Annotated in this window: 54 protein-coding genes and 1 riboswitch (2 of these 55 only partly in view); of the genes, 27 read left to right on the top strand and 27 right to left on the bottom strand. The window is 38.3% G+C overall.

Features of this window, described 5'->3' with window-relative positions; translation table 11 throughout:
- The 15 genes from M3226_RS04005 to M3226_RS03935 form a co-directional block, all read left to right on the top strand.
- Positions 1–443, top strand: the 3' end of a protein-coding gene (locus tag M3226_RS04005) for an ABC transporter substrate-binding protein (protein ID WP_251562819.1). 1,216 nt of this gene lie to the left of the window's left edge; only the last 443 of its 1,659 coding nucleotides appear in the window; its start codon lies beyond the left edge, outside the window; it ends in the stop codon at positions 441–443.
- Positions 444–627: 184 nt separating this feature from the next.
- Complete coding sequence (locus M3226_RS04000; RefSeq protein WP_251562817.1) at positions 628–1,323, top strand: YesL family protein; 696 nt, start codon at positions 628–630, stop codon at positions 1,321–1,323.
- A 15-nt stretch (positions 1,324–1,338) separates the two neighbouring features.
- Positions 1,339–2,394: a mannonate dehydratase gene (gene uxuA / locus M3226_RS03995; RefSeq protein WP_251562815.1), complete on the top strand. Its 1,056-nt coding sequence runs from the start codon at positions 1,339–1,341 to the stop codon at positions 2,392–2,394.
- 62 nt (positions 2,395–2,456) lie between these two features.
- Complete coding sequence (locus M3226_RS03990; protein ID WP_251562814.1) at positions 2,457–4,568, top strand: alpha-glucuronidase family glycosyl hydrolase; 2,112 nt, start codon at positions 2,457–2,459, stop codon at positions 4,566–4,568.
- 47 nt (positions 4,569–4,615) lie between these two features.
- Positions 4,616–5,989 carry an MATE family efflux transporter gene (locus tag M3226_RS03985; RefSeq protein ID WP_251562812.1) on the top strand — a complete coding sequence of 458 codons (1,374 nt, stop codon included), beginning with the start codon at positions 4,616–4,618 and terminating at the stop codon, positions 5,987–5,989.
- Between the two features lie 248 nt (positions 5,990–6,237).
- Positions 6,238–7,239 carry a Gfo/Idh/MocA family protein gene (locus M3226_RS03980; RefSeq protein ID WP_251562810.1) on the top strand — a complete coding sequence of 334 codons (1,002 nt, stop codon included), beginning with the start codon at positions 6,238–6,240 and terminating at the stop codon, positions 7,237–7,239.
- Positions 7,240–7,668: 429 nt separating this feature from the next.
- On the top strand, positions 7,669–9,279 hold the full coding sequence (locus tag M3226_RS03975; protein WP_251562808.1) for a glycoside hydrolase family 43 protein: 1,611 nt from the start codon (positions 7,669–7,671) through the stop codon (positions 9,277–9,279).
- Between the two features lie 27 nt (positions 9,280–9,306).
- Positions 9,307–10,368, top strand: a complete 1,062-nt coding sequence (locus M3226_RS03970) for an NAD(P)-dependent alcohol dehydrogenase (protein ID WP_251562806.1) — start codon at positions 9,307–9,309, stop codon at positions 10,366–10,368.
- Positions 10,369–10,408: 40 nt separating this feature from the next.
- Positions 10,409–10,885, top strand: a complete 477-nt coding sequence (locus tag M3226_RS03965) for a VOC family protein (RefSeq protein WP_251562804.1) — start codon at positions 10,409–10,411, stop codon at positions 10,883–10,885.
- Positions 10,886–10,926: 41 nt separating this feature from the next.
- Positions 10,927–11,622 carry an SDR family NAD(P)-dependent oxidoreductase gene (locus M3226_RS03960; RefSeq protein ID WP_251562802.1) on the top strand — a complete coding sequence of 232 codons (696 nt, stop codon included), beginning with the start codon at positions 10,927–10,929 and terminating at the stop codon, positions 11,620–11,622.
- 28 nt (positions 11,623–11,650) lie between these two features.
- The gene (locus M3226_RS03955) at positions 11,651–12,217 is read left to right on the top strand and encodes a ThuA domain-containing protein (protein WP_251562800.1); all 567 of its coding nucleotides are present in this window, start codon (positions 11,651–11,653) and stop codon (positions 12,215–12,217) included.
- A gap of 181 nt (positions 12,218–12,398) precedes the next feature.
- On the top strand, positions 12,399–15,818 hold the full coding sequence (locus M3226_RS03950; protein WP_251562798.1) for a glycoside hydrolase family 2 TIM barrel-domain containing protein: 3,420 nt from the start codon (positions 12,399–12,401) through the stop codon (positions 15,816–15,818).
- Positions 15,819–15,876: 58 nt separating this feature from the next.
- A complete protein-coding gene (locus M3226_RS03945) occupies positions 15,877–16,533 on the top strand; it encodes an SGNH/GDSL hydrolase family protein (RefSeq protein WP_251562796.1) in 657 nt (218 codons plus the stop codon).
- 39 nt (positions 16,534–16,572) lie between these two features.
- Positions 16,573–17,556 carry an aldo/keto reductase gene (locus M3226_RS03940; protein ID WP_251562794.1) on the top strand — a complete coding sequence of 328 codons (984 nt, stop codon included), beginning with the start codon at positions 16,573–16,575 and terminating at the stop codon, positions 17,554–17,556.
- Positions 17,557–17,819: 263 nt separating this feature from the next.
- Complete coding sequence (locus M3226_RS03935; RefSeq protein WP_251562792.1) at positions 17,820–18,989, top strand: IS256 family transposase; 1,170 nt, start codon at positions 17,820–17,822, stop codon at positions 18,987–18,989.
- 664 nt (positions 18,990–19,653) lie between these two features.
- Here M3226_RS03935 and pabB read toward each other — a convergent pair.
- Positions 19,654–21,402, bottom strand: a complete 1,749-nt coding sequence (gene pabB, locus M3226_RS03930; RefSeq protein ID WP_251562791.1) for an aminodeoxychorismate synthase component I — start codon at positions 21,400–21,402, stop codon at positions 19,654–19,656.
- Between the two features lie 144 nt (positions 21,403–21,546).
- Here pabB and M3226_RS03925 point away from each other — a divergent pair, with 144 nt between their 5' ends.
- Positions 21,547–22,008, top strand: a complete 462-nt coding sequence (locus M3226_RS03925) for a low molecular weight protein-tyrosine-phosphatase (protein WP_251562788.1) — start codon at positions 21,547–21,549, stop codon at positions 22,006–22,008.
- 74 nt (positions 22,009–22,082) lie between these two features.
- Positions 22,083–23,252 (top strand): MFS transporter, encoded by a 1,170-nt coding sequence (locus M3226_RS03920; protein WP_251562786.1) that lies wholly within the window; start codon positions 22,083–22,085, stop codon positions 23,250–23,252.
- Positions 23,253–23,293: 41 nt separating this feature from the next.
- Here M3226_RS03920 and M3226_RS03915 read toward each other — a convergent pair whose 3' ends face one another.
- The 6 genes from M3226_RS03915 to M3226_RS03890 all read right to left on the bottom strand — a co-directional run bounded on the left by M3226_RS03915 (position 23,294) and on the right by M3226_RS03890 (position 31,159).
- On the bottom strand, positions 23,294–24,217 hold the full coding sequence (locus M3226_RS03915) for an AEC family transporter (RefSeq protein ID WP_251562784.1): 924 nt from the start codon (positions 24,215–24,217) through the stop codon (positions 23,294–23,296).
- A 70-nt stretch (positions 24,218–24,287) separates the two neighbouring features.
- Positions 24,288–25,580, bottom strand: coding sequence for a CitMHS family transporter (locus M3226_RS03910; protein ID WP_251562782.1), 1,293 nt, complete (start codon positions 25,578–25,580; stop codon positions 24,288–24,290).
- A gap of 153 nt (positions 25,581–25,733) precedes the next feature.
- Positions 25,734–26,417 carry a response regulator gene (locus M3226_RS03905; RefSeq protein WP_251562780.1) on the bottom strand — a complete coding sequence of 228 codons (684 nt, stop codon included), beginning with the start codon at positions 26,415–26,417 and terminating at the stop codon, positions 25,734–25,736.
- Positions 26,410–27,954 (bottom strand): sensor histidine kinase, encoded by a 1,545-nt coding sequence (locus M3226_RS03900; RefSeq protein ID WP_308211926.1) that lies wholly within the window; start codon positions 27,952–27,954, stop codon positions 26,410–26,412. The genes M3226_RS03905 and M3226_RS03900 overlap by 8 nt, the downstream gene beginning before the upstream one ends.
- Positions 27,955–28,141: 187 nt before the next feature.
- Entirely contained in the window at positions 28,142–30,514 is a 2,373-nt protein-coding gene (locus M3226_RS03895) for a polyprenyl synthetase family protein (protein WP_251562778.1), read from the bottom strand.
- A 273-nt stretch (positions 30,515–30,787) separates the two neighbouring features.
- Positions 30,788–31,159: a hypothetical protein gene (locus tag M3226_RS03890; RefSeq protein WP_251562775.1), complete on the bottom strand. Its 372-nt coding sequence runs from the start codon at positions 31,157–31,159 to the stop codon at positions 30,788–30,790.
- A 218-nt stretch (positions 31,160–31,377) separates the two neighbouring features.
- Here M3226_RS03890 and M3226_RS03885 point away from each other — a divergent pair, with 218 nt between their 5' ends.
- Genes M3226_RS03885 through M3226_RS03875 form a run of 3 tightly spaced genes read left to right on the top strand, consistent with a single transcriptional unit; the run spans position 31,378 to position 34,270 of the window.
- Entirely contained in the window at positions 31,378–31,782 is a 405-nt protein-coding gene (locus M3226_RS03885) for a MarR family winged helix-turn-helix transcriptional regulator (protein WP_251562774.1), read from the top strand.
- A 5-nt stretch (positions 31,783–31,787) separates the two neighbouring features.
- Positions 31,788–32,441 carry an HlyD family secretion protein gene (locus tag M3226_RS03880; protein WP_251562771.1) on the top strand — a complete coding sequence of 218 codons (654 nt, stop codon included), beginning with the start codon at positions 31,788–31,790 and terminating at the stop codon, positions 32,439–32,441.
- A gap of 8 nt (positions 32,442–32,449) precedes the next feature.
- Positions 32,450–34,270 carry a DHA2 family efflux MFS transporter permease subunit gene (locus M3226_RS03875; protein ID WP_251562769.1) on the top strand — a complete coding sequence of 607 codons (1,821 nt, stop codon included), beginning with the start codon at positions 32,450–32,452 and terminating at the stop codon, positions 34,268–34,270.
- 127 nt (positions 34,271–34,397) lie between these two features.
- Here the strand turns inward: M3226_RS03875 and M3226_RS03870 are convergent, their stop codons facing one another.
- The 14 genes from M3226_RS03870 to M3226_RS03805 form a co-directional block, all read right to left on the bottom strand.
- Positions 34,398–35,159: a L,D-transpeptidase family protein gene (locus tag M3226_RS03870; RefSeq protein WP_251562767.1), complete on the bottom strand. Its 762-nt coding sequence runs from the start codon at positions 35,157–35,159 to the stop codon at positions 34,398–34,400.
- Positions 35,160–35,411: 252 nt separating this feature from the next.
- Positions 35,412–36,776, bottom strand: a complete 1,365-nt coding sequence (locus M3226_RS03865) for an amino acid permease (RefSeq protein WP_251562765.1) — start codon at positions 36,774–36,776, stop codon at positions 35,412–35,414.
- A gap of 163 nt (positions 36,777–36,939) precedes the next feature.
- A riboswitch (glycine riboswitch) is annotated at positions 36,940–37,017 on the bottom strand.
- A 321-nt stretch (positions 37,018–37,338) separates the two neighbouring features.
- Complete coding sequence (locus M3226_RS03860) at positions 37,339–39,039, bottom strand: AAA family ATPase (protein WP_251562763.1); 1,701 nt, start codon at positions 39,037–39,039, stop codon at positions 37,339–37,341.
- 239 nt (positions 39,040–39,278) lie between these two features.
- Positions 39,279–39,569 carry a hypothetical protein gene (locus M3226_RS03855; protein WP_251562761.1) on the bottom strand — a complete coding sequence of 97 codons (291 nt, stop codon included), beginning with the start codon at positions 39,567–39,569 and terminating at the stop codon, positions 39,279–39,281.
- Between the two features lie 150 nt (positions 39,570–39,719).
- Entirely contained in the window at positions 39,720–40,382 is a 663-nt protein-coding gene (locus M3226_RS03850) for a GNAT family N-acetyltransferase (RefSeq protein ID WP_251562759.1), read from the bottom strand.
- Between the two features lie 15 nt (positions 40,383–40,397).
- On the bottom strand, positions 40,398–41,276 hold the full coding sequence (locus M3226_RS03845) for a carbon-nitrogen hydrolase family protein (protein ID WP_251562757.1): 879 nt from the start codon (positions 41,274–41,276) through the stop codon (positions 40,398–40,400).
- 447 nt (positions 41,277–41,723) lie between these two features.
- Positions 41,724–41,897 (bottom strand): ATP-binding protein, encoded by a 174-nt coding sequence (locus tag M3226_RS03840; protein ID WP_251562755.1) that lies wholly within the window; start codon positions 41,895–41,897, stop codon positions 41,724–41,726.
- 26 nt (positions 41,898–41,923) lie between these two features.
- Positions 41,924–42,127 carry a hypothetical protein gene (locus M3226_RS03835; protein ID WP_251562753.1) on the bottom strand — a complete coding sequence of 68 codons (204 nt, stop codon included), beginning with the start codon at positions 42,125–42,127 and terminating at the stop codon, positions 41,924–41,926.
- A gap of 49 nt (positions 42,128–42,176) precedes the next feature.
- Complete coding sequence (locus tag M3226_RS03830; RefSeq protein ID WP_251562751.1) at positions 42,177–42,563, bottom strand: histidine kinase dimerization/phospho-acceptor domain-containing protein; 387 nt, start codon at positions 42,561–42,563, stop codon at positions 42,177–42,179.
- 18 nt (positions 42,564–42,581) lie between these two features.
- Positions 42,582–42,836, bottom strand: coding sequence for a LytS/YhcK type 5TM receptor domain-containing protein (locus tag M3226_RS03825; protein ID WP_251563219.1), 255 nt, complete (start codon positions 42,834–42,836; stop codon positions 42,582–42,584).
- 300 nt (positions 42,837–43,136) lie between these two features.
- Positions 43,137–44,342, bottom strand: a complete 1,206-nt coding sequence (larC, locus tag M3226_RS03820) for a nickel pincer cofactor biosynthesis protein LarC (protein ID WP_251562749.1) — start codon at positions 44,340–44,342, stop codon at positions 43,137–43,139.
- Between the two features lie 17 nt (positions 44,343–44,359).
- The gene (gene modB, locus M3226_RS03815; RefSeq protein ID WP_251562747.1) at positions 44,360–45,022 is read right to left on the bottom strand and encodes a molybdate ABC transporter permease subunit; all 663 of its coding nucleotides are present in this window, start codon (positions 45,020–45,022) and stop codon (positions 44,360–44,362) included.
- 7 nt (positions 45,023–45,029) lie between these two features.
- Positions 45,030–45,845, bottom strand: a complete 816-nt coding sequence (gene modA, locus M3226_RS03810) for a molybdate ABC transporter substrate-binding protein (RefSeq protein ID WP_251562745.1) — start codon at positions 45,843–45,845, stop codon at positions 45,030–45,032.
- A gap of 193 nt (positions 45,846–46,038) precedes the next feature.
- A complete protein-coding gene (locus tag M3226_RS03805; RefSeq protein ID WP_251562743.1) occupies positions 46,039–46,287 on the bottom strand; it encodes a hypothetical protein in 249 nt (82 codons plus the stop codon).
- 196 nt (positions 46,288–46,483) lie between these two features.
- Here M3226_RS03805 and M3226_RS03800 point away from each other — a divergent pair, with 196 nt between their 5' ends.
- Positions 46,484–47,140 (top strand): alpha-galactosidase, encoded by a 657-nt coding sequence (locus M3226_RS03800; RefSeq protein WP_251562742.1) that lies wholly within the window; start codon positions 46,484–46,486, stop codon positions 47,138–47,140.
- Positions 47,137–48,486 carry a fibronectin type III domain-containing protein gene (locus M3226_RS03795; protein WP_251562739.1) on the top strand — a complete coding sequence of 450 codons (1,350 nt, stop codon included), beginning with the start codon at positions 47,137–47,139 and terminating at the stop codon, positions 48,484–48,486. Before M3226_RS03800 ends, M3226_RS03795 begins: the two co-directional genes overlap by 4 nt.
- Before the next feature lie 67 nt (positions 48,487–48,553).
- Here the strand turns inward: M3226_RS03795 and M3226_RS03790 are convergent, their stop codons facing one another.
- Positions 48,554–49,351 carry a DUF2935 domain-containing protein gene (locus M3226_RS03790; RefSeq protein ID WP_251562737.1) on the bottom strand — a complete coding sequence of 266 codons (798 nt, stop codon included), beginning with the start codon at positions 49,349–49,351 and terminating at the stop codon, positions 48,554–48,556.
- A 346-nt stretch (positions 49,352–49,697) separates the two neighbouring features.
- Between M3226_RS03790 and M3226_RS03785 the strand changes: the two genes are divergently transcribed.
- The 5 genes from M3226_RS03785 to M3226_RS03765 all read left to right on the top strand — a co-directional run bounded on the left by M3226_RS03785 (position 49,698) and on the right by M3226_RS03765 (position 54,754).
- Positions 49,698–50,135: a hypothetical protein gene (locus M3226_RS03785; RefSeq protein ID WP_251562735.1), complete on the top strand. Its 438-nt coding sequence runs from the start codon at positions 49,698–49,700 to the stop codon at positions 50,133–50,135.
- A 603-nt stretch (positions 50,136–50,738) separates the two neighbouring features.
- On the top strand, positions 50,739–52,124 hold the full coding sequence (locus M3226_RS03780) for an amino acid permease (RefSeq protein ID WP_251562734.1): 1,386 nt from the start codon (positions 50,739–50,741) through the stop codon (positions 52,122–52,124).
- A 179-nt stretch (positions 52,125–52,303) separates the two neighbouring features.
- Complete coding sequence (gene xylR, locus M3226_RS03775) at positions 52,304–53,446, top strand: transcriptional repressor XylR (protein WP_285857728.1); 1,143 nt, start codon at positions 52,304–52,306, stop codon at positions 53,444–53,446.
- Positions 53,447–53,633: 187 nt separating this feature from the next.
- Positions 53,634–54,059, top strand: a complete 426-nt coding sequence (locus M3226_RS03770; RefSeq protein WP_251562730.1) for an EamA family transporter — start codon at positions 53,634–53,636, stop codon at positions 54,057–54,059.
- Positions 54,060–54,259: 200 nt separating this feature from the next.
- Entirely contained in the window at positions 54,260–54,754 is a 495-nt protein-coding gene (locus M3226_RS03765) for a cysteine dioxygenase (protein WP_251562728.1), read from the top strand.
- A gap of 89 nt (positions 54,755–54,843) precedes the next feature.
- On the opposite strand, the gene ssuE is transcribed toward M3226_RS03765, so the two are convergent.
- The 5 genes from ssuE to M3226_RS03740 all read right to left on the bottom strand — a co-directional run.
- Positions 54,844–55,380 (bottom strand): NADPH-dependent FMN reductase, encoded by a 537-nt coding sequence (ssuE, locus tag M3226_RS03760; RefSeq protein WP_308211925.1) that lies wholly within the window; start codon positions 55,378–55,380, stop codon positions 54,844–54,846.
- Between the two features lie 29 nt (positions 55,381–55,409).
- A complete protein-coding gene (locus M3226_RS03755) occupies positions 55,410–55,619 on the bottom strand; it encodes a Fur-regulated basic protein FbpA (RefSeq protein WP_098530636.1) in 210 nt (69 codons plus the stop codon).
- A gap of 74 nt (positions 55,620–55,693) precedes the next feature.
- Entirely contained in the window at positions 55,694–56,845 is a 1,152-nt protein-coding gene (locus tag M3226_RS03750; RefSeq protein WP_374110544.1) for an amidohydrolase, read from the bottom strand.
- Positions 56,846–56,853: 8 nt separating this feature from the next.
- On the bottom strand, positions 56,854–57,366 hold the full coding sequence (locus tag M3226_RS03745) for a GNAT family N-acetyltransferase (protein ID WP_251562724.1): 513 nt from the start codon (positions 57,364–57,366) through the stop codon (positions 56,854–56,856).
- A 171-nt stretch (positions 57,367–57,537) separates the two neighbouring features.
- Positions 57,538–57,671 carry the final stretch of an ABC transporter substrate-binding protein gene (locus M3226_RS03740; protein ID WP_251562720.1) on the bottom strand. It continues 904 nt past the right edge of the window, so only the last 134 of its 1,038 coding nucleotides appear in the window; its start codon lies off the right edge, out of view — the gene reads right to left on this strand; its stop codon occupies positions 57,538–57,540.

Here is a 57,671-nt window from a genome sequence, read left to right as displayed (position 1 = left end):
GCACAACATATAAAAAGGAAAATGGTAAACGCGTTCTTATGCCAGATATCAACTTCCTTGGCTTAAACCCTTCCGGAAAGAAAGATTTACGTGTGGACTATGGTTTCGGAACTGGTTCATTTGCTTATGGTGGTACTACTGATTTACTGCAATCCACAATGAGCGAAGAAGAAGTTAAATTCCAAGATAGTATGCACAAAAATAAGGAAGTATTACCAGTAAATCCTCCATATCCAATGAGTGCAACTGATCAAGAACAAGCAACACTTATTTCAACACCATTAACGGATACGGTAAAACAAAATACAGCGAAGTTCATTTTAGGTACTCGTCCATTATCTGAGTGGAATGCTTATGTATCTGAATTAAAAGCTAAAGGTATGGATAAATATTTAGATATGGTTAATAAAGCTTATAAAGATTTTGAAAAGAAAAATAAGTAATTAGATTAAGTGATTGTGTGATACTGCCTGTAATACTTTTTAATAGAATTACAGCCAGTGGTCACTAAAACGTAATCAACATAGGTGATGGTTGTGAAGAGAAAGTTGACTTCTCACGTTCACAACCATTTTTCTCTATTAGAGAAATTTCACAATCAAAATGAACTTGATAGGTGGATTTATTATGAGAAAAAGAGAGTTTGGTGAAGGAACCTTATTTTCAGTTACAAATTATATCTATTGGCTGTTAATGACAAATATATATTTTGTCCTTTGTAATGCTATTTTCTTATTCTTTTTTATGACACTGGAACCTACTTTTTCTAATATTACGATTTACTTTCTGGCTCTTATCCTGACTGGACCTTCGATTTCAGCCTTGTTTTATTCAATGGGAAAACTTATCCGGGATAAGGAACTTTCTCCATTAAAAGATTTCTTTCACGGATATCAAATAAATTTTAAAGATACCATGCGATTTTGGCTGCCGCTTCTTCTAGTTCTATACATCCTTTTTGTGGACCTGCAATACTTTAATTCAAACCCATCAGTACTTCATCATATTTTATCAGTAGTCTTTTTCATAGGGATTATCGTTACGTTGATTTTTATGATGTATGCATTTTTAATTAATGCAGGCTTTAACTTTAGATTGAAAGATATTTGGAAACTTTCCATTTATTATAGTTTCAAAAAGGTAAAGGTTACCTTTGGGAATATCAGCATTGTTATTATCACCTTATTTTTAACCACGATTACTTCAAATTTTTTCATCCTATTTACGGCAAGTGTAGTGTGTTATGTATTTTTACTTAATAGCAGGGAAGTATTAGAAGATTTAAGATTGAACTTTTGTAAACCAAATGAGAGTGCCAATTAACGGAGGGGTAAAGGAATGAAGATGGGATTTAGATGGTATGGTGAGGGCAATGATTCTGTAACCCTAAATCATATTAAACAAATACCAGGCGTAGAGACGATCGTTTGGGCGCTTCACGATATGCAGGCAGGCGCGGAATGGCCTATGGATCGAATCCAAGAAGTAAAACGACAAGCAGATCAATATGGTTTTAATATCGATGTAGTGGAAAGTGTAAATGTTCATGAGGATATTAAACTCGGATCTCCTACCCGGGACCAATATATAGAAAACTATAAACGTACGATTGAAAAGCTGGCTAAAGTGGGAGTAAAGGTCATCTGTTACAACTTTATGCCTGTGTTTGATTGGATTAGGACCGATCTATATAAAGCACATGAAGACGGCTCTACTGCCCTTTTCTATGAAACATCAAAAGTGGATGACATTGACCCAATGGAATTGGTAAATAAAATTGCCATGAACCCTGACTTCACCATGCCAGGCTGGGAGCCTGAGCGTTTAGAGAATATTACCAATCTATTGGAAGCCTATAAACATGTAACAGAAGAAGATTTATTTAATAACCTTCAATACTTCCTTGAAGCTATTATTCCAGTGGCAGAAGAACATGATATCAAAATGGCAATTCATCCGGATGATCCACCATGGTCTGTATTTGGCTTACCACGGATTGTCACCAATCAGGAGAATATCCGACGGATTTTAAAGCTTGTTGACAGTGCGTACAATGGGATCACACTTTGCAGCGGGGCATTAGGTTCAAGCCGCAGCAATGATGTGGTTGCAATGGTTCGAGAATTTGCGGAGCGAATCCCGTTTGCCCATGTTCGCAATGTGAAAATCTATGAAAATGGTGATTTTATTGAAACCTCTCACCGAACACAAGATGGTTCAGTAGATATAGTTGGAATCATGAAGGCCTATCATGAAAGCGGCTTTAAAGGATACATCCGTCCGGATCATGGCCGGCATATATGGGATGAACAATGCCGGCCTGGATATGGTCTATATGATCGGGCATTAGGCATCATGTATTTATTAGGCGCTTGGGATGCCTTAAATCGATAGTATAGTAGTTGTTCCTCAATTACTTACGCTAACACTTATTTCAATATGGAGGAGGACTCATAATGAACACTATAGTTGAAAACACTCTAAATAATGTAACGGAACAATATAAAGTCCATCATAAAGAGAGCTATGCCGCATGGCTGCAATACCAAAAAATAGATGATGGAGCATTAGTACAGGAATACCAAAAATGGGCTTCTACTATTGTAAGTCTTGCAGATTCCATCGTGATCCAATCTGCACAAAACGAACTTATAACAGCCTTTTCGTCCATGTTAGATTTACAACCTGAAATTTCATCGGGTATTAGAGCAAAAAAAAGCATTGTGTTAGCGACCAAGAAGGAAGTAAATTTGTTAGACGACAAGATCGATGCTGATTTTGAGCAAATCAATGAAGATGGTTATATGATAAAGACTATTAATACGGAAGAAAAAAGCACCATTTATCTAGTAGGTAAAAGAGAAGCAGGAGTATTATATGCCGCTTTTCATCTATTAAGGCTCATGCAGAATCGAGAGAAATTAGATAATTTAAACCTAGTGGAATCCCCTAAGAATCAATTAAGGATGATTAACCAGTGGGATAACATGGATGGAAGTATTGAACGAGGTTATGCAGGAAAATCTATTTTCTACAAAGACGACGTATTCTCTGAGGAGCTAAACAGGATTCAGGATTATGCTAGATTACTGTCTTCTGTTGGGATAAATGCTATTTCTATTAATAACGTAAATGTTCATCAAGTCGAAACCAATTTAATTACAAGCAGCCTACTTCCTCGAGTAGCGGTTGTTGCCAGTATTTTTAGAGCTTACGGAATTAAAACATTCCTAAGTATTAATTATGCAAGTACAATTCAATTGGGCGATTTGGACACGGCAGACCCATTAGATCCTGTGGTAAAAGAATGGTGGAAAAATAAGGCGGAGGAAATATATCGCTTTATCCCTGATTTTGGAGGATTCCTTGTAAAAGCAGACTCCGAACACCGGCCTGGCCCTTTTACTTATAATCGTAATCATGCAGATGGGGCTAATATGCTGGCAGAAGCTTTAGAGCCATTTGGCGGTTTAGTCATCTGGAGGTGTTTCGTCTATAACTGCCTGCAGGACTGGCGCGATCGTTCGACAGACCGTGCGCGGGCGGCATACGACCACTTTAAACCACTTGACGGTCAGTTCCATGAGAATGTTATTTTACAAATAAAAAATGGACCGATGGATTTCCAGGTACGTGAAGCGGTTTCCCCGTTATTTGGAGCGATGCCGCAAACGAACCAAATGATGGAATTTCAGGTGACACAGGAATACACAGGGCAGCAACGGCATCTTTGTTACTTAGTTCCACAATGGAAGGAAATTCTCGATTTTGACACTTTTGCAAATGGAGAAGGATCACCCGTAAAACATGTGGTTGACGGTTCGATGTTCCCATACCGTTATTCAGGTATAGCGGCTGTTTCTAATATTGGCAATGACTACAATTGGACCGGACATACTTTAGCGCAGGCAAACCTATATGGTTTTGGCCGGTTAACCTGGAATCCTGACCTTGAAGCAGAAACCATCACTAATGAATGGATTGGGCAGACCTTTGGCCAAGATGAGCTGGTTAACGAACAAATCAGTCAAATGCTCCTGAAGTCGTGGGAAATTTATGAGCATTATACTTCACCACTTGGCGTAGGCTGGATGGTGAATCCGCATCATCACTATGGACCAAATGTGGATGGCTATGAATACTCGGTTTGGGGTACCTATCATTTTGCTGACTGTCACGGTATTGGGGTCGACCGTACCGTCCAAACAGGTACAGGTTACACCGCACAGTATTTTAAAGAAAACACCGAAATGTACGAATCACTTGACACCTGTCCGGATGAATTGTTGTTGTTCTTCCACCATGTTCCATATACACATAAATTAAAATCGGGTGTTACAGTCATTCAGCATATTTACAATACTCACTTTGAAGGCGTTCTAGAAGCCGAGGAATTAAAGGAAAGATGGACAACGTTAAAGGACCGGATAGATTCTGAGCGTTATGAAGATATATTAAATAGATTAGAAGAACAAGTATCACATTCAAAAGAGTGGCGGGATATCATTAACACTTATTTTTACAGAAAATCAGGTATTGCAGATGAACAAAATAGAAAAATCTATTAAGACTATGTGTTAATGTTTTCTACCTTCATGTCAAAGGTGGAACTGTAATGGAAATGGCAAAAAGCCAGGGAGCGGCGCCACAAGTAAGTTTGCTCAAGTTAACATGGCCAATTTTTATTGAACTTTTTCTTCAAGTCATTATGGGCAGCACGGATACCATCATGCTGTCCCATATCTCTGATGATGCAGTAGCCGCTGTCGGGGTATCGAATCAACTAGTTTTCTTTACCATCCTCATCTTTAATTTTGTTTCAATGGGGACAGCAGTGGTCCTCTCCCAATACTTGGGAGCGGGTTTACGTGAACAGGCAAAAATCGTGACGACCATGTCAATTAAGCTAAATTTTATCGTTGGTTTAATTATTAGTTTAATCATGGTCATTTTTAAAGGTGAATTTTTGGCATTCTTTCATCTTCCCGAACATCTTGCCGGACTAGGAAAGCAATATCTTTCCATTGTTGGAGGAACTCTTTTTATCCAGGCATTATTGCAAACGGTATCCTCTATTTTAAGGGCGAATGGTTACACGAGAGATGCGATGTTTGTGTCTATGTTCATGAACATGATTCATTTAGCCATCAATAGTATTTTGATTTTTGGTTTATTGGGATTCCCTCAACTGGGCGTAAAAGGGACGGCTATCTCTACAGGAATAAGCAGGACAGTAGCCCTACTGGTGATCCTCTGGATTATGTATAAACGGATCTCGCTGAATATCAAATTAAAGGATTATCTAACAAGTGATCGGACACAAATTAAAAAAATCTTAAAAATTGGTATACCGGCTGCTAGTGAACAACTATGCTACAACGCCAGTCAGTTGGTGATAACATCGATGATCGCTGTTCTGGGTGCTGCGGCCTTAACCACCCGTGTTTATACACAAAGCGTCAATTCATATATTGTTTTATTTGGCTTGGCCATGGGTCAGGGAACACAGATTTTAATAGGTTATAAGGTAGGTGCCCGTGATTTTGATGGTGCCTATCGCCAATTATTAAAAAGCTTAAAATATAGCTTTACTCTCACCTTTGGGATTGCCGTACTTATATGTTTCTTCCGGGAATCTCTTCTTTCGATTTTTACAGATAATAAAGAGATTATTTCCATGGGAAGCAAATTATTATTGTTTTGTTTCATTCTGGAGCCGGGCCGAACGTTTAACTTGGTCGTGATTAGTTCACTAAGAGCAGCCGGTGATACAACCATCTCCGTTAAAATGGCCGTTATCTCCATGTGGGGGATTTGCGTGCCGCTAGCTTACTTCTTAGGAATACATCTCGGAATCGGACTGCCAGGTATTTGGGTCGCCTTTATTGTGGATGAGTGGGTTAGAGGGATTACGATGTACTTTAGATGGAAAAGCAGGGCATGGGAAAAAAAAGTCTTAGTTCAAAATCAAGTATCACCAACTGCCTAAAAATGAATAATCGACAATTTTCCCCCGTCGTAAAAAGGCGGGGTGTTTTATGGAAATAGATAAAAATTTACGGAAAAGAGAGATATTAGAAGGAACATGGTAAGACATGAAGAATATATAAGCTGAGTTTATTTAGCCTACTAGCTAGAGTCAAGCTGAATAGTGCTATTTAGATACTTCATTTAGTCATCCAACAAACATTTAGAAGCATGTTCATAATTTCATAAGTTTATTAGGAGGAAATTAAAATGAATCAGAAGCTGCGCTGGGGAGTCCTAGGATGTGCCAATATTGCCATCCACTCTGTAATTCCAGCAATTAAAAACTCTGAAACCAGTGTGGTGCTTGCGATTGCCAGCCGGGGGTTAGAGAAAGCAAGATCGACGGCTGCTGAATTAGGCATTGAACGAGCATACGGTAGTTATGAAGCACTTTTGCAAGACCCTGAAATCGACGTGGTTTACATTCCCCTGCCAAATCATCTGCATAAAGAATGGACCATAAAAGCCGCAAAAGTTGGAAAGCACGTTCTATGTGAAAAGCCGCTTGCCCTAAATCAGGAAGAAGCTAGAGAGATGGTTTGGGCATGCAAAGAGTCTGGGGTGAAACTGGGCGAAGCATTTATGTACCGTTATCACCCTCGATATGAACGAATTAAGGAAATTTTAAATTCCGGAGAAATAGGAACCATTCGCGGACTGCACGGAACCTTTACCTTTAATAATGCCGGAGACAAAGACAATGTCCGCTACCGTGCTGAGTGGGGCGGAGGTTCCATATATGATGTTGGTTGTTATCCGATTAGTGCAGCAAGATATTTGTTGGAGCGGGAACCAGAAGCGGTTACCGTACAAACATTTTTCTCACCCGAACATGATCATGTCGATATGATGGTATCTGGCTTAATTGAGTTCCCTGAAAATATTGGAGTAACCATTATGTGCGGCATGTGGGCTCATTTTCAAAATACCCTTCAAATTGTAGGGACAAAAGGAAGGATAGATATTCCAAACGCCTTTATCGTAAATTCCGATTTAGGAGGGGATTTTAAAGTTACCGTTGAAGGGGAAACACGAACCGAACCAAGTAAAGAACTTAATCAGTATACCATCCAGGTGGATGAATTTGCCAAAAGTATTATTGGCGGCACATCGCCCCGTTTTCCAGCGGAAGATGCTATCAGAAATATGAAAGTCATCGATGCGTGTTTGTTATCGGCAAAAAATAAACAGCGGGTGTCACTTATTTAAAATTAAAATTTCATTCGTATGGTTCTCCCAATCAAACAGATGATCCAGAAATGGCTCGCTTTTCATGAAGACAATTGGGAGCGGTCGCAGGGCAGAGGAAGAGGAGCTGGGGTGAAAAAAACAGTGTTTCACTAATCCAAATTGCCTTAGCCTATGCGTTAAATCGACCCTTCGTCGACTTGTACGTCATTAGATCCAATGACAACAGCTGGAATGCATTCCAGTATGGAGAGGCTGCATATTCAGCTAACCCAAGCCAAAATCGATTGGCTGGACTTACAAGAATGCTATTACTAAAAATAGTAAGCCATTAAGCTTTTATATAAAAAAACTTAGTTTGTTGAATACGCAAACTAAGTAGGCGGTGATATAATAAAATTAGGTTTTTTAATAAACGTAGAAATTTTATCAACTAAGGAGGAGATTGTAGTGTCTTTCGTTACGAATCCGATTTTGCCAGGGTTTAACCCGGATCCTTCCATTGTAAGAGTAGAAGATGATTATTATATTGCAACGTCCACTTTTGAATGGTTTCCCGGGGTACAAATCCATTATTCAAGAGATTTAAAGAATTGGAGATTACTAACCCATCCATTAACACGTAAAAGTCAAGTGGATATGCTTGGGGATCCGGATTCTGGAGGAGTATGGGCTCCATGCTTGAGCTATGATAATGGAACATTCTACTTAATCTACACCGATGTGAAAAGTCATATTGGACCATTTAAAGATACCCACAATTATCTCATTACTGCTAACGATATTATGGGTCCATGGTCCGAACCGATTTATTTAAATAGCAGTGGGTTTGATCCATCCCTATTTCATGATGACGACGGGAGAAAATGGCTTGTGAATATGGTGTGGGATCACCGGAAAAACAAAAATTCCTTTGGCGGCATCTTGCTTCAGGAATATTCCCCTGAGGAGAAGAAATTAATCGGACCGATCCATAATATCTTTAAAGGAACAAAGTTAGGATTAACAGAAGCCCCTCATTTATATAAGCACAATGATTATTATTATTTGATGACTGCTGAAGGTGGGACAAGATTTGAGCATGCAGTCACAGTGGCCCGCTCCGAGTCATTATTCGGCCCTTACGAGGTTGACCCCACAGGACCAATTTTGACTTCGTCTGGCAAACCGGAGCTTGAACTTCAAAAGGCGGGACATGCCAGCATCGTCCATACACAAACAAATGAGCTGTATTTAGTTCATCTAACAGGACGCCCTCTGAAGCCTTCGATGAACTGCAATCTTGGCAGGGAGACAGCAATTCAAAAAGGAGTTTGGACCGAAGATGGATGGCTCAGGCTTGCGAATGGAACTACTAGTCCGGATGCAAAAGTGGAACTTCCTTCATTACCTGAATGCCCTTTTGAAAGAGAGCCTGAAACCGATCATTTTGATGGGGAAGAACCAAGCATTCATTTTAGTTCCCTTCGAGTACCATTTACAGAAGAATGGGTTTCTATCAAAGAGAGACCAGGTTATTTAAGATTAAAAGGAAGAGAATCGTTTAGTTCTTCACATAGACAAAGCTTGATCGCCCGCAGACAGCAGGCCTTTTCGGTAACAGCTGAGACTGTTGTGGAATTTGAACCGGAAACCTTTCAACAGATGGCTGGGCTTGTTTACTATTACAACAGTCGAAATTACTACTATCTTTGGATAAGTCATGACGAAGAGCTAGGCAAATGTATTGGGATTATCGCCAGTGACCAGGGGGTCTACACAGAGCCGCTCGACACTCCAATATCAATAGACGGTTGGAACCAAGTATTCTTAAAAGCCGATCTTCATTATGCGGAGCTCCAATTCTACTTTTCTGAAGACGGTATCAATTGGGCTAAGATCGGCCCAGTCTTAGATGCCAGCAAAATATCTGATGATCATGTGGAACTGAAAAAGGGCGGTACATTACTCGATCAGGGATTCACAGGCGCATTTATTGGCTTATGTGCCCAAGATTTAAGCGGCAGGAAGAAACATGCGGATTTTGACTTTTTTACCTACCGTGAACGAGATGAAAAATAAACGTACCTCGAGAAAGGATAAAAGGATATGACAACAGGTTCAATGAATGCCGCAGTGATGGCAAAGCCACTCGATATGGAAGTAAAACAAATCAACATTCCGGAGCCCAAGGAAGATGAAGCATTAATCAAAGTGTATTGCATTGGTGTCTGTGGTTCAGATGTCCATTATTATGAACATGGAAAAATCGGCCGTTATGTCGTAAAAGAGCCGATTATTCTAGGACATGAATTAGCCGGAGAAGTTGTAAAGGTAGGAGATTCTGTTACCAATGTATCCGTAGGCGACCGAGTAGCAGTAGAACCAGGGGTCACTTGTGGAAGATGTGATTATTGTAAGTCGGGAAGATATAATTTATGTCCTGATGTTGTGTTTTTGGCCACCCCGCCAGTGGATGGTGCTTGGGCTGAGTATATCGCGATTCGAAGCGATATGCTGTTTAAATTGCCAGACACCATGAGTTATGAGGAAGGTGCCTTGCTTGAGCCGTTATCAGTAGGTTTTCATGCGATGAATCGCGGAAAGGTGACACAAGCAGACCGCGTATTTATCAGCGGACTCGGTCCAATTGGCTTACTTGCCATTCAGGCAGCAAAAATGTTTGGTGTTACAGAGATTTATGCCAGTGATGTGGTTCCTTTTCGCAGAGAACTAGCTCTGGAAATGGGAGTAACGGATGTGCTTGATCCGCTTAATGAAAATGTGAAAGAGCGGCTTGAAGAACGAACTGGTGGAAAAGGTATTACCGTCGTTGTAGAATCATCGGGGAATCAAAGGGCTATTTCGGATACCGTAAAAGTGGTCAATCGTGGCGGAAGAATTGTTTTCGTTGGAATGCCAACCACAAATGAAATTCCCCTTGATATCAATCAGTTAATTGATGGAGAAATTGATGTTTATGGTCTTTTTCGCTATGCCAACACCTATCCTGCGGCCATTCAGGCGTTAGGTAAATCTGATTGTGATATTGAAAAAGTGATTACACATAAGTATGCGCTAAGTGACATCAAGGAAGCCGTGGAGATGGCTAGGACACAAAAGGATACCAGCATCAAGATTATGATTTATCCAGATAAGAAAAATGTATAGGCGGCTGTAATCAATTTAACTATCGAAAAGAGGGAATTTTATGGCTAATATAGATCAAGTTGCAGAGAAAAATATACTCGGTACGAATGTCATTGCTCAAATTGGAATCCTTGTTCATGATATTGAAAAAACCAGTCAAGCGTATGCTGATTTCTTTGGTGTGAAAAATCCGGGCTGGAGTCATACTGATGCGGTGGATAAAGCCGAGACAGAATATAAAGGGAATTCAACCGAAGCACGTGCCAAACTCGCCTTCTTTGATATGGGGTCTCTTCAATTAGAATTAATTGAACCAGACCAGCATCCAAGTACATGGAGAGAATACCTCGACGAGCATGGTGAAGGTCCGCATCATATTGCTTTCATTATAAAAGGGATGAAAGAAAAAATTACTCTGATGGAAAGAAACCAAATGCCCTTAATGCAAAAAGGCGAGTACACAGGAGGAAGGTATGCATACATGGATACCTTTAAGGATTTAAAAATTATTTTAGAGCTATTAGAAAATGACAATTAAAAGAGACTCCCAATTAAATTTTGCAGGCAGGTGATTATAAGATGAGGATTTTAATAACAGGTGCCAATCGAGGCTTAGGATTGGCGCTCGCCAAATTAGGGGCAGAAAAAGGACATCATATTGTTGCAGGAGTTAGAGATCCAGAACAAGGAAGAGAAAAATTATCTGATCTTGAATTCTCAAAGTCTATTACGATTGTTCCATTAGATGTGACAAAGGAAGATTCTGTACTACAAGCTGCCAATTTTGTCAAAGAGCAATTTGGAACCATTGACGCCATTATTAATAATGCTGGAATCCTGTTGGGACGGGATGAAAAAATAGAAGATTTAGACTTGGATCAAGTTCAAGTATCCTTTGATATCAATCTGTTTGGTCCAATGAGAGTCGTCAAACATTTCCTTCCTTTATTGTTATTGGGCGACAGTTCATCCATTATCAATATTTCTTCTGAAGCGGGAAGTATTGCAAACGCTTATGGTGGAGATTATGCTTATGCTGCATCTAAAACCGCCCTTAATATGTTTTCTCAACAATTGAGTAAATATGTGAATGAGAAAAATATTCAGGTTTATGCTGTTCATCCTGGATGGATCAAGACAGATATGGGTGGAATAAATGCCCCAGGAAATCCTGATGATACGGCAAAAGGAATTTTCAATCTTATTGAACAAAGACCGGCAGTTGAAAGTAAATACGTTTTTATCGATTATAAAGGAAATCCGATGCCTATTTAATTAAACAAATTTTTGTGAGGGATAGCGAATGGTGAAATTGCTGGCTATTTTAGGAGATTATTATCACCCGGCAGAGTGGGCGAAAGAGTCGCTTGAGGAGGCGGTTCGTACCAATTTCGGACGTGAAGAGGTTCAACTCGTTTTTGGATCCTATGAAACTTTAAAACACGAGCTTTTAGACCAGCCAGATGGAGTGATTCTTTTTAAGGAGAATCGCTTAAATCCGACGGATGAACTCGTAAGGGATTGGATGACAGAGGATCTTGCTTCAGAGATTACTAGATATGTACAAAAAGGCGGAGGCTGGTTGGCTTGGCACTCTGGATTAGCGTCCTATTCTTCTGAAAGCGGCTACACCAAGATGTTAAGAGGATCATTTCTTTATCATCCAGAAAAGCATCAGGTTGTAAAGTATTCTACCATAGAAAAAAATTCATTCCTTCCAGGTCCTTCTTTCTTTGAATTTTCGGATGAACATTATTTCGTCCAATGTGATGAGGCTAATACCAATGTCTTTTTACAATCGGAATCCATTGATGGCCAAGCTGTGGCGGGATGGTCACATTCTTTGGGGAAGGAAGGGTATGTTGTTTAACACCCGCCCATACCAAACAGGGTCTGTTGAATCAAGAATTTTTGAACGTTTTGGGAAACTGTATCAATTGGATTGTCTCTAAGTAAGCTTGCTAAAATTTTGTTAAAGAATCAAATAGAGCTGGCCAAACAAGTCAGCTCTATTTAAAAGTAAATCTAGTAAGAGGTGAATAAACCTAAACATGAATAAAAAATTACTTTTTAATGATGGCTGGGAATTTACAAAAAGCGGTCTTGACGTGCCTGATAGTTCCGGTCTAACATTTGAACCTGTTGATTTGCCCCATGATTGGCTTATCTATAATACCAGAAATCTATATGAAAACAGTATCGGATGGTATCGTAAGAGATTTACCTTTTCCAGCGAAGGCAAGCAGGTCCTCTTATGCTTTGATGGTGTGTATATGGATTCTTCGCTTTATGTGAATCAACAGTATATAGGCGAATGGAAGTATGGATATTCATCATTTGAACATGAGATCACAGACACCCTTGTGGAAGGGGAAAATGAGATTCTCGTCAAAGTGGTGCATCAAAGTCCGAATAGCAGATGGTACTCGGGAGCTGGTATTTATCGGAATGTCTGGTTAAAAACAAGAGAAGTAAACCATATTGTAACGGATGGTATTTACATAACAACCAAACAGAATGAGGATGGCTGGCAGGTTAAAGTAGATACTGAAATGAACCTTGCTGAAGATGTGCAGCTCACTCATACGATTATGTATCAGGATAAAATCATAGCCTCATCTGCAGAGAAGATTGCTGCAGGAGGTCATTCCCGTTTACATAATCAACAAAGTCTATTGGTAGAAAATCCGAAGGTTTGGAGCACGGACGAGCCAAATCTTTATCAGCTGATTACTCAATTAACGCCCATTAATACAGATGAAGAAGTCGAATCTGTTTCACAGAATATTGGATTTCGGACCATTACCCTGGATCCCAACCAAGGTTTCAAATTAAACGGTAAAAAGATGAAATTAAATGGGGTTTGTGAACATCATGATTTAGGAGCTTTAGGTGCCGCATTTAATAAAACGGCCTTAAAGAGAAGATTTACGATATTAAAAGAAATGGGTGTTAATGCAATCCGGACCGCCCATAATATGCCTGCAAAAGAATGGATGGACTTAGCCGATGAAATGGGATTCCTGATTGTCTCGGAGGCCTTTGATATGTGGGAAAGATCCAAAACACGATATGATTACGCTAGATTTTTCAAAGATTGGGCTCTAAAGGACATTAAAAGCTGGGTCATGCGTGATCGGAATCATCCAAGTCTATTGATGTGGAGTATTGGAAATGAAATTTATGATACCCATGCAGATGAAAGAGGGCAAGAGATAACTAGAATGCTCATAGATGAGGTGCGAAAATATGATCCAAACGAAAATGCCAGGGTAACCATTGGATCCAACTATATGCCGTGGGAAAACGCGCAAAAGTGTGCGGATCTGGTAAAGGTTGCCGGCTATAACTATGGAGAAAAATATTATCAAAAACATCATGACGAGCACCCGGAATGGATCATCTATGGCAGTGAGACTGCTTCTGTCGTGCAAAGCAGGGGAATCTATCATTTTCCATTTGAAAAATCGATATTGGCAGATGATGACGAACAATGTTCCGCCCTTGGAAATAGTTCTACGAGCTGGGGAGCTAAATCTGCGGAAGCCTGTATCCTTGCTGAAAGAGATACACCTTTCTCCCTTGGCCAATTTATATGGACGGGATTTGACTATATCGGGGAGCCTACCCCGTACCATACGAAAAACTCTTATTTTGGTCAGATTGATACGGCTACTTTTAAGAAGGATTCCTATTACATTTATCAATCAGTATGGACAGATTACAAGACAAAGCCGATGGTTCATATTTTGCCTTATTGGGATTTTAATAAAGGACAAATGATTGATGTACGAGTCTGTTCGAATGCACCGAAAATTGAACTTCAATTCAATGGAACGACCATCGGAACCCATGAAATTGACCATGAACATGGGACACAGCTTGCTGGCTGGTGGAAAATTCCTTATGAAGAAGGGGAATTAAAAGCGATCGCCTTTGATGAAGCAGGCAGCATCATTGCAACCGATGTAAAGAAATCCTTTGGAGATGCAAAAAAAATCAGTTTGCACGCCGACAAGAAGCAGCTAATTGCCAATGGTACGGACTTAATTTTTGTCGAAATTAGCATGGAAGATGAGAATGGGACTCTAGTGGAGAATGCTAACAATCGGGTGCGCGTGGATGTGACAGGAGCTGCCCGCTTGATTGGCCTTGATAATGGGGACAGTACCGACTATGACCAATATAAAGGGGTAAGCAGAAGATTATTCAGCGGCAAGCTAATGGCCATCATCGGAGCGACACTAGAATCCGGAACGATTCAGCTTGAGGTTTCTTCCGAAGGTTTAGAAAGCCAGAAAGTAGAATTTGAGGCTTTACCGGTAAAAGATGACCTGGTCGAAGGGATTTCTGCAGATACGAGGAACCAGGACCTGCCGATTGTTATGGGCATGAGCGAAGATATCCCACTTCGCAAGATTGAAATCATCAGCGAAGACGGACAAGTGTTTGATGCATCACAAAAAGAGAGAATTGTTCGAGCAAGATTTTTCCCGGAAAATACTTCTTACCGAGAAGTAGAGTGGAGCGCAGTCAATGAAACAGGGATTGAGTCTAATATTGCCATAGTAGAAGCGTTTGGTCAGGAAGCAAAGATTACAGCATTAGGAGACGGAGAATTCCGCGTTCGTTGTACCAGTAAGAATGGTACGGACAAAACGAAATTAATCTCTCAGCTGGAATTTACGGTAGAGGGTCTTGGTACTGCCTATAAAGATCCTTATGGATTTATCTCTGCAGGACTCTATGATTATAGTAAAGGTGAAGTCGGAAACGGAAACGAAAGAGGAATAGCTACCGCTAGAGATGGTGAAACACAGGTAGGTTTTCGAGGAATTGACTTTGGAACATATGGTTCAGATATGATAACGATTCCGATTTTTGCCTTATCAAGCGAAGAGTATTCCTTGCAGATTTGGGAAGGAATGCCTGATGAAGCTGGAAGTGAGTTACTGGCGGATGTTATCTATCAAAAAGAATCCAAGTGGAATGTCTATCAAGAAGAAACGTATCAATTGTCCAAAAGACTCCAAGGTATTACTTCCATTTGTTTTGTCCTCGATAAGAAGGTCCATATTAAAGGATTTTCTTTTGAAAAGAAGAATAGGGCCTTCGAAAGAAATCTCGCTGCCGATAGTGACCATATCTATGGGGATACGTTTACAGTAAGAGAAAATAACGTTGAAGGAATCGGAAACAATGTTTCACTAGAGTTTGAACAGCTGGATTTTACCAGTGAAGGGGCAGCAAAACTTGTGATTTTTGGCAGGTCGCCAATTGATAAAAATACCATTCATATCCGCTTTGCTAACGAAGCAGGAGAATCCAATCAACTCGTTGAATTTACGCAATCGGATGACTATGAAGAGCGAATATTTGAAGTGGAAAGAATCACCGGAATACAAAAAGTGACCTTTATCTTCCTGCCGGGAAGCAATTTTGATTTTGGCTGGTTCCGTTTTGAAAGGTAGAGTATTACTCGCTCGAATTTTTTAGTAGGTCATGTAAATGGATATGGAGGGAAAATGAATGAAGCTTGTACCAGCTCAAAAACTACTATTTATTGGTGATTCCGTAACAGATTGTGAGAGAGCGAAACCTGAAGGAGAAGGGTTATTTGGTGCCTTAGGGAAAGGCTATGTATCAAATGTGGATGCACTGCTGCAGGCTGTTTATCCGGAACTGGGCATCCGAGTGGTGAACAAAGGAATCAGCGGAAATACCGTTCGCGATTTAAAGAACAGATGGCAGGAAGATGTCATTAATCAAGAACCAGACTGGTTATCGATTATGATTGGCATCAATGATGTTTGGCGGCAGTATGATACGCCTTTCATCAAAGAATGGCACGTATATGCTGACGAATATGAGGAAACTTTGCGTAAGCTTGTTACAGAAACCAAGCCACTCACAAAGGGCCTTGTCCTTATGACTCCATTTTATTTGGAAAGCAATGAACAGGACCAGATGCGGAAAACAATGGACCAATATGGACAAATCGTTCGAAAGGTGGCCGAAGAGACTGGTAGTTTATTTGTAGATACACAGGCAGCTTTTAATGAAATCTTAAAGGAGCTCTATCCGGCAACTATCGCCTGGGATCGTGTTCATCCATCGGCTGCAGGACATATGGTTTTGGCTAGGGCATTCTTGAAGGCAATCGGATTTATGTGGGATCGCTCTTAACAATATTCAATTCATTAATTTTTTGGGAGAGATGACGAAATGAATTATCGTGAATTAGGAAATACAGGGATCAAGATTAGTGAAGTCAGCTTTGGAACATGGGCGATTGGAGGATCATGGGGGAAGACTAGCGACGAGGAAGCCCTGAAATCCTTGGATTATGCGATTGGGCAAGGTGTTAATTTTTTTGATACAGCCGATGTTTACGGCGACGGTCATAGTGAAGAGCTATTGGCAAAAGCTACAAAGGGGCGCGAAGATCAAGTCCATATCGCAACGAAGTTTTGCCGTAAGGGAGATATTTTTGACCCGCAAAATTACAGCTATGAGAAAGTAAGTGCCTATTGTGAGGACAGTCTCCGCCGCCTAAAACGGGAAGCGATTGATTTGTATCAAATCCATTGCCCTGCAACTGAAATATTACGGGATGGCAGAGTATTTGGAGTACTTGATCGATTGAAGCAAGAAGGGAAAATCAAGCAATACGGGGTTAGTGTGGAAACAGTCGAAGAGGGCTTAATTTGTTTAGAAAACCCAAATGTAAAAAGCCTTCAGATTATTTTTAATATTTTCCGTCAAAAGCCATTAGAGGATTTACTTCCTGAAGCTTATAAAAAGGGAGTGGGACTTCTTGTAAGATTACCGCTTGCAAGCGGATTGCTTACAGGGAAATTTACAAGTAACCATGTGTTTGAAGCGGATGATCACCGCCGTTTTAATGAAAATGGAGAGGCTTTTAACGTGGGAGAAACGTTTGCCGGACTGGGTTTCCAAAAGGGTGTGGAATTAGCTGACCAGCTTAAATGGATAGCAGAAGGCAGAAAATCTATGGCTAGCGCCGCGCTACGCTGGATTTTAGATCAAAAAGAGATTACCTGCATCATCCCTGGATTTAAAAACGTGAAACAAGTGGAACAAAATCTGTCTGCATTGGATACCCAATCGTTTACAGAAGAAGAAAAACAGAAGCTTCAAAGTTTTTATCAGGAAAAAGTAAAGAATTCTATTAGAGGGCCTTATTAATGGTTCGGCCTCTAGAGGGGTAATCAATAGACGTTATTGTCGACCGAGCAAGAGAAAAAAGGGTACCAAGGGTAGTCAATAGACGTTAATGACTACCGAGCAGGAGAAAAAAGAGTGCGAAGGGTAGTCAATAGACGTTATTGACGACCGAGCAAGAGAAAAAAGGATTAAGTCCGTATAATTGTGTAAAAAGAAAAGGAGTCAAATTAATTCCTCTTGTCAACAATGTTAACAGCGACGAAAACAATGAGGAGGAATTAATCATGACTCAAATTCAGTTTAACCTAAATATTGATGATTTAAAAGACTATGTAATGAATTCCGATTTAAACACTGTTATTAAAGCTTCCCTTGTTCTAGTTTTAAATTCAGTGATGGAAAAAGAACGTGATGACTATTTACAGGCTGGGACTTACGAACGTACATCGGATCGTCGTGACTACCGAAATGGTTACTATGAACGGGAGTTACTGTTGAGTGTCGGTAAAATTTCCTTGAAGGTACCTCGTACGCGTAATGGAGAATTTTCGCCATCCGTATTTGAAAAATATTCCCGGTGTGATCAAGCTTTTGCCATTTCAATGCTTGAAATGGTTGTGAATGGGGTTTCTACTCGGAAGGTGAAAAATATTGTGGAACAATTATGTGGGGAGAGCGTCTCAAAATCTTTTGTTTCTTCCCTAACAGAGAAGCTAGATCCTATTGTTAACACATGGGCAAATAGACCTCTTAATACAACATATTATCCCTACATTTTTGCAGATGCCATGTACATTAAAGTTAGAGAACATCACCGTGTAGTGTCTAAGGCTGTTTATATCGCTACTGCGATTAATGAACATAACGGTCGGGAAATCCTAGGCTTAAAGGTAGATCACTCTGAGAGTTTTGAGGCTTGGCAAAGATTTTTTCAGTACCTACAATCACGAGGACTACAATCACCTAAATTAATCATTTCAGACGCACATAAAGGCCTAAAAAAGGCCATTTTGAAAGAATTTGTGGGGACTACTTGGCAACGCTGCACAGTACATTTCAAACGCAATATCTTTAATCATTTGCCAAAAAAAGACATGGATGATGTGAAAATAGGTTTAAAGAGAATATTTGATGCTGTAAAAGTTGAAGATGCTAGGGAATTCAAAGAGGAGTTTTTATTGAGTTTTGGAGAAAATCCAAAACTACAAAAGGCTATAGAAACATTAGAAGAGGGCTTCGAAGATGCCATTCAATACTTGAACCAACCTTCTAAATACCACGTATTTATTCGTAGCACGAACTCGTTAGAACGATTAAATCAAGAGGTTAGGAGAAGGGAACAAGTTATACGAATTTTTCCTAATACACAATCGGCGTTCCGATTAATAGGAGCAGTATTGATCGATATTGCAGAAGAACAAGCAAATAAAAAGGTACCTGTAGGAAATGAGTAAGCATACTATATTTGTTAGTTTCCGTTAGGGAACCGAGTTACCCTCAAATTAGAGTGCTAAAGAAAGTAGTATTAAGGTGTAGTGGATGGCCTAATTTCGAATTGACATCGAGCCTCTGCGGGCATGATGTAAAGCCAGGAAGCCAGGAGTTTAACAACCCCTGGCTTGCCCTCCAGGCTATCATGCCCGCCCCTCAATGTAAATTCGAAATAGCGTAGTCCACTTACGATAATTATGAGCGTTGCGAAAAATTTCATTGTTGATAATTTTACACAATTTAATGGACTTGACTCTTTCCATTTAATTTCGGTCGTCAATACCCTTTATTGACGACCCATTTTGTTCTTTCCATTTAATTTCGGTCGTCAACACCCTTTATTGACGACCCATTTTGTTCTTTCCATTTAACTTCGGTCGTCAACACCCTTTATTGACGACCCATTTTGTTTTTTCCATTTAACTTCGGCCGTCAATATCCTTCATTGAATCCCTATTTGTTCTTTCCAATTAATCACAATCGCCAATGTCCTTGGTATTGGATACTCTAAATGTCTTGGTATTTTCCTGCTCCCCTGTTCGAAACAGCTTTGTCTTTGAACTATTCTTTGTGATCCCCTGCCCTTGTCTGAAATCATCCTCGCAAATGCACTAAATATGGTCTATACTACTCCACTAATTCCACTTCTAACCATTTACGCACACTGTTAATAAACCAAACCTTTGAGCTTTGCTGTAAATCCGCAATCGTTAAAACTTTCTCATGAATGATCCCTTCCTTTATTAACATCTCCCGGAAGGTACCGGCAAGCAGACCGCTATTGACAGGTGGAGTCCATAATTTCCCGTCTAATTCTAAGACAAGATTACCATTCGTAAATTCTGTTAATTCTTCGTCTTTATTCCAAAGTAAGATATCAAAAACATCAGAAGGCTTAGTTAATTGAAAATCAGTATAGATTGACCGATTGGTTGTTTTGTGATAAAGAAACGTATGATCTTTATCAACCGGTTTACCGGCAAGAATAACCTTTATTGGAGTAGGCTGCGCTAATACAGGCTGCGCATCTATTGTTACTACGCCTTTCTTATTTACTAAGAGCCTTACTTTTAGCTTCCCATTGGTTCTGCTGGCGAATTGATCCAATTTCGTTTGGATACATTCAATATCAACTGAAAATCCAAAGTATTTGGCTGATTTTTTTAATCGTTCAAGGTGTTCTTTTAACAAGAAATACTTTCCATACTCCAATAGGAGGCTTTCGAGAAGCTCGAACTCTGGTCTATCTTCCTCAAGTAAACTTGCTTTTGCAAGAACCTCGTCATATTCCCCCTCAGAGGTAGAATCCCACGTAATTCCTCCCCCAACCCCATATGTAGCTATACCTGATTGCTGATCAATCAAGACTGTTCTAATTGGTACATTGAATACCGCTTCTTTATTTGGTGTTATATAACCGATTGCCCCACAATATACCTCACGCGGCTCTGGTTCCAATTCTGCAATAATTCTCATCGTGCTGACCTTTGGTGCACCGGTAATGGAGGCACAAGGAAAGAGTGCCCTAAAGATATCGATAAGCTCAGTATTTTCGGCGACTCTTCCTGTAATGGTTGAAGTCATTTGATAAACAGTCGGATAGGGCTCAATTTCATATAGCTTTGGAACTTCAACTGTCCCAAAATCCGCCACAAGGGATAAGTCATTTCTAAGCATATCTACAATCATGACATTTTCGGCCCGGTTTTTTTCAGAAAAATATAACCAACGGGCATTAGCCTCATCCTCTTCAAAGGATTTCCCCCGTTTAATAGTCCCTTTCATAGGTCGAGTGATAATGGTTTCATCCTGCAGGCGGAAAAACAATTCAGGTGATGCCGATAAAATACTATACTCTCCGGTGTTGATATAAGCACAATAATCGGAAGACTGAGCCTTTTTCAACTTCTCAAAAAAGGCAAAATCATCTCCCTCGAAATGGCTATGAAGTCGGATGGTATAGTTAGTTTGGTAGGTGTCGCCCCTCTCGATTCCGTCCTTTATCGCTTGGATTGATTGATTATATTCTTCTAAACTAACGGAAGGTTCCCAATCTGTAAGTGCATAAGTTCCTGCACTCCTAAAGCTTTGGTATTCTGGTTCAGCAAAAATACCAAACCATATTAATGGCATTGTACTTTCCTTATTGGTAATAAATGCCGCATCAAAAGCAGGTGCGCTTTCATACGATAAAAATCCAGCGGCATAGTAACCGTTATTTACTTCTTCCTGAACAAGTTTAAGACAGGGCAAAACTTCATTTATGGTTAAAGCCGCTATCACTTTAAGTGGCCTTTTAAATATAAGAGGATTAATATCACCCTCTGAATTAGCAAATTCAAAAACTAACCATGGTTCTTTACTTTTAGTATCCATCGTGACGTTCCTTTAATAATTAATTTTTTTCCACATTATAAATAGTGACAATAAATAATGTTAAAAGCAACTCTTTTTCTTTTATTTTATCTACTATTATAATATGTTAAAGAGTATCGTAAAAAAATTAAAGGAGCTTATAATATGATTAACGTTTTATTTGTGTGCCTAGGGAACATTTGCCGTTCACCTATGGCGGAAGCATTATTTCGTGACTTAGTAGAAAAAGAAAATTTGTCCGACAAAATTTCAGTGGATTCCGCTGCTACGAGCTCGTGGCATATTGGTTCTCCGCCTCATAAAGGTACCCTTGCTATTTTGAAGAAATATAACATTTCAGCAAATGATCTTGTTGGACGTCAATTAACAAAGCAGGATTTTGAGAAGTTCGATTATATAGTAGGAATGGATGATAGTAATATAACGAACATCTTCGAAATAACCGGACATCCAAAGCATCCTAAAATCCTCCGTCTGCTAGATTTAACGGAACACCAAAAGGATGTACCTGACCCATATTATACCGGGGATTTTGAAGAAACATATCAGCTGGTATCCGAAGGCTGCCAAGCATTATTGAAGAAAATTCACAACGAACATTACTAAAAATAATGGTTATCCAGCTTGTAAGTTTATGTATGTTTACTTGGATGACATATTGAATTATTGAGGTGAACTTCTTGGGGGAAAAATCAACTCGCATCTATCTACTATTTCTTTGTTTGTACGCAGTTTCTTATATGGGCAATGCCGTCTATGGTACATTTATGCCTGTCTACTTAAAAAGTATTGGTTTAAGTCAGACCTCCATTGCTACACTATTAAGCTTCGGTCCATTGGTTGCCATTCTGGCACAGCCACTGTGGGGAAGTATTGGGGATCGGGCAGAAAGTAAAAACCGAGTCCTTCAATTATTAGCTTTGGGAAGTGCTGTTTCCATATTGTTACTGCCGGTATCCAATCAGTATCTTTATTTATTGCTAATCATTTGCCTTGTCACCTTTTTTCAAACATCAATATATCCTTTAAACGACGCAATTACTTTAGAACATCTTGCTCGAACCAAATGGAATTTTGGTCCAATTCGTCTAGCAGGAACGATAGGTTTTGCAATAATGTCGGTTGCTTTTGGGATAGTGGCAAAAAAGAATATTAGTAGTATATTTATCGTTTACTCTCTTGTAATGCTGCTAACCCTTATAATCTGCACTCAATTGCCCAAAATAAAAGGGCATCAGTCTAGTAAAAACAAGGTTTCTCTACTTGTTTTATTAAAAAACCGAAAACTTATGTTGTTTATATTATTAAATTTTATCGTTCAAATTACCCTTGGGTATTATTATGCTTTTTTCCCGATTTACTTTAATCAGCTAGGTGCAGATAATAGTATGCTTGGCTGGTCTATGCTTTTCGCATCCATCAGTGAGGTTCCTTTTTTACTATTCGGCCATAAAATCATTGAGCGATTTGGTATTCCCGCTGTCTTAGTAAGTACTGCCTTTTTCGCTGGTCTGCGGTGGCTGTTCTGTTATTTTGTCCATAATCCGTATCTCCTCCTTCCGATTCAAATGCTGCATGGATTAATTTTTATCGTATTATCCGTTACGCTTGCTATCTATATAAATCAGGAGGTGCCTAAAGAACTTAAGGCCTCAGGACAAACGATGAATGGATTAATTAGTTTAGGTTTAGCTAGAATAATAGGAAGCATGGCAGGCGGGATTGCCAGCGAATATGTTGGAATGCGGGAAGTATTTTTATATAATTCCGTGGTGGCTTTTATTACCTTTATCGTTTTTATATTTATTTTCTTAAAAGAAGCCAGCGCCGTACAAAAGGCGACAGTATAGTAAGCCTTCAAAAAGACCGTTTACTTAGCTAAACGGTCTTTTTAGAATAAAATGGTCGATAAGTAAACAACCGTTGTTACTGTAATCATACTAAGTATAGTTGACATTAAAACAACCTGTGCCGCATATTCTGGATGATTTCCATACTCCAATGCGAAAAGAGCACTGTTTCGTGAGGTAGGAAAAGAGCTGGCAATAAACAACGCCTGTGCCGTCGTTCCGTCTAAATTTAATGTAGTAATAATAACCATCGCTATCAATGGAGAGAGAATTAAACGGCCAAATAAACTTAAAAACAGCGGTAGAGAAATACGACTTATTTTTATATAAGCACTTTGTGCACCAAGAGTAACTAATGCAACTGCCAAGAACGCATTCGACGTATTATGGATAGGTGTCCAAATAAAAGACGGAATTTTAACATGGCAGGAGTGCAGAATCAATCCTAATAAAAATGCATAAATCACAGGGTTTTTTAAAAATTCCTTCAACGCTTTAAAACCTCTTTGGTCGACGGAAACCGAATTAAACAATCCATAGGTATAGGTTAACAAATTTTGAAAAATCATAACAACAATCTGAATGGACGCCCCTAATGGGTTATGTTGAAAAACCAACTGACTTACTGGCAGCCCAAAGTTACCAGCATTATTTAGCACAATACTATTTTTAAAAGTGGATGACAGACCGCTATCAAACTTTGCTGTTTTTGATATCACCGCACTTATGATCATTAAACATGTACATTGGATAACTAAAAAACCAATAATATGTACCAGCGTTTCTCTGCCAACGTTATTTTGATAGATGTTCACAAAGCCTACAGCAGGCATTAGAAAATACGTATTTAATTTGGATAATGTGCTCATATCAAACTTAAACTTCCGATGCAGCAATACACCTGCTGCAATTAAAAGAAATACTGGTAAAACCACATTTAATAAAATGAGAAAAAAGACTTCCATAAGACTCTCCTATTTTTAAAAACAAAATCCAAAAGCTCCATTCAAGGAGCTTTTGGATTTTACTAGAATGTTAGATTGGTATGATTGTAAGCACTAGTGCAACTAATATCATCACCGCTGTCGAACCGCAAGCCCATTTTAAAAAGGAGCGCTGTAAATCTCCGAAATCTGATCCAACCATCCCTACTAATAAATAGGTTGAAGGTACTAATGGGCTTAATAAATGGACTGGTAGTCCCAATAACGATGCACGGCCAATCATTGCCGGGTCGATTCCATACCCGCTAGCGGCTTTCGCAAGTAATGGAAGTACCCCGTAATAAAATGCATCATTTGACATAAAGAATGTAAATGGTGCGCTGATTATCGCCGTAATAAGGGCAAAATGAGAGCCCAACTCCGCTGGAATATGAGTAATCATCGTATTTGCCATCGCATCCACCATTTTTGTCCCTGCAAGAATACCTGTAAAGATCCCCGCTGCAAAAACCATCGATACAACAGACAATGCATTATCAGCATAGTGCATAATCCGTTCTTTTTGTTCATGTATATTTGGATAATTGATGGTAATTGCAATCGCAAATCCAATCATAAATAAAACTGTACTAGGCAGTAATTCCTGAATAAGCGCCACTAATAGGATAATGGTAAGCAGGTAGTTTACAACAATTAACTTTGGACGTTTTAGGAAAGCATCCTCTGTTGTTGCTGCCATCAAAGCAAGAGTACTATAGTCGATTTCTAAAACACCAATTCGTTTGCGCTCTTTTCTGCCAAGGCAAAACGCCATAAATAATACAAACAACACTCCGCCTATCATACTTGGTATTACAGGAGTAAAAATATCTCCCATTTCAAGATGTAGTGCGGTCATAGCTCTCGCAGTAGGCCCTCCCCATGGAAGGAGATTCATTACTCCAGAAGCAGAGACGGCGATTCCAGCAAGGACTATAGGTTTCATACCAATCCGTTTATACAATGGAAGCATGGCTGAAATGGTAATCATATAAGTAGTAGTTCCATCACCATCAAGAGAAATTAATAATGCAAGGACTGCTGTTCCAATGGCAATTTTTACAGGGTCCCCTTTTACAAGTTTTAAAATCGTTGAAATAATAGGATCAAAGACTCCAGCATCAATCATAATTCCGAAAAAGAGAATTGCAAACAGAATCATGATCCCGGTTGGTGCGACGCTTTTGATCCCTTCAAGCGCCATCGGCCCCATTTCTTTACCGAACCCCCCTAGTAAGGCAAAGATAACGGGTACAACCATGAGTGCAATCATCGCAGATAACCGTTTGGTCATAATTAAAATCATAAAAATAAGAATCATTAAAAATCCTAAAGTTGCAAGCATCGTTCCCACCCCTTTTGTTTATAAATTTATAATAGTCTAAATATTAGGGATTGAAAACGATTACATAATAAAGTTATTAAAGTACTTTAAACTTTATTTTGTACATATTGTTCACGGTTAAAATATATAAAAAGAAGACGCCTTTTGGCATCTTCACTTCATGGGATAATACTTTCTTTCAGGCCTCCCGACGATTCCATAAACCACTTCTGCCTTAGCTTCATTATTGGAAGACAAATACTCCAAATAACGACGGGCTGTAATTCGAGAAGCCCCAATTTTTTTCCCCACTTCTTCAGCAGAGAGGCCCTGATTATTAGTAAGAAGAACTTTTTTCACCTTTCCAAGCGTGATCTCATCAATTCCTTTTGGAAACCCGCCTTTTCCCACATTTTCAATTACATTTTTACCAAACAAAAGGTCAACATATTGCTGATTTACTTCCTGTTCAGAAGAAAGTAGTGAGTATTTTTTTATATATTCCAAAATAACTTCGTCAAATCTTTCCCTATTGACAGGTTTAATTAAATAACTCTCTACACCGTAGCTTAATGCTTTCTCAATGAAAATCTTATCCGTTGCAGCAGTTATCATAATAATACTTACCTTTGGAAACCCTTCTCTTATCATTGAGAGCAAATCTGATCCTAGCATATCAGGCATATACACATCTAGGAGCAACAAATCGATTTCTTTTTCGTTTAGCAATTTCAATGTCTCATTGCCATTTAAAGCTTTTCCGACCACATCAATTTCCTTAAACTTTTTTAAAAATTTTTCATGTATATCAGCAACTCGAAAATCATCTTCTGCAATCACTGCTTTTATCTCATGCATGTTCTGGTCTCCTCTCATATTGCTTAGGAAGATACACGGTAAAGACTGTTCCGGTTTCGGGGTTACTTTGGACCTCAATCATCCCATTTACTTCAACAACAGCTTTTTCAGCATTTGATAGCCCAAATCCCCTCGGCATGTCCCCCTTCTTAGAAGAAAAGCCCCGATTAAATAGATTAGGAATATCACTCTCACAGATTCCCTTGCCATTATCTGAAACTTCAAAAATGATATCACTGCCAATGTCGGTAGCGAAAAATTTCACTATTGGATTGTTTAATTCAGAGACCGCTTCAAGGGCATTATCAATTAAATTACCAATGATAATAATTAGGCTAGAAAAGTTTATATGGGTTGGCAAAGCTTCTAAATAGCTTTCTGGATTAATCTCAAGATTAATCTTTTTTTCCGATGCTTTACCTAATTTCCCTAAAAGAATAGCTTGTACTTTGGAATCTTTAATCTGGTTAAATAATATCGTATTTTGTATCTGTAGCACCTGGGTTTCCGCTTGAATCATCGCAATTGCCTGATCAAACTCGCCGAGTTGAAGCAAGCCTGATAACACATACAACTTGTTCGTGTATTCGTGTGTTTGAGCACGAAGGTCTTCCGAATAACTCTTTACTTCTGATATCGTGTTTACCATTTGCTCAATTTCTGTTTTATCACGAAAAGAAGCAACCACACCACTTATTCCGGATTCGTCAAAAAGTGGTGTGCAATTGACAATTACCGTTTGATCCTTCCAAATCACTTCTTTATCAACAATCGGACTTCCCGAATGTAAAACTTCATATAAATACCCTGACGAAAAAAGTCCATCTACTTTTAAATGGCGGACAGAACCATTAATGTGTAGTAGCCTTTTTGCGGGCTGATTCATCATGGTAATAAATCCGTCTCTATTAACGGCTAATATTCCCTCTTTCACTCCATGGAGTACCGCGTTCTTTTCTTTATAGAGTGCGGCAATTTCATAGGGTTCGAGACCCAATGTATCTTTCCGAATATTCCGTCCAAGCAGCATGCTGCCTAAGAAGGAAATCAATAATGCAAAAATGGAGACTAATAATACCTTTGTGATATTTTTTGTAATTTGGTGATGAACGTCTTCCAACAGGAAGCCTACCGAAACGACTCCAATCACTTCTCCGTTTTTGTTTAAGATGGGTGATTTCCCCCTAATCGAAGGACCAAGTGAACCGTTTGCTTTGGAAACATAATATTGCCCTTTTTTAATAGCCTTATCATTGTCTCCACCCTTCATCTTTTTTCCGATCATCGATTTTAATGGATGTGAGTACCTTGTTCCATCCAAGTTTCCTACCACCACAAATTCGGCACCCGTTTCTTTTCGAATTTTTTCTGCTAGGGGCTGAATAGTTTTTGATGGATTACTAGACTGAAAAGCCTCAATAATCGTCGGCATAAATGAGACTGTTTTTGAAATTTCAAGTGCCAACTTCCCCTTGTTCTCCTCTATTTGTTTACTCTCCATATAGCTATAAAATGAGGTCATCAGGAGGATTAACAATAATCCCAGTAATAGGGCCAGCCCAAAGATTTTTGTCTGAAGCGATATATTTTTTGTTTTCAGGGCAGCATACCTCCTTGTTGAACGCTAGCAATAGAAACATAGTCTTATTATATCTTTTGTTGATAGAGATTTCTTTTAATAAACGAAAAAAAAACTATCATACAGATAGTTTCTCATCGATCTATTAATGCTCACGATTTACCATATAATTTAATAAATGCTTTAAGAACGTAATATTACGGGGCACTTCTTCCAGTGCCTCCATTGCCAGACAGTAATGCTCCCACATTTCTTTTCTTGCACCTTCCAGACCTAGAATTGATACAAAGGTAGAGTTATTATTTTCTTTATCCTTACCAATCGCTTTTCCGAGTTTACGATCATCCCCTTCTACATCCAGCAGGTCATCCTTAATCTGAAAAGCAATGCCAGCATAACGGGCAAATTTCTTCAATGCCTCCATTTCGGACTCCTTGGCTTGTGCAAGGATGGCAGGCATAATGATCGAAGCTTCAAATGCAATTCCTGTTTTATAATAACTCATGGTCGTTAATTGTTCTAATGTTAACGGCTTTCCTTTTGAGGCTAAATCCATTGCTTGCCCCTTACACATATTCTCGGTCATTCTGGCCGAATACTGAATCATCTTAAGCACTATTTTCGAATCAAATTCAAGCAAGGATGCTTGCTCCTCAATCGCTTTCTGTGTCAAAAACAAACCAGCTAATTCCGCAATCGCTGCGTTATACACCTCATGCAGCGTCTGCCGTCCTCTACGGATGGATGCATTATCCTGAGAGGGAAGATCATCAAAAATAAGGGATGCCGTATGCATATATTCCAATGATTTTAAAAGCGGCATTATCGCGGATTCATTTAATCCATACCCATTTACAGCAATTTCCCAAGCGACAATCGGCCTTAATCTCTTTCCATCACCCAAAAGACTATAATTGGAGGCTTCTGTAATGGGCTCATCCATCAAAGGAATTTTTTCTCCCTGGTGAATTTTTAAACTATTATTAATTTGATTCCGGACCGTTTCCAACCGATCTAAAAAGTCATCTTGTTCCTGTCGGTCCTTTTTTAAATTCGTAATAATATGGTCTCGAAGTAGTTTATCAAAAAAATCCACATCATCTGCTTTAATGACCATTTTTTGAATAACACGATTGAAATCTGAATGTCCGGAAGAAAAGAGATGCATCACTTCGTTGTATTTTTCCGTTCCGATACGATTTTTAAATCGTTTTAGTCCGTTTATGGCTCGATCGAGTATAACCTCACAGGTCTTACCATCTTCGTTATACACATTATGAATTAAGTTGGCAATTACTGCCCAGTATAATTCGAAGGGATTTATCAAATCAGGACGTTGATTATGATATTTTAGATAATAAGTATAGGGAGTCACTGCCCCCTCCTTCATATCATCAAACATATCGGCAAAGTCATCTGCCAGCTGATTGTAAATTCCATAAAAGAAGGTCCGATTGTCAAATCCCTCATCCTCAGGAGCACTGAGGACGGAACGCACGATCAATCTCGAAGAAGATGATTTTAATATAACGGGGATATAAAGCTCTTCATTCGAGTAGTTGGCATTGGACAGATTTTTTTCACGATCTACTTCCTGTGAGTTAAAAAACACATAGGATTGATCAAAAAATAACTTCAATGTCTCAGGCTGCTGATTGGTCTTTATATATTCATAAGCCTCTCGAAGCTCTGAATGGATATATCGAATGAGATTGATGTTTTTTCCAATCCAGTCTCCCAACTCCGGTACAGCCCCAGTAATAAGGGTCGTCCGTATTAAATGGGAGTATTGTTTTTTCTCATTATCTGATAAAACACGCGAATCTAATAGGTCATCAATGAAGGGATAAGTCAGACCATAGGAGTAACCAAGCCTAATTGCTTTATCTAGTTTCTGTTTACGTTCAAGAGGAGATAGATCATCTTCCAACTCTACAACCACATGCATCATAACACCAGCTATGATTTTGATAAGTTTTCTCTGGGCATGTTCTGCATCCATTCCCTCTGGTATATTAAGGGTTACGGTCTTTAATTTGTCTAAGACCCAGATCATCGTGGATTCAATACCTTCCTTTTGAGCCCAGCGATATAATCCGGCCATACTGAACGACTCTTTATCCTCTTTTCCGCCTTCAGTCAGGGTACTTTTTAAACTGTCAACGACCTGACGAATCTTTATCTGGGTGTCAGGAGAATTTAATGCTTTACCCAGATCCCGCATAAAAAGATAGGAAATACTGCGATCCAGGTAGTTATCCAGTTTACCTGTATAATCGAGCCAACGGATATAATTGTAATACCCTTGGGTATCAGATTTTTTCTTTCTTCTCGAAAAGAACGATAATAGTGGATGATGATGAATATGGTTTTGTTTCCAAGAATGTATATCTTTTGTTAAGGCAGGGACATATGACTTTTCCATGACCTGATGATAAAGGGAAAGAAAATATTGTGCAGCCTTTTGCTCAGCTAACTGATAAGATGTATCGGCTTTTTTTATTAAGTCTTCATTCATCCTTTACATTACCTCTACTTAATGGTCTCGATTGCCATATAATTTATAAAATTTCATTTGAAATATATTTATGTATAATCTTTAATGAACATCTTTATGACCCAAAGCGGGAAATTGCACTTTATATTTCTTTCATGAACATTAAGAATCCATTTCTACACCCTTCCTACTATTTTACTAGATTTAACAAAATGAGCAATAGAAAGTGCCAGTTCCTCTTTATCCGGCCTGAACTTTAGATACTTTTATTTTGATTCTTACACCTTTAAACTTTTACAATGAAAAAGTTTCAGTTTCCTTTAGGCTAAATATGTTGCCAAGGTCCTTTAATGTATAAAGTCTTGCCGTTAACAGATATAAATCTTCGTAGTTATTTCTTACATATTCATCTATAATGTCAATTCCCTTTTTAAAACAATTAACTAAATAATGAGTATACTTTCCATCCCATGAATACTGATTGATTCTCAATAGTTCGTCTGCGATGATCTGAAACTTAAATTCTTCAATGAGGAGTTTTACTTGTAATAATTTATCAGGATTAAATCTAAAGCTGTTCTTATTTTCATTACTTTTTTGAACATATTTTATAAAATTATTTATATTTTCAGCTAACATAATAGCTTTTTGCATCTCCAACTTCATTTTCCCATCCCCCCTCAAAAGTTATATGCCACCTCTAAGAAGAGTGTATGTTTTCATCCTGCAGTCTGACACTCCATTGCATTATTATTGACATTATTCCTTGTCCGTGTTTATAATTTATTTCGCATACGAAATATTCTTGTAGGTAATATTAGATTTAAGTAAGAAAGGGGGGTCCGAAAATAGACGTTCTTAATAATGAGATTTTAGGAAGTTTTATGGAAATTAATAAAGCCTACAATAGACTTGTTAAATTGGATGCAGAAAGATTAGGAATTACTCCTGTTCAATTAAAAGCACTATACAAAATTAATTATAATCCAAATATCAGTTTAGGTGATCTCGCTGAAAAATTAAAACTGACCAACAGTACTGTTAGTGGGGTGATTGACCGGCTCGTTCATAGTGGCTTAGTCGAACGAGTGATACCTCCCGGAGATAGAAGATCCATCTCTATACGTTTAACAGACGAAGGAATAAGAACATTAGATCAGTTTAATTCTTCCGATTCCATGCTTATAAAGAAAATGAAGGAAGTCATTGATTTACCAGAGGAGGAAATCTCTCATCTACTGCGTCTTCATAAACTGGTCTTGGAAAAGTTAACAATTGAGGAGGAATAATTGGAATGAGTACGAAACGTTTACTTTTAGTCAACATTATAATTTTAATTGTCTTAGTAGGTGGAGGTTTTGCAGGATATGCTTACTATAATAAAACCGTCAATTATTTAACGACAGACAATGCGCAAATCGCTGGACAACAAGTATCCATTGCAGCTCCTGCTAACGGGAAATTAACTGGTTGGGAAGGCAAAGTTGGGGATAGTTTTACGAAAGATGAAACAATTGGGACGATCTTAACAACTGGAACTGATGGACAGCCGACTGAGATGAAAGTTACTCTTCCAACAAACGGAACGGTTGTCCAAAGTAACGCTGTACAAAATTCATTCGTTGCTGCAGGAACACCGCTTGCTCAAGTATATGATTTAAATAATTTGTGGGTAACAGCAAACATTGATGAAACAAAGATTGACGAAATTGCCGTAGGACAGGATGTTGACATTTACGTTGATGCTTTTCCTAATTCAACATTAAAAGGGAAAATACAACAAATTGGTTTAGCTACTGCAAGTACATTCTCATTATTACCAAGTTCAAATAACACAGCAAATTACACCAAGGTAACACAAGTTGTTCCAGTTAAAGTATCCATTGATGACAATAAAGGTGTAGGAATTGTTCCTGGTATGAACGTGACCGTGCGAATTCATAAGTAGGTGATAAGATGTCAATATATATCACGGTTTATGCCCTTATATGTATTTTGGTGTTACTTTTTATTAATTTTGGTGTGTTGAAACAAAAAAAGCCCAAAATTGCTCAAACTGAAGCAATAAAACAAGAGGTTGAAGATATTCCACAAGGGCAAGTAATCAATAAAATAGATCAACAAGAAGATCTATCAAGTCAAGTCGAGGATATGCTTGAAGATAACGTGATAGCCGAGCCAGCTTTGGAATATGTTCAAGCCGATGTAAAGCCAAAAGAAGAAATTAGAAACCGTTCCAGTCAAGAAGAGAGTAAATCTGAAAAGTCTTCGGGAACAGGTAAAATACTCACTGCATTAATGCTTGGTGCATTTGTTGCTATCCTTAATCAAACTTTACTTAATGTAGCGATTCCTCATATCATGAATGATTTAGGTGTTTCTGCAAATACGGTGCAATGGCTATCAACTGGTTATATGCTAGTTAACGGTATTTTGATTCCAGTTACGGCCTATTTGATTGAAAAATTTGGAACCAGGAAACTTTTTATTGCTGCGATTTTTCTTTTTACCGTAGGTTCATTAATTTGTTCCCTATCCATAAACTTTACCATGCTGATGATTGGCAGGGTCGTTCAGGCTAGTGGTGCTGGTATTATTATGCCCCTGCTAATGACTGTCTTTTTCGCCCTCTTCCCTCCGGAAAAACGTGGGAAGGCTATGGGACTTATGGGAGTTGTTATGATCTTTGCTCCTGCTATCGGTCCAACATTATCTGGTTGGCTGATTGGACATTATTCATGGAGATTATTGTTTGATATCGTTATTCCAATTGGTATACTTGATTTAATTTTTAGCTTCTTTTGGATGAAAGATGTAACCGAAACAACGAATCCTAAATTTGATTTCCCAGGATTATTATTCTCAACATTAGGTTTTGGATTTCTGTTATATGGTTTTAGTGAAGCAGGAAGCGATGGCTGGGACAGTGCAACTGTTGTAGTTTCCTTAACAGTCGGAGTGATATTTATTCTTGCGTTTATCTGGCGTGAACTTACAACTGATAAACCAATGTTAGATCTTAGAGTATTTAAATACGACATTTTTGCTTTAACTACCATTATCAGTATGATTGTCAACATGGCCATGTTTGGTGCGATGATCTTGCTCCCTATTTATTTGCAAAATATTCGTGGTTTTACCGCCTTAGAATCTGGTTTATTGATGCTTCCTGGTGCCATTGTAATGGGAATTATGTCGCCAATCTCGGGAGCACTTTTTGATAAAATGGGTGCAAGATGGCTTGGTGTCATCGGTTTAACCATTACGGTAATTACAACATGGCAATTTACTAAATTAAGTATGACCACAAGTTATACCCATCTGCTTCTCCTTTATGTATTTAGGATGTTTGGTATGTCTTTTATTATGATGACGATTATGACAGAAGGTCTTAACCAATTACCTCGTCACCTCGGGGCACACGGTACGGCCGCATCCAATACGGCAAGGCAAATTGCAGGAAGTATTGGAACTGCCTTCCTTGTTACCGTTATGACCTCAAGGTCAGGTGTGCATTATGGTGAATATATTAGTACAATGACTAGTGCGAATCCATTCATCTCAGGTCAATTTTCTCAGCTTAGTCAAGGCTTAGCAGCATTAACACACATGCCTGCGGCCGCTGGTAAACAACTAACTACCTATGTGCTTTATGGGCAAGTTATGAAACAAACCACAATAGATGGGATTAATGATGCATTTATTGTCGCTACCATTATTGCCTTTATAGCCTTGGTTTTAGTATTCTTTGTAAAACGTGCTCAGATACAAAAATAAAATATAATTAATAAGATAGAGGATTCCCAAAAGACTATTTCTTGGGAATCCTCTATTTTTCTGTATATAGAATAAGAAAAGCCGCTCAGCAAAACTGAGCAGCTTAAGCTTAGATAGTGAATGACTGTTATAGTCCAAGAGCTTTTCTCGTATTTGGCCCTACAACGCCATCTACTTGCAGGTGATATGCCCTTTGGAAGTTACGGACTGCGCTATCAGTGTTTGCTCCAAAGATGCCATCAAACCCTTTGGTATTGTATCCAAGAGATGTCAGCTTCTTCTGAAGTGTGACTACTGCAGGTCCCTTGCTTCCTTTTTTAAGAGTTTCCCCGATTGTAGTAACAGGGACAGTAGGTATACTTTTCCCACCTTTCAATCCATTGGCCACTGCAATCGCATCGAATGAACTATTCGAAGTGGTAATAACCACCGGAGTATTCACTGGCACCTGATTGAATAGCCACTCTACTTCATTATCGTACATCCGCACACACCCACTGCTCACATACCCTCCTATTGAACCTGGGTTGTTGTTACCATGAATCCCATAAGTTGTCCCCCATGTTCCGCGGGCATTTAAACCCATCCATCGATTCCCTAGCGGGTTGCGAGGATCTCCACCTGGGATGTGTCCCTTGTAATATGGACGGTTAACAATTTTGTTAACAATTTTGAATTTGCCTTCAGGTGTTAAGGAACTACTACGCCCTGTGCCCACTTTAAATTGTTTCTTCAAGACGCCGTTTTCATAGTATGCCAGACGGTTGTTAGCTTTGTTAATAATAATAAACTTGTTGACAGTGGCCGCCGAACTAGAGGGTACCCCAAAACATAAGCTAAACAATAACAGAGAAGCCAAACTAATAAAAATTAACCATTTTCTTTGCAAATTGATCCCCCCAACTACCCATTAAAATAACTAATCCGTGTATTCTATGTTGGCTGGCATATCCACATTACAATTTTGTTAGCAATATTACATTCTAGTTTTCTGTGTTACACCCAGCTTTCCATAATATTAATATTTCTACATATTTTTCCTTTTTCCTTTTTAACGAACAAAAAATTAAACTATCTTCTTAAAAAAAAACTAACCCAATCATAATGATGTGGGTTAGTTCACTTTTATATTTTATATCTATTATGCAGATACTTTTATGTTCTGATCTTTGAATCTTTTAAAAGAGTACAAGATAAATAAAAGAATAAACCATATCGGTGTCAATAATAAAGCTGTCCGAGTTGAATCAGCAAACAACATAACAATTAGAATAAAAACAAATAACGCTAAGACGGCATAATTAATAAACGGCGTAAATGGAGCTTTAAAAGTCGATTTTTTTCGTAGATCCGGACGTAATTTCCGATACCGTAAATGACAAACTAAGATAATACCCCAAACCCAAATAAAACAAATCGCACTGATGGTTGTCACGATGCCAAAAGCTTGTTCAGGAATCAGCTTGCTTAAAAGCGCTCCGACTGATAAAACAAGGGCTGAGACCAATAATGCATTACTTGGTACATGATTTTTATTTAATTTAGAAAATTGGGCTGGACCTTGGGCTTTAGAGCTTAAATTAAATAAGATTCGGCTCGTTGAAAACAAACCACTATTGCAGGCAGATGCCGCTGATGTTAACACAACGAAATTTATAATACCTGCTGCAATCGGGATTCCTACCAAACTAAACGTTTTTACAAAAGGACTGTTACCTGCATTTAACTGTGACCATGGATTGATACATAACAAGATAAAAAGTGCACCCACATAGAAAAATAGAATTCTTAACGGAATTTTATTAATCGCTGACGGGATATTTTTTTGTGGATTGGCTGTTTCCGCTGCTGATACACCCACCAATTCAACGCCCACATAGGCAAAGACTACCATCTGAAATGAAAGTAAAAAACCTGAAGCACCGTGTGGAAAAAGACCACCATATTCCCAAATATTTTTTACAGTTACGGTTGCCACATCTGTTTTGAATCCTATTACTAATAAGATAACTCCTATTCCGATTAAAGCGAGAATCGTGATGACTTTTATTAAGGCAAACCAAAACTCTAACTCTCCAAATAGTTTTACCGTTAATAGATTAAGCCCCAATAATAGAACTAAACACACGATGGCTGGAACCCACTGCGGGATAGCAAACCAATATTGAACATATACACCAACGGCAATGATATCAGCCATGGCCGTCATGATCCAGCAAAACCAATACGTCCATCCAGTTACAAATCCTGCCCATGGTCCGATATAGTCCTCAGCAATGTCTGTAAAAGATGTATAGCCCGCTTTTGATAATAGCAGCTCTCCTAATGCTCTCATAACAAAAAAACAAGCGATCCCTACAATGATATAGGCAAACATAATCGACGGGCCTGCTAACTGGATGGCTCTGCCTGACCCTAAAAATAAGCCTGTTCCAATCGTTCCGCCAATTGCAATCAATTGTACATGCCGGTTTTTTAAATCCCTTTTTAATTCCTGTTGTGCCACTTGAAACTCCCCCTAATGGTAGTAATAATTGTACTTGTTCAGGTGAAACAGTGAACAAGTAGAAAACCAATAAAAAAAGAGATTGGAATTTCTCCAATCTCTTCGGGCGAAAGAATAACAAATAATATCTATTACTCTTTTGTGATAGAATAATAAATAGTCTTCGTACTCTTCTGTCCTTTTGCCTGAGATTGTGAACCCTTCGGCGCCGCTATCTAGCGGTCTCTCCAGAAGCTGCTCCTGCTATAGTGTGATCCATAGCAATCATAGCTTGCTAAATATTTAATTTGTAAAGTAATCAATGATTATTTAGCATTCTTACTCAGAAACTAAACTATCGTTGAATAATTTATAATTCTATTAGTATTAGTTCTATTTGTCAACAAATAAATTTATGTACCAATAAAATGACCATTTGTCAGGTATTGAAACTTTCTAAAGCACAAAAATGGATGGCGAGTGGCACCATCCATTTTTTTAACATCTGATTGAGAATAGTTCTGCATGTTTGTTAACGGGTTTTGTCCTCAAGACCCCCTATTGAAGACACTTCTAAACTTTTTTACTCATTTTTGTCCATATCAGTTGAATCTAATAAACCTTGACTCTGCGACTCTAGGACTTCTGCTCGACTTTGGCCATACAGCCCAACATAGATTTGCTCTATCTCTTCGCCTGTTAAATCGCCACGCTTCAGGAGCTCCTCGGCAATCCGGTGAACAAAGTCTCCATTATCATTTACAAGCTTCTTAACTTTGTTCATCTCTGACTTTAGGAGTTCATTGATTTTGGATCGCAGTGCTCTTAGTCCGTCCGAACGTGAACCGACCGCGAGCCAGCTGAATAATTCTTCACCCATGCCGACTATCCCTAGATAAGCGCCCGCAAGCTCTGTTGCCTGCCTCAAATCAGAAGTAACCCCATTTAATTTTTTATTTAAAAACTCCTCTTCCACCGCACGAGCTGCCAAACAAACTTGTATTTCTGCTAGGATTTCTTTGTCGGTTCGATTATATCGTTCATGCGTTGGTTTCGTAGCTGCGAGTCCTAGCGCACCACCCCTGCGGATAATGGTTACTTTCCATACTCGTTCATGAGGCTTTAGAAGAAATTGTGCAACCGCATGACCGGCCTCATGATAGGCAACATTTCGTTTTTCATCCTCACTCATGGACCTAAGCGGCTGTTTTAGCCCCCATTCATATGTCTCCATTGCCGCACGGAAATCCTCATAACTAGCAACTTGTGCTCCCCGTTGATGGGCAATTACCACTGCTTCGTTTACAATGTGTTTAATTTGTGCTGGAGAATAACCAATCGTATCAAGTGCCGCCCGCTCAGGTGTAATCGTGGAGTCCCTTTTTACCTTTTCGAGGTAATACTGGAATACATCAATCCGTCCATCATAGTCAGGTGAATCCACCCAGAGTTTTCGGTCGAAACGCCCAGGCCGAAGCAAGGCTTGATCAAGTACATCGGGAAGGTTGGTTGCACCAACCGTTAAGACTGCAGGCCGGTCCGCCTTCCTTTTTCGAAGACCAATTGACCGAAGCAACTTGGAGAACCAGCCGTTATCGATATTTGGCGGGTCCATCTGTAAGAGCAGTTCATTTAGTAGACCCGAACCACCCATCCCCATCAGTCCGCCCATCATTCCTCCTGCTCCGCCTCCTGCCTGACGGCTCATTCCGATGGCGTCAATTTCATCTATAAAAATAATGCAAGCACCATACAACTTTGCGAGCTTTCGGGCCTTCTTATAGAGCCCCATTACTTTCAGGTTTCCAACACCAAAGAACATATTTTGAAAACTAGGTGCAGAGGCGTAAGCAAAAGGAACTTGGGCTTCGTTTGCAATTACTTGGGCAAGGTAAGATTTTCCAGTCCCTGGCGGTCCACATAGCAGTAAGCCGCGAATGGCCTCACCACCCATTTCCTTAAACTCTTTAACTCCCTTTAAAAGGGTAACAATGCGCTTCGCATTTTCAACAATCTCTGGGTTTCCCCGATAATCGGCCCAGGTGGAGCCGGTTTCCCCCGGCAGGATCCAATAGGTCCTGCCGCGGGCTAGGAACCAGAATAGGGCAACAAACTGGATAATCATGAACAGCATCGCAAAGAGCAGCTGCAGTAACAAACTGACAATACTGATGACGACTCCCCAGACTGTCGGTCCACTATTAAGCAAATATATACTTATAATGACGACAGCTGTGACCCAGAGGATAATTTTTCGCCACTTTACCCACCGATATTTCCTCATGGCCCCACAATCCTTTCTGAATATTGCAAAAATTTTACAAACAATCCGCTTGATTGGTGCCGATTTACTGGTGAAGCACCACAGATATTTAATCTAGAATACTGATATTTATTCTTATTTCCTGTTAGTCATACCTGTTGAAAAAGGTAAATTTATTGACTAATTCACCAAGATTTCTTACCTGCTGTGAAAACATTGAAAAAACCCTCCAATCAGCATGGAAGGTTTTCTGACGGGGTTTATTTAAATTTGTTGATTATGTCTAATAAATACTTAATTGCAACGCCAAGACCGCCAACGAAAAAGAATGCTATTAAAATCCACCCAGAAGGGTCAATCGGAAACATGGAAATGAGAAAGTTTAATGGGACAACGTAGTATAGGACGTCTTTTAAATATCCTAAAATAAAATCTGAAGTGAGCGTGCCTTTCCAGAATGACTTTAAAAATCCTAATAAAAGATCAAGAATCATTAGTCCAAAAACAGCCCACATTGTATAAAGCATCCAATCTGAAAGTGTAAATGTCATTTTTTATCACCACCTTGATACATGATATGCTTGTAACAATGGCTGGTGAGAGTAGATGAAAAGTTTTGTTCACAGAATATTCATGAAAAAAACACACAAAAAAAAGCACCCTATAATTGGGTACAAAAGTAAATTAAGCTTATTTTAGTACTACAAAAATGGGTTCTTCCACTCCATTAAAGTCCCATAATTACATGATTCTTCATCCTCTAAATAATTTGTAATCACTTTTACTGGGGTTCGGCCGCAACGGAGAAGAAAGGTAATAACTGAATCTTTTAGCTCTCCTTTGACAACCGCAACGATATATTGTTCTGCAGACATTCTATCCGCCTGTTTATGATAACCTGGCATCCTTCCCCCGCCTAGTAATCTTTCTAAACGGAAGTGAACAACAACATCATACATCGAGAACATCAACCATTTGCCTAATCCTAATTTTCGATAAGATGGTCGAATACCGATATCGACCACGTACAAGGTATTACCATTTGGGTTATGGTTACGAATATAACCATTATCAGTTATCTCTTCCCAATTGTGGTCTGGATGTTTGTCATCAAAGGCAACGAGCAACCCTGTCATAGAACCGGCAATTTCTCCGTTTACTTCGATACAAAGGGCTCCTTGTGGAAAAAGATTCACATGATTTATTAGCTGCTCATCATTCCACCATAATTCGGATGGAAATGGAGGAGGAAAGCTCTCTTGTTGAATACGAATTAAGTCAGGAAAATCCTTTTCCTCATAATTACGTACGATCACTGGAACGGGTTTTTCTTGGTCGAAAACAAAAAATTCTTTTCGATACATTGTGCCCCTCCATTTCTAACTGAGAACAAGCCTCTCCGTTTCCCAATCTGGGTAAAGATCTGTACGTCGGTCCCGCCAGGTTGTAACAGAACCCTTTTCACGTACCTGATATAATAGCTCTAAATTCAGATCCGCAGTGACAATCATATCCTGGTTAATCTCCCCTTCTACCATGATGCCTTGTGGGGGGAATGGGATATCATTAGGTGTGATGACTGCAGCCTGTCCAAAATTTGCACGCATAAAGTCAATGGTTGGCAACGAACCGACGGTACCAGTAGTTACGACATAGACTTGATTTTCAATCGCTCTAGCATGGCTCGTATAGCGGATACGATGGAAACCATGACGGTCGTCCGTGCATGACGGACAAAAGATTACATCTGCGCCTTTTGCCTTTGCCATACGAACGATTTCTGGAAACTCAATATCATAACACGTTAACATCGCGATTTTTCCTTTTTCAGTTTCAAAAACCTCTAGTGTATCTCCTGCACTCATATTCCACTCGTGTACCTCTGTTGGAGTAATATGAAGTTTTGCCTGTTCTGCCACCCGACCATCTGGGTAAAACAAATGCGCCACATTGTAGAGTCGATCACCTTTGCGGATCACATGAGTTCCGCCAATAATGTGCATGTTATACTGTTGGGCTAATGTGATAAATAATGAACGATATTGATTGGTATAATCCGGTAATTCGCAGATAGTCAATGCTTCCCCATTAGCATTGCCAATTGACATTAGCTGAGTAGTGAAAAATTCAGGAAAAAGGATAAAATCCGCTCCAAATTCTTCTGCTGTTTTAATATAATGTTCCACTTGATTGGCAAACTCTTGAAAAGAATAAATCGTGTGGAGATTATATTGAACCGCTGAAACTCTTAATTGCATAAAACCCCCTCTTTCTATATGAGTTTTTAATCCTATTATGGATCAAAATTTATAAAGTGAACAAGTTCGCACTTTTTAATAACATAGTGTAAAAAAGTATACTGTAAGAAATTAATATACATTATTCGCATAAATTTGAACACAGATATTCCCTAAAAAATTTTAACAAAGGAAGGAAACGCTTTAGTTGACCTTTAAAAATGACAATAAGATTCTTCACCTATTTTGTTTTTAAGAAATGTAAATAAATATATGTTCAAAATCTATCACTCAAAAGATAAATAAAAAAAGGGAACATGGAGAACAGCAAGTTATTATTAATATGAAACGATTTTAAATACATATGTAGCCCTTTCATGCCCCTAAGATACTTTTTGTTGGATAAGACAAAAAGTACGAAAATCTTTTCGTACTTTTGAATTCATTCATTGGGATAATAACAATCAATTAAACCGGAATCGAAATAGTAAAAGTAGTCCCTCTGCCTATTTCACTATCGACTTGTATTTTGCCATTTACTTTATTAATGGTGCTATACACCATTAGCATTCCAAGACCAGTTCCTTCTTTTTTTGTAGAATAATAGGGATTCCCTAATCGTAAAACTTCCTCTTTTGTCATTCAGATCCCATTATCCTCTATACTAATCACAATTTCTTTCTTTTGCTCCGAAACACGATTGAAAGAGCCCCGCCTTTTTCTTTCATCGCTTCTACACCGTTTTTATATAAATTAATTAAACACTGCTGTATTTGGTTTTTATCATACTTAAAAGATAAGGAGTTATGAAACGCATATTGAACATCGACTTGATGCATGCTCGCGTATGGGAGTAATAATGTTTTTGACATACTCTGTTTCTTCCTTAAGATTCGAATAAATCATGTTCTCTGACTGTGGTTACGCGAAAGCCAGAAAGTCACTTACAATATTTTCAGCTCTTTTTAACTCCAATAATGCATACTCAATATAGGTTTTTTCTTCGACAGTTAGCGTTTTAGATTTATCTAACAGCTGTAAAAAACCATTTGTAACGGTAAGCGGATTTCTAATTTCATGAGAGACACTCGCGGATAAATCACTCAGAACATTTAGCCGTTCTGAGTGTATCGAAGAATTACGGATTTTAATGTTATCAATTATCTTTTCAATTAATATCATAATAATGGTCATTACCAACGCGTAAGTTGGAACGGCATATACCGCTAATAGCCAGAATTCTTTGTTCAGTGATGGTAATACTGCTGCCAACGTAGATAAATAGAAGGCCATTGTAAAAATAGACACAAAAACTGCCCCAAAAATTCATTTCTTAGCATTTTGAACAAAAAACCATTTATGTAAAAGAGGTACTAAGATAAAAATAACGGTTGAGAAAAGAAATGACTGTAGGGTGCCTGCCCCGCCAATAAGCATGAATCGATAGATGTTTAACACTAGATATAATGGAAAAGTATATTTATATCCCCCAAAAAGGGCGACAATAATAAAAGGAATGTAACGTAAACCAAAGATAAAGCCAATGTCTAATTTAATAGGAATGGCCATACACAAGACCATTGATAGGGATGAAAGCAGAATCAGGATCGTTTTGTTATATGTATGTAGTTTATTTCTCAAAGAAAATAAGGAAAATTAAAACCGGAAACAGCAGAAACAGATAATAATAAAGATTCGAACAAGGTGAAACTCCTTCCATAGCAGTTAAAACACAATAATATATATGATTTCTTTAAATGCCCAGATTACTAGTTTACTACATTTTTAGATATTCATGCATAAACAATTATTATTTGATTAGTATTCACCTTAGGTTCCATTAACAAAAAAGGGGAAATCTCCTTCACAAGAGATCCCCCTCTAATCTGTCACTAATTTCATTACATATTGGTAAATAAGTTGAAAAGAAACCTTATGCTCCCTTGCTGCTTTGGCTACATCTTCATATTCAGGAGCTTGATGCAGCATCTGGTTATCTCTGTATGCCTGCTTTACTCTAATAGGTCCATACGGGGTATCTACCTCAATAAATCTTCGATCAAGAATGTTACGGGTCCACATACTTCTTCGCACTCCGAGTGTAGTAGTTTCCTCCAACAAAACTCTTTCACACTGGTCCGCTAATTGTAAAGACACTAAAATGGTTATAAGTGTACCAGGGCGATTTTTCTTCATATAGACAGGAGTATAGAAAACATCGAGAGCGCCAACTGCCAAAAGTCGTTCCATTGTATAGCCAAGCCCTTCCCCTGTCATATCATCGAGCTGGGCTTCAAGTATAAAAATAGATTCCCGTTCTTGATGAAACGCCTGGCTGCATGGCTGCTCGATGTCTGATGGTTTGAAGAGTAGGGTCCTTAGTACATTAGGGTGGTCAAAGTCTTCTTCCCCAGCGCCATAACCAATCTCTTCTACAGTGTGTCCACCAATTGGCATGAACTTTTTTACCAGTGCCTTTAATATCCCTGCCCCTATTGGTGTAGTTAATTCACCCCTAACGTTTAACTCTGCAAGAGGTATTCCTTTTAGCAACTCCATAGTAACTGGAGCAGGAATTGGATAGAGTCCATGAGCCATTCCCTTCTTCCCATAACCGGTTGGTACGGGTGACGCATAAATATCTTCAATTTCAAGGCTTTCTAAAGCCAAACATACCCCAATCGTTTCTATAATGAGGTCCATTACCCCCACCTCATGGAAATCAACTTCTCTAGGGTCAATTCCATGGATTTTCCCTTCAGCCATAGCCACTTCTCGAAAGATTGCCATACTTCGTTCTTTTACTCTTGAAGGAAGATTGCTTTGCTCAATTAACATCACTATCTCTTGTGCACGCAGATGATCGTCCGTATGGTTTTCATGAACTCGAGATGGAAAAAAGATTTCCAGTTTCTTTGCTGCAATCCCCCGTTTACTGACATTATGTACTTCCATTTCAAAGGGATTAATCGGTAATTTTCTTAACTGATCTACGATGTAGGAGAGATCCGCTCCTAAATCAATAAGAGCAGCAAGTGTCATGTCTCCTGCAATTCCGGAGATACAATCAAGGTAGAGGTTATTCAATTTTTTGTTCCTCCAAATTAATTTTTAAGATTCATTAGCTGTAAACCTATTAACATGAAAAATGAAATCGCGACCAAACACATTACCCAAAACCATGCCAAATCCATATTTCCTGAATCCATCGCTATATAGATAGCTGTTGATATGGTTTGGGTTTTCCCTGGGATGTTTCCAGCAAACATTAAAGTTGCCCCAAATTCGCCTAATGCTCTAGCAAAACTTAGTATCGTACCGGAAATGATCGCTTTAAGTGATAAAGGAATGGAGATGGTCAGAAATAATTGATATTCATTCGCTCCATCCACACGAGCTGCATTCTCAATATCCTCATCTATAGCTTCAAAACCTGATTTAGCAGATTGATACATGAGAGGAAAAGCAACTACGGTAGAGGCAATAACAGCAGCCCACCATGTAAACATAACTGGTTGTTTAAATATCCATTCAATCAATTGTCCCACAACACTATTCCTGCCAAATAATACAATTAACAAGAACCCTACAACAGACGGTGGCAATACTAATGGTAAAAGGAAAATAGTCTCAACTACAGCTTTCCCTTTGAATTTCGTATTAGCCATCATCTTTGAAAAAAATAACCCTAAGATTAATACCAAGATGCCAGCGACAGATGCTACCTCAATAGACAGTTTGACTGGTGACCAAAAATCCGTTTCCATGGTAAGTTTAATCTAATCCTTTAAAACCATACTTTGTAAAAGTCTTCAAAGAGTGGTCATTTTGAAGATAATCATAGAAAATTTGCGCCTCTTTTGGATGAGTACTAGTTTTTATCACACCCACTGAATAAACAATTGGATCGTGAGTATTTTCTTTAGCACTAGCTGCAATCTTAACCTTTTTTGAAATCAATGCATCCGTCTTATAGACAATACCCGCGTCAACATTTTGGCTTTCTACATATGTAAGCACTTGCCGAACATCCTTGGCATATACCACTTTTCCTTCGACTGCCTTCCAAACATTCATATTTTCCAATGTTTCTTTTGCATACTGCCCAGCTGGTACAGCCTCTGGGGTCCCAAGGGATAGTTTATCTGATTTAGTGAGGTCTTCAAATGATTTAATTCCCTTACTCTTACTTGAGCCGATTGGTACTACTAATACAAGTTCATTTCCGAGTAAATCTTTCCCATTTTCTTTCTCAATTAGTCCATCCTGGACCAATTTATCAAATTTGTCTTCTGCTGCAGAGAAGAAGAGATCCACAGGTGCTCCCTGACTGATTTGTTGTTGAAGTGCCCCTGACGCTCCAAAGTTATAGTTTATAATCACATTGGGATGTTCGTTTTGGAAAGAGTCTTTAATGTCATTTAAGGCATCTTGTAAACTAGCTGCTGCTGAAACGGTTAATTCTACATTCTTTTCAGAATCTGATGGTTTCTGGTTATTAAACATTTTAGCTTGATCATTGTTTGAACATCCAGATAATGCTATTAACAGTATCATTATAGAAAAAAATAAGTAATTTAGGTTTTTCATGACTACACTCCCATTCTGCCCATATAAAAATAGTTATATCTTATTGTAATAAGTTATAACAAAAAACTAAAGAAGAAAAATCACCATAAGGGTTTGGAGAGAACAGATTCCACCGGGATCGGTATTTATATAAAAAATATTTAAAGAAGGCTCGAATACTTGAGCCTTCTTTCTTTTTTGGGATCCATTTTAATTAAAGTACCAGCAAATATTGAATTTGTACAGGTGAGAGTGGTGTTATGGCCACAATGTGATAGCCGATACTTAGGAGCTGCGATAACGTTTCAGCACAATTTCTTCGTGGCGGTTCAATTGGGGCATGAAAACTTTTATAAAGATTAATAAACTGATTGTCCGTTGTACAATGAAGTAATACAACATGTCTTCCGGTCCACGCTTGACCAATTATTGGTTGGGTTTGGATTTCCCTATTGTTTCTCATCTTTTACATCCTCACTTATTGATACCATTACAATATGAAAAACTTTAATCCATTGTTCTTCCAGAAACCATAGCAAGATAAATTTATTGGTACATATTGTTCATTAAAATAAAGGGCTTACTATATTAAAATAGAATTAAATTTTAATAAATTTTTATATTTATATTAATCCAAGTTTCTCCTAGAGGAGGTATTTATGCTTAAGAAAATATTCTCAACTATGTTCTCTTTTTCACTTGTTTTGTCGGGGATTTTTTCGGTTTCAATATTAGACCCCGAAGAAACAGAAGCTTCATCATACAATAATTTGGCCGGACGGCCTTTCATGGGCTGGAGCAGCTGGAGTTCCATCCGTAAAAAACCAACAGAAAAAAATATCAAAGCAGCAGCCGATATTATCGCAGAAAAATTCAAATCACATGGCTATGAATATGTAAACCTTGATGATTATTATCAGCTTGATTGGACCACGAACGTGGACAAATATGGCAGATGGGTGGTAGATCCCAAGAAATTTCCAAATGGCATGAAAGCAGTTGGGGACTATATCCACAAAAAGGGATTAAAGTTTGGTCTTTATGTCACTCTTGGTATTCCAAAAGGTGCAATTGATCAAAATACACCAATTGAAGGAACACCCTACCATGCAAAAGATATTGTTGACTTTAGCAAGGGTCAAAAAGTAAGTTTTAATTATGACAATATGTTTTCTATTGATTTTTCAAAGCCAGGGGCACAGGAGTATATTGATTCTTGGGCCAGATTGTTTGCTTCCTATGGGGTAGATTACCTAAAGATTGACGGTGTTCGAAACCAGGATATCCCAGATATCGAGTATGGGCAAAGGCGTTGAAGAAAACAGGAAGACCGATTCATGTAGAGTTATCCAATAATTTGGATATAAAAAATATTTCAACCTGGCAGCAATTATCGAATGGCTGGCGGACAGATCATGATGTTGAAGCCTATGGCACGCCCACGCATACCAATTGGGTAAAGGTTTCTCGAAGATTTGGCGATGTTGCAGAGTGGCAGCCCCATGCGGGATCAGGCGGGTGGAATGACTTGGATTCACTCAATGTAGCAAACGGAAGTAAGGATGGTTTAACGGCAGATGAAAAACGTTCGTATGTATCCCTATGGGCAATTGCCGCTTCACATTTTGTGATTGGCAGTGATTTAACGAAACTAGACGATTATGGAGTGAGCCTGCTTACGAATGACGAAATTATTGGGGTGAACCAAAGTGGAGTCGCAGGGAAACGTCTATCTAAAACATCAACCACCCAAGTTTTCTATCAAGAACTGCCGGATGGTTCGTACAACATCGGTCTCTTTAATACAGGATTAACGCCACAAAATGTAACTGTGAAGTGGGACGATTTAGGAATTATGGGTTCAGCAATGGTGCATGATTTGTGGAGCCATGAGAATCTGGGTAAGATGGACTCAGGTTTCACAGCTAGTCTTTCTACCCATGCTTCTCAAATGATTCATGTGGTTCCTGCAAACACCCTTACTGTTTCCCCAGCAAGTGGTGAAACGGAAGTAAGCCCTTCAAGAGTTACCTTAAACTGGGATGCACAGTCCAGCGTTGACAGCTATCATATCCAGGTGGCAAAAGATTCCGCGATGACAAAAATTGTTTTTGATCAGTCAGTTACTTCCAATTCAGCTAATATTAGGGACCTTTCAATGGATACACACTACTACTGGAAAGTGTCCTCTGTGGCAGATGGAACAGAACATCAAATCGGAATTTACTCCTTCCATACAACAAAAACTTCTGTTCCAACAGCACCAGACTGGATATTGGCAAACAAAAATAAAAATGATTCTGTTTCAATTACCTGGAATCCGACAGCTGGAGCCACTTCCTATACGATCTACCGTAAAAAGGTTGATATTCTTGGTTTGGCCAATTACAAACCTATCGCAACAAATCTAATGACTCCAAACTATGTTGATAAATCAGCTGAAAATGGTGTGAACTATTCGTATATTGTAACAGCAAAAAACGACATAGGTGAAAGTGAACAGTCTAATGAGGTACAAGCAGACAACCACCATCTAACTATTCAGTTGATCACTCTTTTGATTGGATTTTTAATCTTAGTAATCTTAACCACAATCTTTAGGATTAGAAGAGACAAATCCAAATCTAACACTGTAGAAGTTCTGTTAAATAAAACAGCTTAAAAGAATACAAAACGGGGTAGTTTAGTGAAAACTGCCCCTTTTCTTGTTTCCTTTGATTGCCACTTTTTCATTCCTTCAAGCGCGGTTTTGCTGGATCACAATTTGGTGGTTCCAGACTCGCCGATTCAGCTAATTTCATTAAGTAATAACATTCCTCACGAAACATATGATCCGCCATTAATGGGGCAAATGTTCCCAATGCTTGCTTACTTAATTCCAGTTCTTCTAATTCCGTTAAGAAGTTTTGAAATAACTTTATTTCTAACTGGGTGTCTTTATTCATTTTTGTCAAAGCTGGAAAGGATGTCAAACTAGACCTTAAATAGCCGGTTAGTTCAACAGCCTTCATATAAAAATCCTCAAAATTCTTCTTATATAAATTACTTTTCTCCCTCAATTTCTTTTCAACCCCATCTAAATTGGAAGTAATCGCCTCAGAATGACCTGCCGCATCTAATAACCACAAAAGATGATGATGTAGTTCATGGTAGATAGGGGGTACATGACCTGCTTTCAGGTGATTTAAAATTCTTACATACTCCTCTAATTCGTTAACCATGTGATTGAGAAAGGTGGGTGAAAGGTGAATCTTGATTTTGCCGATAAGATGCTTTCTAATTAATTCCAATTTAAATTCTCGTAAATTCATAACCTCTGCTTCAGCTTCAACTGTTAATGAACCTAAATTAGCAGATTTTGCACGCTCAAGAAGTGTGTCAAATATGCTTATAAAATTTGAGGCCATTTTAATTTCCGCATCTTGAACCGGTGCAAGGGCTTCATAAATAAACCTGGAATGATCACCTAAAATTTGGAGCCAAAAACGGTGTTCAAATCGCGCTGTCCTTTCAAAGACATCATTCATGTTTATTCCTCCCTATAAAACCACATTAATTAAATGTTTATTCTCCTTTTTAATTTTTATGAACCACCTAGAAAAAATGAATGCCCTTGTATAAAATCTTAGCCAAGCGACAACTTTTAACTAATTCCTATGTGGGAGGGATAGACGTGTTGAAAGTTAAATTAGTGGGCGCAACACTACCTCGGCAGACGATTTAAGACTGTATGCACAAGATTTATTTCGTTACTCGAAACAAAGTGAAAATGGAAGAAAACTGATTAACTATCTTGAACATACGGTCTATAACTCTACCATTCCAATGGGTATTCAAGGCAAAGCGGTTGCTCATAAGGTTGGGATGATTCCAATGAATTTAATCTTTAATGATACTGCCGTAATCTTTGATAAAGAGCCGTATACCTTAGCAGTTACAACAAGAGGAATAGATTATGAAAAATCACAAGAGGTTATTGCTGAAATTGCTTCAATTATTGATCACTATCATGAACTTCTTACAGTGGGGTCAGATGAAGTCGAAGTGGTTAATCTAGCTTTAACCGCTGCGAAATATAATGTCCCCTCTTCTTTTTTTAGAATGGAACAGAATTCATTTTCCTATTACTATTTTGTTAATACAATCTCGGGGAGGTTTAGTAGTCCATCCAAATATCGATGGAATGTAAGGAACAATAGCTTTCATCAACAGTGGGTTTTTCTTCAAAGAGGGGCCTTTGTAAAAAATGGGGAAGTTTCCGAAGAAGTTAAAACTAATACTTTGAATGCTCCACTTGCACAATCAAATTAACTTTTAATAAATAATAAAAGTGGCCTTCATAGCCGAAGGCCTCTATACAAATGATTTATGAGCTGCTTTTTGTTTTAATAGTCTTAGCTTCTGGTTCTTTGTTAAGATTCTCCATAATCTTGCCTTAAATACCATAATATACCTCTCCTCTCAGAGATCATGTATTTTAGTGTCATTTTATACCAATAGTCTGAATATAAGGAATCTTTTTTTCTATTGTAGCAAACATATTAACGAAAGGAAATTCCAAAAAAACGACTATATCTACCCCATATTTACAAAATTCCTGCCAGATTTTAGATTGGAAATGAAAATAAGTGGATTTATTGGGAAAACTTTCTCTATTATTGTCGAAATATAAATTAAAAAAATTGAATAAATATGTCAAGAATGTGAACTATCAAATAGAAATTCTCCTTCCGTTTCTAAAGTAAACCTATTAATCAAAAAATTTATATAATTTCTGTTACGAGAATATTGATTTTTTTTAAAATAAATTATATTATAAATCTCGTTGATTTATTTTCGACAATTTTCGCACTATTTCATTGTTTATTTTTTCACAATAAATATTACCAAGGAGTTTTTAGAAGGGAAGTTTTTATGGGAATTTTCAGAAAAAAGTCCATACAGGATTTAATAAATCAAGCAGAAAAAAAAGATGTAACTTTAAAAAAAGAGCTTGGCGCTTTTGATCTATCCATGCTTGGCATTGGAGCGATTGTTGGAACAGGGATTTTTGTTCTCACTGGAGTGGCAGCTGCCGAACATGCAGGCCCTGCCTTAATTCTTTCTTTCATATTATCAGGACTGGTTTGTATATTTGCCGCACTCTGTTATGCAGAATTCGCCTCAACTGTTCCTGTTTCTGGGAGTGCCTACACCTACAGTTACGCAACATTTGGGGAATTCTTTGCCTGGATTTTAGGTTGGGATTTGATTCTGGAATACGGGTTTGCCTCCGCCTCAGTGGCCAGCGGTTGGTCTGGTTATTTCCAGGGACTAATAGCAGGTTTCGGCATTCACGTTCCAAAAGCAATCTCAAGTGCATTCAATCCAGCAAATGGAACATATGTTGATGTGCCGGCCATATTTATTACCTTTGTTATTACATTCCTATTAACTAGAGGAGTTAAACATTCAGCCCGTTTTAATGCGACTATGGTTATCATTAAATTAACGGTCGTTATCATTTTTCTAGCTGTTGGAGCATGGTATGTAAAGCCGGACAACTGGGCACCTTTCATGCCGTTTGGATTTTCCGGTGTGGCTTCTGGGGCTGCGACAGCGTTCTATGCTTATATCGGTTTTGATGCTGTTTCAACTGCGGCTGAGGAAGTAAAAAACCCGCAGCGGAATATGCCTATTGGAATTATTGCCTCCCTCGTAGTTTGTACCATTTTATACGTTGCCGTTTCCGCTGTATTAACCGGGATTGTTCCTTATCAACTGCTAGATGTAAAAAATCCGGTATCTTTTGCATTAAGTTATATTCACCAAGACTGGGCGGCAGGATTAATTTCCCTTGGGGCCATTGCTGGAATTACAACCGTCCTAACGGTAATGGTGTATGGACAAACCCGTTTATTTTATGCAATCAGCCGTGATGGTTTGCTTCCTAAAGTATTTTCAAAAGTAGATAAGGAAAAACAAACACCAGTAGTGAACTCATGGATAACCTGCCTGCTTGTGTCTATCTTTTCAGGTTTAATTCCGCTTGGTAAGCTTGCCGAACTAACGAATATAGGTACGTTGTTCGCTTTTATGTCCGTTTCCATTGGTATTTTATATCTGCGTAAAACACAAGGAGCGCCCAAACGTGGTTTTCGCGTTCCGTTTGTACCGTGGATTCCAATCATCGCCTTTTTATCATGTGGCTACCTAGTGCTTCAGCTGCCTGCATTAACCTGGATCAGTTTTTTCATTTGGCTGATAATTGGTTTAGTGATTTATTTCAGTTATGGTAGAAAACATTCAGTGCTGAATTAGAGCTATATTAATTGTGTTTAAAAGACCTTCTGTGAATTTTTTTTACAGAAGGCCTTTTTATTTTGAATTCCCCGCATTTTCAATTGTATTATAATGGTATAATGTTAGTAAAAAGTGAACTAAACTTAATTTGGACGCCATACTAAAAGAGGTGTAGAGACGTGATCACTGCTGATCAAATGCTAGTCAAAAAGATTAATCAAAAGCTATTATTGAATGAAATTGTTGCTAATTCCCCTATCTCAAGGGCAAAGTTATCTGAAAAGACAGGATTAAATAAATCTACTGTTTCATCCCAAGTAAATACCTTAATTGAAAAAAATCTTATTTTCGAAATCGGACAAGGTCAGTCAAGTGGCGGAAGAAAACCTGTGATGCTGGTTTTCAACAAAAATGCTGGTTATTCCATTGGAATCGATGTTGGTGTCGATTATATCAACAGCATTTTAACTGATTTAAAAGGGAATATTGTTCACGAGGATTATCAACAAGTAGAAAGTCAGTCCTCTGAAGAGATAAAGGATGTTCTAATTTTAAAAATTAACCACTTAAAAGCTCAAATGCCGGAATCTCCTTACGGGCTAATTGGGATCGGGTTATGTGTTCCAGGACTAGTAAATTCCGAGCAAAAAGTCATTTTCACGCCTAATTTGAACTGGAATTATGAACTAGACTTAAAACCACTAATCGAACAGGAATTTAAAGTACCTGTCTTTTTAGAAAATGAAGCGAATGCCGGGGCTTATGGAGAAAAAGAGTTTGGAGCTGCGAAAAATTACGAAAACCTTGTTTACGTAAGCGTTCATACTGGTATAGGTGTCGGTATTATTATTAATAATCATCTTTATAGAGGAGTCCGTGGATTTGCTGGGGAAATGGGTCATTTAACCATTGACTTAAATGGACACAAATGCAGTTGTGGAAATCGGGGCTGCTGGGAATTATATGCTTCCGAAAAGGCATTAATAAAATCATTGTCGAAGCAGCAGCAAGAGAAACGATCTAATCAAGATATTATTCAGCTTGCAAATCAAAATAATCCCGACATTCTAATGGCACTTCAAAAGTTTGGTTTTTACCTTGGTATTGGGTTGACAAGTATCCTTAATACCTTTAATCCCCAAGCCGTTATTATTCGAAACAATATCGTTGAAGCCCTGCCAATGGTCTTAAACTCAATCAAGAATTCGGTGGCATCAAGAACCTATCAACAACTTGAGAATAGTTATGAACTATTAACTTCATCATTAGGAAAAAATGCTCCTGCTTTAGGGGCCTGTTCGATTGCCATCGAGCAATTTTTAGAAATGTTTACCGCATAAGAAGCTTTTAAAGACGCAAAGTGAAAATATGGCTTTGCGTTTTTTAGTATAATCTTTGGCTTTATCACTTAATTCTAATTTTTTTAAATACCACATCGAAATTGGTCCAAACTAACTATGAAAAGATTACTTATCATTCCTAGGATAAATTTATAATGAAATAAGAATGGGAAGAAGGTCGTCGAATATGTCTTGGTTGGTATTTGCGATTTTATCTGCTGTTTCAGCAGCGCTAGTTTCTATTTTTGGTAAAATCGGATTACAAAATATTGATGCCAATACTGCAACTGCCATTCGATCCGTAATTATGGCACTCTTTTTAATTGGGGTAGTTTGTTTTCAGGGGAATTTAGGGAAAATTCCTGAGATTTTCTCACAAAGGAAAGCGTTGCTATTTATCGTTCTAAGCGGTCTGGCAGGTGCCATTTCTTGGTTGTTTTACTTTTTAGCCCTAAAAACAGGAAAAGTGTCGCAGGTGGGACCCATTGATAAACTCAGCGTAGTTATTGCGACGGTTCTAGCGATTATCTTTTTCGGTGAGAAGCTTAGTCTTGTTAACGGAATCGGAGTTGCATTAATTGCAATTGGGGTGATTTTAACTGCATTACATTAACCTTAACTCTAACGTTGAGAAAGACTATAGTTAAATTGTATAAACCACACTAGTGATAAAATTCACTGTGTGGTTTTATTTTTCTTCTAGACATAGGCATTAGCCGTCTCTTAAGGATTTGTATGTAAATATCATGTCAGAAAGATCACTTAATCTTGACTAAGTTAATCAACATTTAGAGGTTTTAGGAGGATTTCAAAATGAAGCTGCTTGATTGTATTCATCAACAATTAGGGAAATTAAAGAATCCAACACTTAAGGAACTGGGAACTGCACTAAAACGATTTCCTGATCTTTCTGATTTAATCCAACCTTTTATTACTGACGCAGACCAGTTTCCGTATGGTAGAAATGTCATTTACTTAAATGAACATGTAGAGGTACTTGTTATTAACCTTCCCCCACATGTTGAGACAGCAATTCATGATCACGGTCAATCTTTAGGGTGCGCACTCGTTGTGGAAGGCAAACTACTCAATTCGATTTATCGGTTCAACGAAAACCAAATTGAACGAGCTAAAGCCTATACAGTTCAAAAAGGGGATTTTCTTATCTCACCTCAGGGGATAATTCATAAAATGAGTAATCCTCATACGGAGCGGATGATCTCCCTTCATGTCTACTCCCCTCCGCTTTTTAATATGTCTAATTACAAAGACCAACAAACAAACGAAATCTTAACTGATTTAGTATGAGATAATTCTTTTTTCAAATTTAAATAGAGGCAATTCTCACTTGCCTCTTTTAGTAATTTCATAACCTTCTAAATATAAATAGAAACACTTCATACAGTTAATAAGGAAGGTTTAATACTATTTAATGAAGAAGCTAACCGTTTTTTGGCCTCAGAATCCAATTCATAACGATTATTTCCTAATTTTTTTATTTGACTGTCCAAAATATATCCTCCTTTTAAAATATGGGTGGCTCCTAAGGCAGTAAGTACAGGTTTAAGGGCATAATCAATCATTAATAAGTGCCCAAAGGTTCCACCGACAGCAATCGGTAAGATGGTTTTACCCTCTAGACCATTTTGAGGAAGAAGATCTAAGTAAGTTTTTAAAACTCCGGAATACGATGCTTTAAATACCGGAGTCAAAATTATAATGATACTTGAGTCCTCTAATTTCTTATTTGCCTCTATTATTTCTCCACTATCAAACCTGGCTTGAATTAAATCTTCTGATGGAAGCAGACGGACATCTATAATTTCAGGTGCAATCCCAATCCCATTGAAATGGTTAAAAATATCATGTAAAACTCCATTTAGTCTCGTTTCCTCTGAAGGACTTCCAGAAATTATCGTTACTTTGCTCATCATTCATTCTCCCTTTCTTCTATTATGATTTTCTATTTCGATTTCTTACTAGTTAATTTAAGAGAACCAAAATTGCAATGTGGATGTTGCATGGATTTGAATGCTTTGTACTCATTTTCTAGTTCCGTTAGTGATAACTCAAAAAGATGTTTATCTTCTTTTTTATATACATTAAAAGCAATTAATTTTTCGATTATTTTTTTGCGCTTATTTTCCACAGCATCACGAAGAATATTCCCCACCCGAATCACTCCTATTTATAGATTTTATTTTATAAATGAAACGTTTTTCGATTGGATCATAAACTATTGGCTAATTAACTAATAACTTGGCTTTCTAATAATTCTCTTGCACTTTCATATAGAAAATAAGCCGCTTTTAAAATAGCTGATTCATCAACTGTAAATTCAGGGTGGTGCCAATCTTCGTTCCCATTTGTACCAAAAAAGGCAAAGGTTCCTGGGATACTCAGAAGATAATAAGAGAAATCTTCACCTGCTGTCGAAGGTTCTGGTTGGATTACTTCAAAAGATTGTTGTCTCGCAGCGGTTTCCACAATCTCGGTTACCGTTTTATGATTTACTAGAGCCGGTGGACCTGGAAACCAGTTGATTTCTACTTCTTGTGAGAAAGCTGCAGCTATTGCGTTTACAATCGTGTAAAACTTTGTTTTTATCTCTTCCCGAATAATGGGGTTAAAGGTACGAACGGTCCCTTCCAAGCTGACTTCACCCGGAATAACATTCCACGTGCTGCCGCCTATTATTTTTGTCACACTCACTACAGCATTTTGAAGCGGTGACACGTTCCTGCTGACAATCGTCTGAAGGGCTGTGATCAACTGCCCGGCCGCTACAATCGGATCATTTCCATTTTGCGGGAGTGCCGCATGACTCCCCTTCCCATATAATACAATTTGAAAACGATCCACTGCTGCCATTAATGGTCCTTCTTTTATTCCTATTGTACCAACTGGTAACTCAGGTTTATTATGAAGTCCAATAATAGCTTTCACACCATCCAATTGTCCATCCTCTATCACATGCTTCGCCCCTCCTCCTAACTCTTCGGCCGGTTGAAAAATCAGTCGGACTGAGCCATTTAGCTGAGACAGATTTTCTTTTAATAAATAGGCCGCACCAATGAGTGCAGCGGTATGGAAATCATGGCCGCAGGCATGCATAACTCCTTTTATTTTGGAGGCATAGGGTAGTCCCGTTTTCTCCTCAATTGGCAGTGCATCAATGTCTGCACGTATTGCTACAATGGGTCCTGGTTTATCACCTTTTATGTCCGCAAATACACCTGTCTTCAAGTTTGTGTTTCGAATCGGGATAGATAATTCCTTTAGCCATTTTTCAATAGATTTTGTTGTTTCAAACTCTTTGTTTGATAATTCTGGGTATTGATGTAAATAACGGCGGACCGAAATTAAATATGATTCTAATTCCTGCTGATTCATAGTAATGTCCTCTCTTATAAATCATATCGATAGCATTTTACTAAATTATCATTGTTATAAAATTCTTTTGTTTGATCTCGTTTAAAACCAAACCATTCATACAGCCGAATTGCTTTTTGCATTTTATCACCTGAATGCAAATACAACTCTTTTGATCCTTGAGACTTTGCAAACTGAAGACCAGCTTTTAATAATTCTTGTGCAATGCCGTGTCCACGGGCTTCCGGATGAACAGCTAATAGACGAATAATTGGTGAAAATATCCGTAATTCTGGTCTTTGATAGGCCTTTTCGGAAGACAGGAATAACTGTAAGGTCCCAAGAATTTTGTCATCACTTTTGGCAATCAAAATTTTTTCCACGTTTGGATTATCGACGGATGCTATAATGTTGGTTAAGTACTCCTCCCAAACTTGAACACTTTTATAAGCATGCTCATACTGCTGATAGCTCTCCACTAATAATTGTCGTACGGTCTCTTTTTCTTCTTCCTTTAATTCATCTATGGTAATTTGGTTGATTGCCATATTAGTCATCCTTTCGCAATTTAGTTATTCGATCATCTCCAATGTTTATTTAAAAATACTGATTTAATCTACACGAATAGTCGGAATTAAACTAGCGCTAGTACTTGAAGCATTTCACAACAGAAGAACTTCTTTTTAAAATAGAAATTTCTTTTTTGACAACATCATTCCCTATTGATTTACGATTTTTGATAATTCCTGATCAAATTCATGGTTCCAGAAAGTGGTGACTTTAATTTTGTTATTAATAATTCCCGCATTATGAAAGACATTGGCTATATCTTGCTGGGAGTCTGTTTTCGAAT

The sequence above is a fragment of the Neobacillus cucumis genome (assembly GCF_023715505.1).
Note: the sequence above shows the minus strand (reverse complement) of the source record. Positions and strands in the feature narration are given on the sequence as shown.

Excerpts from the sequence above, each read along its gene's own strand:
- M3226_RS04000 (WP_251562817.1), top strand. The coding sequence starts at position 628 with ATGAGAAAAAGAGAGTTTGGTGAAGGAACCTTATTTTCAGTTACAAAT.
- uxuA (WP_251562815.1), top strand. The coding sequence starts at position 1,339 with ATGAAGATGGGATTTAGATGGTATGGTGAGGGCAATGATTCTGTAACC.
- M3226_RS03990 (WP_251562814.1), top strand. The coding sequence starts at position 2,457 with ATGAACACTATAGTTGAAAACACTCTAAATAATGTAACGGAACAATAT.
- M3226_RS03985 (WP_251562812.1), top strand. The coding sequence starts at position 4,616 with ATGGAAATGGCAAAAAGCCAGGGAGCGGCGCCACAAGTAAGTTTGCTC.
- M3226_RS03980 (WP_251562810.1), top strand. The coding sequence starts at position 6,238 with ATGAATCAGAAGCTGCGCTGGGGAGTCCTAGGATGTGCCAATATTGCC.
- M3226_RS03970 (WP_251562806.1), top strand. The coding sequence starts at position 9,307 with ATGACAACAGGTTCAATGAATGCCGCAGTGATGGCAAAGCCACTCGAT.
- M3226_RS03965 (WP_251562804.1), top strand. The coding sequence starts at position 10,409 with ATGGCTAATATAGATCAAGTTGCAGAGAAAAATATACTCGGTACGAAT.
- M3226_RS03960 (WP_251562802.1), top strand. The coding sequence starts at position 10,927 with ATGAGGATTTTAATAACAGGTGCCAATCGAGGCTTAGGATTGGCGCTC.
- M3226_RS03955 (WP_251562800.1), top strand. The coding sequence starts at position 11,651 with ATGGTGAAATTGCTGGCTATTTTAGGAGATTATTATCACCCGGCAGAG.
- M3226_RS03950 (WP_251562798.1), top strand. The coding sequence starts at position 12,399 with ATGAATAAAAAATTACTTTTTAATGATGGCTGGGAATTTACAAAAAGC.
- M3226_RS03945 (WP_251562796.1), top strand. The coding sequence starts at position 15,877 with ATGAAGCTTGTACCAGCTCAAAAACTACTATTTATTGGTGATTCCGTA.
- M3226_RS03940 (WP_251562794.1), top strand. The coding sequence starts at position 16,573 with ATGAATTATCGTGAATTAGGAAATACAGGGATCAAGATTAGTGAAGTC.
- M3226_RS03935 (WP_251562792.1), top strand. The coding sequence starts at position 17,820 with ATGACTCAAATTCAGTTTAACCTAAATATTGATGATTTAAAAGACTAT.
- pabB (WP_251562791.1), bottom strand. The coding sequence starts at position 21,402 with ATGGATACTAAAAGTAAAGAACCATGGTTAGTTTTTGAATTTGCTAAT.
- M3226_RS03925 (WP_251562788.1), top strand. The coding sequence starts at position 21,547 with ATGATTAACGTTTTATTTGTGTGCCTAGGGAACATTTGCCGTTCACCT.
- M3226_RS03915 (WP_251562784.1), bottom strand. The coding sequence starts at position 24,217 with ATGGAAGTCTTTTTTCTCATTTTATTAAATGTGGTTTTACCAGTATTT.
- M3226_RS03910 (WP_251562782.1), bottom strand. The coding sequence starts at position 25,580 with ATGCTTGCAACTTTAGGATTTTTAATGATTCTTATTTTTATGATTTTA.
- M3226_RS03905 (WP_251562780.1), bottom strand. The coding sequence starts at position 26,417 with ATGCATGAGATAAAAGCAGTGATTGCAGAAGATGATTTTCGAGTTGCT.
- M3226_RS03895 (WP_251562778.1), bottom strand. The coding sequence starts at position 30,514 with ATGAATGAAGACTTAATAAAAAAAGCCGATACATCTTATCAGTTAGCT.
- M3226_RS03890 (WP_251562775.1), bottom strand. The coding sequence starts at position 31,159 with ATGAAGTTGGAGATGCAAAAAGCTATTATGTTAGCTGAAAATATAAAT.
- M3226_RS03885 (WP_251562774.1), top strand. The coding sequence starts at position 31,378 with ATGGAAATTAATAAAGCCTACAATAGACTTGTTAAATTGGATGCAGAA.
- M3226_RS03880 (WP_251562771.1), top strand. The coding sequence starts at position 31,788 with ATGAGTACGAAACGTTTACTTTTAGTCAACATTATAATTTTAATTGTC.
- M3226_RS03875 (WP_251562769.1), top strand. The coding sequence starts at position 32,450 with ATGTCAATATATATCACGGTTTATGCCCTTATATGTATTTTGGTGTTA.
- M3226_RS03860 (WP_251562763.1), bottom strand. The coding sequence starts at position 39,039 with ATGAGGAAATATCGGTGGGTAAAGTGGCGAAAAATTATCCTCTGGGTC.
- M3226_RS03855 (WP_251562761.1), bottom strand. The coding sequence starts at position 39,569 with ATGACATTTACACTTTCAGATTGGATGCTTTATACAATGTGGGCTGTT.
- M3226_RS03850 (WP_251562759.1), bottom strand. The coding sequence starts at position 40,382 with ATGTATCGAAAAGAATTTTTTGTTTTCGACCAAGAAAAACCCGTTCCA.
- M3226_RS03845 (WP_251562757.1), bottom strand. The coding sequence starts at position 41,276 with ATGCAATTAAGAGTTTCAGCGGTTCAATATAATCTCCACACGATTTAT.
- M3226_RS03840 (WP_251562755.1), bottom strand. The coding sequence starts at position 41,897 with ATGACAAAAGAGGAAGTTTTACGATTAGGGAATCCCTATTATTCTACA.
- M3226_RS03835 (WP_251562753.1), bottom strand. The coding sequence starts at position 42,127 with ATGTCAAAAACATTATTACTCCCATACGCGAGCATGCATCAAGTCGAT.
- M3226_RS03825 (WP_251563219.1), bottom strand. The coding sequence starts at position 42,836 with ATGGTCTTGTGTATGGCCATTCCTATTAAATTAGACATTGGCTTTATC.
- modB (WP_251562747.1), bottom strand. The coding sequence starts at position 45,022 with ATGGAAACGGATTTTTGGTCACCAGTCAAACTGTCTATTGAGGTAGCA.
- modA (WP_251562745.1), bottom strand. The coding sequence starts at position 45,845 with ATGAAAAACCTAAATTACTTATTTTTTTCTATAATGATACTGTTAATA.
- M3226_RS03805 (WP_251562743.1), bottom strand. The coding sequence starts at position 46,287 with ATGAGAAACAATAGGGAAATCCAAACCCAACCAATAATTGGTCAAGCG.
- M3226_RS03800 (WP_251562742.1), top strand. The coding sequence starts at position 46,484 with ATGCTTAAGAAAATATTCTCAACTATGTTCTCTTTTTCACTTGTTTTG.
- M3226_RS03790 (WP_251562737.1), bottom strand. The coding sequence starts at position 49,351 with ATGAATGATGTCTTTGAAAGGACAGCGCGATTTGAACACCGTTTTTGG.
- M3226_RS03785 (WP_251562735.1), top strand. The coding sequence starts at position 49,698 with ATGAATTTAATCTTTAATGATACTGCCGTAATCTTTGATAAAGAGCCG.
- M3226_RS03780 (WP_251562734.1), top strand. The coding sequence starts at position 50,739 with ATGGGAATTTTCAGAAAAAAGTCCATACAGGATTTAATAAATCAAGCA.
- xylR (WP_285857728.1), top strand. The coding sequence starts at position 52,304 with ATGCTAGTCAAAAAGATTAATCAAAAGCTATTATTGAATGAAATTGTT.
- M3226_RS03770 (WP_251562730.1), top strand. The coding sequence starts at position 53,634 with ATGTCTTGGTTGGTATTTGCGATTTTATCTGCTGTTTCAGCAGCGCTA.
- M3226_RS03765 (WP_251562728.1), top strand. The coding sequence starts at position 54,260 with ATGAAGCTGCTTGATTGTATTCATCAACAATTAGGGAAATTAAAGAAT.
- ssuE (WP_308211925.1), bottom strand. The coding sequence starts at position 55,380 with ATGATGAGCAAAGTAACGATAATTTCTGGAAGTCCTTCAGAGGAAACG.
- M3226_RS03745 (WP_251562724.1), bottom strand. The coding sequence starts at position 57,366 with ATGGCAATCAACCAAATTACCATAGATGAATTAAAGGAAGAAGAAAAA.